This is a genomic window from Alcanivorax sp. IL2 (assembly GCF_047495475.1).
Classification (GTDB): domain Bacteria; phylum Pseudomonadota; class Gammaproteobacteria; order Pseudomonadales; family Alcanivoracaceae; genus Alcanivorax.
This window is the reverse complement of sequence record NZ_CP179932.1, coordinates 1,994,795-2,052,030: the sequence shown is the minus strand read 5'-3', so window position 1 is coordinate 2,052,030 and position 57,236 is coordinate 1,994,795. Positions and strand designations below refer to the sequence as shown.

General features: G+C 58.2%; 52 protein-coding genes. 17 read left to right on the top strand and 35 right to left on the bottom strand.

What is annotated here, in order from left to right:
• Positions 1–158: 158 nt before the first annotated feature.
• The 5 genes from ACMG4N_RS09590 to ACMG4N_RS09570 all read left to right on the top strand — a co-directional run bounded on the left by ACMG4N_RS09590 (position 159) and on the right by ACMG4N_RS09570 (position 5,412).
• Complete coding sequence (locus ACMG4N_RS09590; protein WP_297762893.1) at positions 159–752, top strand: peptidoglycan binding protein CsiV; 594 nt, start codon at positions 159–161, stop codon at positions 750–752.
• Between the two features lie 231 nt (positions 753–983).
• Positions 984–2,036 carry a Glu/Leu/Phe/Val dehydrogenase dimerization domain-containing protein gene (locus ACMG4N_RS09585; protein WP_414431429.1) on the top strand — a complete coding sequence of 351 codons (1,053 nt, stop codon included), beginning with the start codon at positions 984–986 and terminating at the stop codon, positions 2,034–2,036.
• A gap of 20 nt (positions 2,037–2,056) precedes the next feature.
• Complete coding sequence (gene pdhA, locus ACMG4N_RS09580) at positions 2,057–3,127, top strand: pyruvate dehydrogenase (acetyl-transferring) E1 component subunit alpha (protein ID WP_414431428.1); 1,071 nt, start codon at positions 2,057–2,059, stop codon at positions 3,125–3,127.
• Positions 3,120–4,127, top strand: coding sequence for an alpha-ketoacid dehydrogenase subunit beta (locus ACMG4N_RS09575; protein WP_414431426.1), 1,008 nt, complete (start codon positions 3,120–3,122; stop codon positions 4,125–4,127). The genes pdhA and ACMG4N_RS09575 overlap by 8 nt, the downstream gene beginning before the upstream one ends.
• A gap of 181 nt (positions 4,128–4,308) precedes the next feature.
• Positions 4,309–5,412: a dihydrolipoamide acetyltransferase family protein gene (locus tag ACMG4N_RS09570; RefSeq protein ID WP_414431424.1), complete on the top strand. Its 1,104-nt coding sequence runs from the start codon at positions 4,309–4,311 to the stop codon at positions 5,410–5,412.
• 55 nt (positions 5,413–5,467) lie between these two features.
• On the opposite strand, the gene ACMG4N_RS09565 is transcribed toward ACMG4N_RS09570, so the two are convergent.
• Positions 5,468–6,190 (bottom strand): YebC/PmpR family DNA-binding transcriptional regulator, encoded by a 723-nt coding sequence (locus tag ACMG4N_RS09565; protein ID WP_297762879.1) that lies wholly within the window; start codon positions 6,188–6,190, stop codon positions 5,468–5,470.
• A gap of 103 nt (positions 6,191–6,293) precedes the next feature.
• Positions 6,294–7,202, bottom strand: coding sequence for an oxidoreductase (locus ACMG4N_RS09560; RefSeq protein WP_414431422.1), 909 nt, complete (start codon positions 7,200–7,202; stop codon positions 6,294–6,296).
• A gap of 251 nt (positions 7,203–7,453) precedes the next feature.
• Between ACMG4N_RS09560 and ACMG4N_RS09555 the strand changes: the two genes are divergently transcribed.
• The 7 genes from ACMG4N_RS09555 (at position 7,454) to ACMG4N_RS09525 (ending at position 13,334) form a co-directional block, all read left to right on the top strand.
• On the top strand, positions 7,454–8,305 hold the full coding sequence (locus tag ACMG4N_RS09555; RefSeq protein ID WP_414431420.1) for an SDR family NAD(P)-dependent oxidoreductase: 852 nt from the start codon (positions 7,454–7,456) through the stop codon (positions 8,303–8,305).
• A gap of 153 nt (positions 8,306–8,458) precedes the next feature.
• Positions 8,459–9,994 (top strand): glutamate synthase-related protein, encoded by a 1,536-nt coding sequence (locus tag ACMG4N_RS09550; protein WP_414431418.1) that lies wholly within the window; start codon positions 8,459–8,461, stop codon positions 9,992–9,994.
• 374 nt (positions 9,995–10,368) lie between these two features.
• Positions 10,369–11,340: a hypothetical protein gene (locus ACMG4N_RS09545; protein WP_289084852.1), complete on the top strand. Its 972-nt coding sequence runs from the start codon at positions 10,369–10,371 to the stop codon at positions 11,338–11,340.
• Between the two features lie 4 nt (positions 11,341–11,344).
• Positions 11,345–11,896 carry a GTP-binding protein gene (locus ACMG4N_RS09540; RefSeq protein WP_414431416.1) on the top strand — a complete coding sequence of 184 codons (552 nt, stop codon included), beginning with the start codon at positions 11,345–11,347 and terminating at the stop codon, positions 11,894–11,896.
• The gene (locus tag ACMG4N_RS09535; protein ID WP_414431414.1) at positions 11,893–12,303 is read left to right on the top strand and encodes a roadblock/LC7 domain-containing protein; all 411 of its coding nucleotides are present in this window, start codon (positions 11,893–11,895) and stop codon (positions 12,301–12,303) included. Before ACMG4N_RS09540 ends, ACMG4N_RS09535 begins: the two co-directional genes overlap by 4 nt.
• Before the next feature lie 41 nt (positions 12,304–12,344).
• Positions 12,345–12,704, top strand: a complete 360-nt coding sequence (locus ACMG4N_RS09530; protein ID WP_297762859.1) for a hypothetical protein — start codon at positions 12,345–12,347, stop codon at positions 12,702–12,704.
• 198 nt (positions 12,705–12,902) lie between these two features.
• Complete coding sequence (locus ACMG4N_RS09525) at positions 12,903–13,334, top strand: thioesterase family protein (protein ID WP_414431413.1); 432 nt, start codon at positions 12,903–12,905, stop codon at positions 13,332–13,334.
• A gap of 54 nt (positions 13,335–13,388) precedes the next feature.
• Here ACMG4N_RS09525 and ACMG4N_RS09520 read toward each other — a convergent pair whose 3' ends face one another.
• The 17 genes from ACMG4N_RS09520 to topA all read right to left on the bottom strand — a co-directional run bounded on the left by ACMG4N_RS09520 (position 13,389) and on the right by topA (position 31,900).
• On the bottom strand, positions 13,389–15,080 hold the full coding sequence (locus tag ACMG4N_RS09520) for an alpha/beta hydrolase (protein WP_414431412.1): 1,692 nt from the start codon (positions 15,078–15,080) through the stop codon (positions 13,389–13,391).
• Positions 15,081–15,159: 79 nt separating this feature from the next.
• Positions 15,160–16,878 carry a potassium channel family protein gene (locus tag ACMG4N_RS09515; RefSeq protein ID WP_414431410.1) on the bottom strand — a complete coding sequence of 573 codons (1,719 nt, stop codon included), beginning with the start codon at positions 16,876–16,878 and terminating at the stop codon, positions 15,160–15,162.
• Between the two features lie 5 nt (positions 16,879–16,883).
• The gene (locus ACMG4N_RS09510) at positions 16,884–17,267 is read right to left on the bottom strand and encodes a DUF6394 family protein (protein WP_035247195.1); all 384 of its coding nucleotides are present in this window, start codon (positions 17,265–17,267) and stop codon (positions 16,884–16,886) included.
• Between the two features lie 161 nt (positions 17,268–17,428).
• Entirely contained in the window at positions 17,429–18,619 is a 1,191-nt protein-coding gene (locus tag ACMG4N_RS09505; RefSeq protein ID WP_414431409.1) for an NAD(P)/FAD-dependent oxidoreductase, read from the bottom strand.
• Positions 18,620–18,741: 122 nt separating this feature from the next.
• Entirely contained in the window at positions 18,742–19,005 is a 264-nt protein-coding gene (locus ACMG4N_RS09500; RefSeq protein WP_297762842.1) for a hypothetical protein, read from the bottom strand.
• Between the two features lie 152 nt (positions 19,006–19,157).
• Positions 19,158–20,126: a cysteine synthase A gene (cysK, locus tag ACMG4N_RS09495; RefSeq protein WP_414431408.1), complete on the bottom strand. Its 969-nt coding sequence runs from the start codon at positions 20,124–20,126 to the stop codon at positions 19,158–19,160.
• A 33-nt stretch (positions 20,127–20,159) separates the two neighbouring features.
• Positions 20,160–21,185 (bottom strand): CNNM domain-containing protein, encoded by a 1,026-nt coding sequence (locus ACMG4N_RS09490; protein ID WP_414431406.1) that lies wholly within the window; start codon positions 21,183–21,185, stop codon positions 20,160–20,162.
• A 48-nt stretch (positions 21,186–21,233) separates the two neighbouring features.
• A complete protein-coding gene (locus ACMG4N_RS09485; RefSeq protein ID WP_414431404.1) occupies positions 21,234–21,974 on the bottom strand; it encodes an S-methyl-5'-thioinosine phosphorylase in 741 nt (246 codons plus the stop codon).
• Positions 21,975–21,976: 2 nt separating this feature from the next.
• On the bottom strand, positions 21,977–22,543 hold the full coding sequence (locus ACMG4N_RS09480) for a hypoxanthine-guanine phosphoribosyltransferase (protein ID WP_414431403.1): 567 nt from the start codon (positions 22,541–22,543) through the stop codon (positions 21,977–21,979).
• Entirely contained in the window at positions 22,530–23,687 is a 1,158-nt protein-coding gene (locus tag ACMG4N_RS09475; protein ID WP_414431401.1) for a mechanosensitive ion channel family protein, read from the bottom strand. The genes ACMG4N_RS09480 and ACMG4N_RS09475 overlap by 14 nt, the downstream gene beginning before the upstream one ends.
• A gap of 8 nt (positions 23,688–23,695) precedes the next feature.
• Positions 23,696–24,709: a beta-N-acetylhexosaminidase gene (gene nagZ / locus ACMG4N_RS09470; protein ID WP_414431400.1), complete on the bottom strand. Its 1,014-nt coding sequence runs from the start codon at positions 24,707–24,709 to the stop codon at positions 23,696–23,698.
• An 11-nt stretch (positions 24,710–24,720) separates the two neighbouring features.
• Positions 24,721–25,191, bottom strand: coding sequence for a L,D-transpeptidase (locus tag ACMG4N_RS09465; RefSeq protein WP_297762822.1), 471 nt, complete (start codon positions 25,189–25,191; stop codon positions 24,721–24,723).
• A 127-nt stretch (positions 25,192–25,318) separates the two neighbouring features.
• Positions 25,319–25,954 (bottom strand): TetR/AcrR family transcriptional regulator, encoded by a 636-nt coding sequence (locus tag ACMG4N_RS09460; protein ID WP_297762820.1) that lies wholly within the window; start codon positions 25,952–25,954, stop codon positions 25,319–25,321.
• A gap of 202 nt (positions 25,955–26,156) precedes the next feature.
• On the bottom strand, positions 26,157–27,440 hold the full coding sequence (locus tag ACMG4N_RS09455; protein WP_414431398.1) for a hypothetical protein: 1,284 nt from the start codon (positions 27,438–27,440) through the stop codon (positions 26,157–26,159).
• A 2-nt stretch (positions 27,441–27,442) separates the two neighbouring features.
• On the bottom strand, positions 27,443–28,231 hold the full coding sequence (locus ACMG4N_RS09450) for an outer membrane lipoprotein-sorting protein (RefSeq protein ID WP_414431396.1): 789 nt from the start codon (positions 28,229–28,231) through the stop codon (positions 27,443–27,445).
• Between the two features lie 275 nt (positions 28,232–28,506).
• On the bottom strand, positions 28,507–29,037 hold the full coding sequence (locus ACMG4N_RS09445; RefSeq protein ID WP_272975633.1) for a DUF6586 family protein: 531 nt from the start codon (positions 29,035–29,037) through the stop codon (positions 28,507–28,509).
• Between the two features lie 127 nt (positions 29,038–29,164).
• Complete coding sequence (topA, locus tag ACMG4N_RS09440; RefSeq protein WP_414431394.1) at positions 29,165–31,900, bottom strand: type I DNA topoisomerase; 2,736 nt, start codon at positions 31,898–31,900, stop codon at positions 29,165–29,167.
• Between the two features lie 271 nt (positions 31,901–32,171).
• Between topA and ACMG4N_RS09435 the strand changes: the two genes are divergently transcribed.
• Complete coding sequence (locus ACMG4N_RS09435) at positions 32,172–32,618, top strand: universal stress protein (RefSeq protein WP_297762807.1); 447 nt, start codon at positions 32,172–32,174, stop codon at positions 32,616–32,618.
• Between the two features lie 158 nt (positions 32,619–32,776).
• Here ACMG4N_RS09435 and ACMG4N_RS09430 read toward each other — a convergent pair whose 3' ends face one another.
• Positions 32,777–33,427: a cyclic nucleotide-binding domain-containing protein gene (locus ACMG4N_RS09430; RefSeq protein WP_297762804.1), complete on the bottom strand. Its 651-nt coding sequence runs from the start codon at positions 33,425–33,427 to the stop codon at positions 32,777–32,779.
• 318 nt (positions 33,428–33,745) lie between these two features.
• On the opposite strand from ACMG4N_RS09430, the gene lexA reads away from it, so the two are divergent.
• Genes lexA through ACMG4N_RS09415 form a run of 3 tightly spaced genes read left to right on the top strand, consistent with a single transcriptional unit; the run spans position 33,746 to position 35,586 of the window.
• Complete coding sequence (lexA, locus tag ACMG4N_RS09425; protein WP_297762801.1) at positions 33,746–34,360, top strand: transcriptional repressor LexA; 615 nt, start codon at positions 33,746–33,748, stop codon at positions 34,358–34,360.
• Between the two features lie 31 nt (positions 34,361–34,391).
• The gene (locus ACMG4N_RS09420) at positions 34,392–34,808 is read left to right on the top strand and encodes a DUF1499 domain-containing protein (protein WP_297762798.1); all 417 of its coding nucleotides are present in this window, start codon (positions 34,392–34,394) and stop codon (positions 34,806–34,808) included.
• Entirely contained in the window at positions 34,756–35,586 is an 831-nt protein-coding gene (locus ACMG4N_RS09415; RefSeq protein ID WP_414431391.1) for a TatD family hydrolase, read from the top strand. The genes ACMG4N_RS09420 and ACMG4N_RS09415 overlap by 53 nt, the downstream gene beginning before the upstream one ends.
• Positions 35,587–35,657: 71 nt before the next feature.
• Here ACMG4N_RS09415 and ACMG4N_RS09410 read toward each other — a convergent pair whose 3' ends face one another.
• The 3 genes from ACMG4N_RS09410 to rlmKL are packed head-to-tail and all read right to left on the bottom strand — an operon-like array spanning position 35,658 to position 38,339.
• Positions 35,658–35,963: a DUF6482 family protein gene (locus tag ACMG4N_RS09410; protein WP_297762792.1), complete on the bottom strand. Its 306-nt coding sequence runs from the start codon at positions 35,961–35,963 to the stop codon at positions 35,658–35,660.
• A gap of 40 nt (positions 35,964–36,003) precedes the next feature.
• Complete coding sequence (locus tag ACMG4N_RS09405) at positions 36,004–36,228, bottom strand: glutaredoxin family protein (protein WP_297762789.1); 225 nt, start codon at positions 36,226–36,228, stop codon at positions 36,004–36,006.
• Positions 36,228–38,339 carry a bifunctional 23S rRNA (guanine(2069)-N(7))-methyltransferase RlmK/23S rRNA (guanine(2445)-N(2))-methyltransferase RlmL gene (gene rlmKL, locus ACMG4N_RS09400; RefSeq protein WP_414431388.1) on the bottom strand — a complete coding sequence of 704 codons (2,112 nt, stop codon included), beginning with the start codon at positions 38,337–38,339 and terminating at the stop codon, positions 36,228–36,230. Before rlmKL ends, ACMG4N_RS09405 begins: the two co-directional genes overlap by 1 nt.
• A 252-nt stretch (positions 38,340–38,591) precedes the next feature.
• On the opposite strand from rlmKL, the gene rmf reads away from it, so the two are divergent.
• Complete coding sequence (gene rmf, locus ACMG4N_RS09395) at positions 38,592–38,798, top strand: ribosome modulation factor (RefSeq protein ID WP_035247144.1); 207 nt, start codon at positions 38,592–38,594, stop codon at positions 38,796–38,798.
• Positions 38,799–39,085: 287 nt separating this feature from the next.
• Here the strand turns inward: rmf and ACMG4N_RS09390 are convergent, their stop codons facing one another.
• The 12 genes from ACMG4N_RS09390 to ACMG4N_RS09335 all read right to left on the bottom strand — a co-directional run bounded on the left by ACMG4N_RS09390 (position 39,086) and on the right by ACMG4N_RS09335 (position 56,869).
• On the bottom strand, positions 39,086–40,096 hold the full coding sequence (locus ACMG4N_RS09390; protein ID WP_414431386.1) for a quinone-dependent dihydroorotate dehydrogenase: 1,011 nt from the start codon (positions 40,094–40,096) through the stop codon (positions 39,086–39,088).
• Between the two features lie 239 nt (positions 40,097–40,335).
• Positions 40,336–42,717 carry an efflux RND transporter permease subunit gene (locus ACMG4N_RS09385; protein ID WP_297762780.1) on the bottom strand — a complete coding sequence of 794 codons (2,382 nt, stop codon included), beginning with the start codon at positions 42,715–42,717 and terminating at the stop codon, positions 40,336–40,338.
• A gap of 10 nt (positions 42,718–42,727) precedes the next feature.
• Entirely contained in the window at positions 42,728–43,819 is a 1,092-nt protein-coding gene (locus tag ACMG4N_RS09380) for a WD40/YVTN/BNR-like repeat-containing protein (RefSeq protein WP_286828145.1), read from the bottom strand.
• Positions 43,820–43,935: 116 nt separating this feature from the next.
• Complete coding sequence (locus ACMG4N_RS09375) at positions 43,936–45,342, bottom strand: DUF1329 domain-containing protein (RefSeq protein ID WP_286828144.1); 1,407 nt, start codon at positions 45,340–45,342, stop codon at positions 43,936–43,938.
• A 45-nt stretch (positions 45,343–45,387) separates the two neighbouring features.
• Positions 45,388–47,358: a DUF1302 domain-containing protein gene (locus tag ACMG4N_RS09370; protein ID WP_414431385.1), complete on the bottom strand. Its 1,971-nt coding sequence runs from the start codon at positions 47,356–47,358 to the stop codon at positions 45,388–45,390.
• A 215-nt stretch (positions 47,359–47,573) separates the two neighbouring features.
• Entirely contained in the window at positions 47,574–50,186 is a 2,613-nt protein-coding gene (pepN, locus tag ACMG4N_RS09365; protein ID WP_414431384.1) for an aminopeptidase N, read from the bottom strand.
• Positions 50,187–50,290: 104 nt separating this feature from the next.
• The gene (locus ACMG4N_RS09360) at positions 50,291–51,916 is read right to left on the bottom strand and encodes a hypothetical protein (RefSeq protein ID WP_414431382.1); all 1,626 of its coding nucleotides are present in this window, start codon (positions 51,914–51,916) and stop codon (positions 50,291–50,293) included.
• Positions 51,882–52,628, bottom strand: a complete 747-nt coding sequence (locus ACMG4N_RS09355; protein ID WP_414431381.1) for a hypothetical protein — start codon at positions 52,626–52,628, stop codon at positions 51,882–51,884. Before ACMG4N_RS09355 ends, ACMG4N_RS09360 begins: the two co-directional genes overlap by 35 nt.
• Positions 52,629–52,883: 255 nt before the next feature.
• On the bottom strand, positions 52,884–53,156 hold the full coding sequence (locus ACMG4N_RS09350) for a YeaC family protein (RefSeq protein WP_273008807.1): 273 nt from the start codon (positions 53,154–53,156) through the stop codon (positions 52,884–52,886).
• A gap of 144 nt (positions 53,157–53,300) precedes the next feature.
• Positions 53,301–54,230, bottom strand: coding sequence for an NAD(+) kinase (locus tag ACMG4N_RS09345; protein ID WP_273008808.1), 930 nt, complete (start codon positions 54,228–54,230; stop codon positions 53,301–53,303).
• 78 nt (positions 54,231–54,308) lie between these two features.
• Positions 54,309–55,382 (bottom strand): cyclic nucleotide-binding domain-containing protein, encoded by a 1,074-nt coding sequence (locus ACMG4N_RS09340; RefSeq protein ID WP_273008809.1) that lies wholly within the window; start codon positions 55,380–55,382, stop codon positions 54,309–54,311.
• 110 nt (positions 55,383–55,492) lie between these two features.
• On the bottom strand, positions 55,493–56,869 hold the full coding sequence (locus tag ACMG4N_RS09335; RefSeq protein ID WP_273008810.1) for a hypothetical protein: 1,377 nt from the start codon (positions 56,867–56,869) through the stop codon (positions 55,493–55,495).
• Between the last annotated feature and the right edge of the window lie 367 nt (positions 56,870–57,236).

The following is a 57,236-nucleotide window of genomic DNA, read 5'->3' as shown; positions in this document are numbered from 1 at the left end:
TTCCAGGGGACACGCCAGGTCCTAACCGGGACAAACAGGCGTAAGGAAATCACCGGACTCTCCGCCCTCAGCGGAGCATCCGACAGGCAGCAGGAGGGGCACGCCTCCGCGTCAGTATCAAGATAAGGCCTGCTCACAGGCCACCAGAGGAGATCCCGATGCTTCGCGCATTCGTTTTGGCTGTGCTGGCCCTCATGGCCACCCCTGTCATTGCCCAGAGCTGGTACAACGTTGAAGTCCTGATATTCGCCCGTGATCACGGCAGCAGCGAAGAAATCTGGCCCGCCGATTTGCAACCTCGCTACGCCCCGCGGTCAGTGACCATCGGCGCACCGCAAGCCAGTGAGTATGCCGACCCGGACGCCCTGTCCCGCGGCGCCTGGCAACCCCTGCCGGAAGACCAGACCGTGCTGCAATACATGATGGAACGCATGGCCGGCACCGGAGATTATCGCCAGCTCTACCACAAGGCCTGGAGCCAGCCCATTGGCGACAAGGGCAATACCTTGCCAGTGTATCTGAGCGGTGGTCAGACCCTGGCCACAGGGGACGGCAATGTGCCAGAACTGGAAGGCACCCTGCATTTCAGTGAATCGCGCTACGTCCACGTTGAGCCGCGCATCTGGTTCAATACCCAGAGCAATGGCCAACGTTTCTACGTGGATATCAACGAGAGCCGTCGCCTCACTGGCCATGAAGTCTATTACTTCGACCACCCCATGTTCGGCATGCTGGTGCGCATCACCCGCTAACGGCCTTCCATATTACTGCACCTGTAGGAGCGCCTCTCGAGGCGCTCCTACAACGACGACCCTACCGTGTGTTGTTATTCCCCCACCCCATAACGCCGCCTGTCAGAAATAACAGATCCGTACAGGCACACTGCCGTTTCCCGCGCTAAAGTAAATTCAAGGGCCCTACCCGGCCCGGACAATACGATCCCGAACGGGCCTACCCGCCCCACCGGGAAAGGAGCCGTTGCCATGTTCGCTACCCTCGAACAGACCGACGTCGCCGAACTCCACCAATTCCGGGATCCGGCAACCGGTCTGCGCGCCCTGATCGCCCTGCACTCCACCCGACTGGGCCCTGCCCTCGGTGGCTGTCGCTGTCTTCCCTACCCCGATGAACACACCGCCCTCAATGACGTCTGTCGTCTCGCCCGTGGCATGAGCTACAAGGCCGCCCTGGCAGGCCTGCCGCTGGGCGGCGGCAAGGCAGTAATCATGGAACCGGAAAAACCCTACAACCGGGCCGCCCTTTACCGTGCCTTCGGCGACGCCGTTAACCGCCTGGGCGGGCGCTATATCACCGCCATGGACGCCGGCACGGAAATCACCGATCTGGACCAGGTAGCCACCCAGACCCGCCATGTGTGGGGCTTTTCCGGCGACGGCATGGACCCGTCGCCCTATACCGCCCTGGGTGTATTCGCCGCCCTGGATGCGGGGATTCGCCACCGCTTCCAGCGCCATGGCGCCAGGGGCCTGCACATCGCCATTCAGGGCCTGGGCCATGTGGGCAGCCAGCTGGCCCTGATGCTGGCCCGGGCCGGTGCCCGGCTGACCCTGGCGGACCTGGACCCGCGCCGGGCCCACCGGCTGGCAGACCGCCTGAATACCCAGTGGGTTCCCGCCGACAGCATCTACGACGTGAACTGCGATATCTTCATGCCCTGCGCCCTGGGCGGCGTGCTGAATGCCGATACCATCCCACGCCTGCAGGCCGGACTGATCGTTGGCGCCGCCAACAATCAGCTGGCCAGCGACGACGACGCTCAACGGCTGCGCGAGCGCGGCATCCTCTACACGCCGGACTATCTCAATAACGCCGGCGGCCTGATTTCGCTGGCGCTGGGGCACCGACAGAAAGATAACGGCGTCATCCGGCAACAAGTCATCGGCATTGGCCACACCCTCAGCCAATTGCTGGACGAGGCAGCCCGGCATCAGATCAGTCCGGCACAGATGGCCGACCGGCAGGCAGAACAACGTCTGCAGGGAGAAACCGGCAAACACGCCTGGAAAGTTGCCTGAAAGCCGCCAAGGAGGATGCCATGTTCACTACCACTCCCTACGACATGCACCACCGATTACCGCACCTGCCGGAGAACACGGACTGGCCACGACTGGTAGACGGCTACCGCCATATGGCGCTGATTCGTACCTTCGACAAGAAAGCGGTGAATCTGCAACGCACCGGCAAGCTGGGCACCTATGCCTCCTGCCTTGGCGCCGAAGCCATCGCCGTTGCCGGTGGCATGGCCCTGCACGATAGCGACGTCTTCGTGCCCTACTATCGGGACCACGCTACCCAGTACCTGCGCGGCGTCCCGCTCTATCAGATACTCCAGTACTGGGGCGGCGACGAGCGCGGTAACGCCTTCCCGGCGGATACCCCCGCCGCCCGCGACCTGCCCAACTGCGTGCCCATTGCCACCCAGCTCACCCAGGCCGCCGGCATCGCCACCAAGGCCAAACTGGACCACGCGAGAGCCGCCGTGCTGGCCACCTGCGGCGATGGCGCCACCTCACGGGGTGACTTCCACGAAGCCCTCAACGTGGCCGGCGTCTGGCAGCTGCCGCTGATAGTGATGGTCAACAACAACCAATGGGCCATCTCCGTCCCGCGCAGCCTGCAGACCGCCAGCGACACCATCGCCCAGAAAGCTGTGGCTGCCGGCATCGAAGGCTTCCAGGTGGACGGCAACGACCTGCCCGCCCTGCTGGAAGCGCTGGACTATGCCCTGGACAAGGCACGCCATGGCAAGGGTGCCACCCTGATCGAAGCAGTGAGTTACCGGCTTGGCGACCACACCACCGCCGACGACGCCAGCCGCTACCGCAAGGCCAGCGACCTGCACAACGCCTGGCAGCGCGAACCGGTGGCACGGCTGCGCCAGGCTCTGGCCGACGCCGGCCACTGGAATGCCGAACAGGAGAAGCAGTGGCTGGCCGAGTGCCAGCAACAGGTGGATAACGCGGTGGAAACGTACCTCAACCAACCGCCACAGCTGCCCACCGACATGCTCGACTATCTCTACGCCGAGCTGCCCGAGGCCCTCAAGGCACAACGGGCTGCACTGGCAACGCTCAGCCCGGAGCAAACGGGAGGCCACCATGCATAGCGCCCAACCACATCCGGACACCAGCGTCCCGCTGAATCTGCTGGAAGCGGTCAACCAGGCCCTGCGCCACGCCATGGAAGCCGATGACAAGGTGGTGGTACTGGGCGAGGACATCGCCACCAATGGCGGCGTTTTCCGTGCCACCGAAGGGCTGAAAGAGACATTCGGTTTCCGCCGGGTCATGGATACCCCGCTGGCGGAAAATCTGATCGCCGGCCTGGCAGTGGGCATGGCCAGCCAGGGCCTGAAACCCGTCGCCGAGATCCAGTTCATGGGCTTTATCTACGCCGCCCTGGAACAGCTGATCAGCCACGCCGCCCGCCTGCGCAACCGCACTCGGGGCCGGCTGAGCTGCCCGCTGGTGATCCGTGCCCCCTTCGGCGGCGGCATCCATGCCCCGGAACACCACAGCGAAAGTAGCGAAGCCTTGTTCGCCCATATTCCCGGCCTGCGAGTGCTGGTGCCCTCTTCCCCGGCGAGAGCCTACGGCCTGCTGCGCGCCGCCATCGCCTGCCCGGACCCGGTGCTGTTTCTGGAACCTAAGCGGCTCTACCGCCTGCAACGACTACCAGTGGAACTGGAAGACGAGCCGCTGCCCCTGGACCGCTGCTTCACCCTGCGTGCCGGCGAAGATGTGAGCCTGATCAGCTGGGGCGCCATGATTCACGAAACCCTGGCCGCCGCCGAGCAACTGGCAGCAGACGGCATCAAGGCGGAAGTGATCGACGTGGCCAGCCTCAACCCGCTGGACCGGGACACCCTGATCGCCACCGCCAGCAAGACCGGGCGCGTGGTCATCGTCCACGAGGCCCCCCACAACGGTGGCTTCGGTGCCGAGATTGCTGCCACCCTGGCCAGCGACGCCCTCATGCACCTGCACGCGCCTGTCGAACGCGTCACCGGCTACGACTGCCCCATGCCCTACTTCGCCATGGAACAGCACTACATGCCGAGCGTGGAGCGGATCGTGGCGGCGGCAAAGAAAACGTTGGAGTATTGAGAGAACGCTGACACGCAAAACGCTTCACGCAGGAACGCGGGTGGATCGTAGGAGCTATGCTCGCATGGCGAACCGCCCGACAGGGCACCCCATTTATTCGCAAGCAGGTTCCCCATGCGAGCATGGCTCCTACAGTGAAAGCAGCGTGTTGTATGCCAGCGAACAACAAAGGAGCAGTCCCATGCCCTACTTCACCCTGCCCGATCTGGGCGAAGGTTTGCAGGAAGCGGAGGTGGTCGAGTGGCACGTGAAGGAAGGCGACACCGTGAAGGTGGATGACCTGCTGCTCAGCGTGGAAACCGCCAAGGCCATTGTTGATATCCCCGCTCCCCAGGACGGCATCATCGCCACCCTGTTCGTGGCCAACGGCGATCTGGTGCATATCGGCGAACCGCTGCTGGCCTTTGCCGGTGACGAGGGCAGCGGCAGCCAGACCGTGGTGGGCAACCTGCAAAGCAAGGAGGATGCGGAAAATCCGGACAGTTTCGTGGTCGGCGCCGTCCCCGACTCCCGTCCTTCCGGCGGCACCACTCCCGCCATCCGCGCCCTGGCCCGCCACCTGGGCGTCAATCTTGACCAGATCAAGGGCAGCGGCCCGGCAGGCAGTATCACTCTGGACGATGTGCAACAGCAGGCGAATCTGAAACACAGCCACGGCGACAGCACGCCACTAAAAGGCGTGGCCCGCACCATGGCAAAGACCATGGCCAGCGCCGGGCAACAGGTGGTGCCTGTGAGCCTGTTCGACCAGGTCAGCGTCAGCCACTGGCCGCAGGACACGGATATTACCCTGCGCCTGATCCGTGCCATCGTCGCCGGCTGCCAGGCAGAGCCAAGGGTGAACGCCTGGTTCGACGGCGAGCATCTGAGCATGCGGGTGGTGGAAAAGGTGGACCTGGGGATTGCGGTGGACACCCCGGACGGCCTGTTTGTGCCGGTACTGCGGGACGTGGCCAACCGGGAACCAGCGGATCTACGCGGCGGCCTCAACCACCTGCGCCGGGATGTGGAACAACGAAGAATTCCCGCCAAAGAATTACAAGGCGCAACCATCACCCTGAGTAACTTCGGCACCCTGGGCGGCCGCTACGCCACCCCGGTGGTGGTGCCTCCCCAAGTGGCCATTGTGGGGGCGGGAAAACGCTTCACCCAACCGGGCATTCGCAATGGCGAGCTGTTTGAAGACACCCAATTACCGGTCAGCCTGACCTTTGATCATCGCGCTCTGAATGGCGGGCAAGCGGCACGCTTTCTGGCCGCCCTGCTGGCAGATCTGAGCCGCTGACACCGCCCACCGTAGGTTGGGTTGAGTGGAACGAAACCCAACCTACAGGGGAAGGTTATTCCGCCAGATCCACGTTGTGATACACGTTCTGCACATCGTCCAGATCGTTGAGCATGGCCAGGAATTTATCGAACAGCTCCCGGTCATCGCCGCTCACCGTGGTGAAGCTGTGCGGAATGAACTGGATTTCATCCACCTCGAAGTCGATCCCTTCGAAAGCACCGGTCAGCGCCTGGCGGGCCTTGGCATATTCGGTGTTGGGAGTGAATACCGTGAGCATGCCGTCTTCGCTCTCGATATCGGTGACATCCACATCCGCTTCCATCAGTGCTTCCAGCACCGCTTCTTCATCATCATGACGGAACACGAAAATGGCCGCATGATCGAACATGTGAGCTACGGTGCCCTGGGTGCCGATCTTGCACTTGGTCTTGGTGAACGCTACGCGCACATCACCGAAGGTGCGGTTGGGGTTGTCGGTCAGGCACTCGATGATCGCCATGCAACCGCCCGGGCCATAACCCTCGTAACGGGCCGGCGCAAAATCTTCACCGCCGCCGCCTTTAGCCTTGTCGATAGCTTTATCGATCACATGGCCAGGCACCTGATCTTTCTTGGCCCGGTCAATCAGACCACGCAGGGCCAGATTGGCGGATGGATCCAGGCCACCGGCCTTGGCGCACACATAGATCTCACGACCATAGCGGCTGTAAACCTTGGCTTTCATGTCCGAGGTTTTCGCCATGGATTCTTTTCGGTTCTGGTAGGCGCGGCCCATGGGATACTTGCTCCGAGATTGATAGTCAGCCGCAGATTCTAGGGGAAAAACGGGAAATTACCTACGCCCGGCGACTAACACCCCTCGACATCACTCCTGAAGTCTAATCGTTCAGATAATGCACCCCGGTCAACCGCTCCGATTCCTCCCACAACCGCTGTGCAACTGCTTGGTTGTCAGTGATCTTGCGGGCGAAGGCCGGGGCGGGATAGCCGCGTAATTCCATCAACTTGCCATCCGGGCCGTAATAGCCACCCGCCTCCACCGCATCGCTGGTGGCGGCCATGACACCGGGCAGGCAGCCCATCTGTGCAGACTGAGCCATGATCTTGTTGAACAGACCACCACCGGGCACCGTATCCTGAAGGTGGGTAGCGGAATAGCCAGGGTGAGCAGCCATGACCCGGATGCCCGACCCTGATGCCTGCAGCCGACGCTGCAGATCCTTGGCAAAAATCAGGTTGGCCAGCTTGCTCTGACAATAGAAGGGCCAGCGGGAATAACGCTTCTCTGCATTGAGATTCCCCCACATCAACTTCCCGCCCCGATGAGCCAGGCTGGATATCTGCACAATCCGCGGATCGCTGGCAGTCTCGAGAAGCTCAACAAGCTCGCCGGTCAGCGCAAAATGTCCCAGGTGATTGGTACCGAACTGCATTTCGAAACCATCCCGGGTTCGCTGCAACGGCGGCGCCATCAGGCCTGCGTTGTTCAACAGCACATCCAGCCTTGAAAAGCGCTGCTTTACTGCATCGGCAAACGCCTTTACCGAGGCAAGATCTGCCAGATCCAGTGCCATGATCACCAGCCTGGCGTCAGGCTGCAGGGCTTTCACCGCCTGCGCCGCCACGTTGGCCTTGTCCACATTACGACAGGCCATGATCACTTCTGCGCCGTTACCAGCGAACAGCTTCACCGCTTCCAGGCCGATGCCGCTGTTGGCACCGGTTACCAGAATCGTCTTGCCGGAAAGATCCTTAATCATCTCCGGCCGCCAGGTTGATTTGCCCATGAGAGAACCCTTTCCTGTCGTTGCGATGCAAATGATTGTGCACGGCGCCGGGGACTACCACCCCTTCCTGCTGGGCCAATCTTGTGACGGCATGCAACGCAGGCAAACCCACAGACCAATGTGAAACGGACGACTACTGAATTCTACAGGACCCTCACTGAAAATCAGTGGTATGGTTCCGTGCTTGTTTTGACCGACCGGTGGCAGCTGTCTTGGCTACCGTGTACACCGACTTACAGGGAGATCAGCACGTGGGCAAGAAGTATGACCTGAATGGCAAGGTGGTTCTCATTACCGGTGCAACCGGCGGGATTGGTGCGGCAAGTGCTCGAGCACTCTACGCAAAAGGGGCCAATCTGGTACTGACAGATTTATCCCAACAGACTCTGGACTCACTTGCCGCAGAATTTGATGTCACCCGCGTGCTTTCCCTGCCCCTGGACGTAACGGATGCCAGCGCCTCAAAAGCCGTAGTCCAGCAAGCCGTAGAACACTTTGGCCGGCTGGATATCGCTTTTGCCAACGCCGGCATTGCCTGGCGAAACAACCCGGCGACCATCGCCAGCTGCGATGAAGCCGAATTCGAGAAAATTATCGATGTGGACCTGTTCGGCGTCTGGCGCACCCTGCGTGCGGCCCTGCCGGAAGTCCAGCGTAATCATGGCCAGATTGTCATCACCTCCTCGATCTATTCGTTCGTCAACGGCATGGTCAATGCCCCCTACGCCGCCTCCAAGGCAGCCGTGGAAATGCTCGGCAGAGCCTTGCGGGCTGAGCTGGCCGGTACCGGCGCCAGCGCCAGCGTGCTCTACCCCGGCTGGACGGCAACGCCTATCACCGAGCTGGCCTTCGGTGGCCATGCCACCGCTTCTGAGCTGATTGAAAGCGCCTTCCCAGCCGTATTGAGAAAGCAGGTACAACCCGAGGAAATTGCCACTGCCCTGGTTGCCGGCCTGACAACCCGCTCCGCCGCCATTATTGCCCCGGCCCGCTGGAAACCCTTGTCCATGCTGCGGGGGGTGATGAGCCCACTCAGCGATGCGCTGCTGGATCGCAGCGATAAAATTCACCGCCTGGTTAGAAACATCGAATCGAACCGCTAGCAAGGGCGTGACTCGACTCTTGCTGCCTCCTTGGGGGGCAGCAAGAGTCGAGTCGCGAGCGTTCCCTATCCTGTCCTGTGCAAAGCGTTGACTCCCCCGCCACCACTGGCATGATCGAAGTATCCCAGCCCGCAGTGCCAGCCAGGAGTCACCATGTCCAAGCCTGTCATCGCCGATATCAAACCGCATAAAACCGACCTCAAACCCGGTGAAACCTACTACTTCTGCCGCTGCGGTCGCTCCACCAATCAGCCATTCTGCGACGGCTCCCACGCAGGCACCGGTATTACCCCTCTCGGCTTCGAAGCAGACAAGGACCAAGGCTACCTGTGCATGTGCAAGCACAGCGCCAACGTCCCCTACTGTGATGGCACCCATGCACGATTCAGCAAGGATCAGGTGGGCGAAGAAGGCCCCGGCCCGGAGAGTATCCAGCGCGATGGCATGCCACAGCCCAAGGCCACCGCCGAGGAACCCAACGTGGCACTGATCCACGACTTGGCAGAAAACGGGCTCGATAAAGTCGGCCATCATGGCCCCATGACCGCCATGGGCGTGCCCCGGGATTGCCTGCCCAAATGGGACGACATCCAGATCATGGTGGCGCAGATGGCCACCCAGCCGCTGCTGGACGACCAGCCGGTGGGCACCGATCTGGTGATCGGCCCCAAGGCGGACAAACCGCTAACGCTGGATATTCCCCTGATGGTTTCGGACATGAGCTTTGGCGCGCTCTCCGAAGAGGCCAAGGTGTCATTGGCGTGCGGTGCGGAAATGGCCGGCACCGGTATTTGCTCCGGTGAAGGCGGTATGCTGCCGGAAGAACAGGCTGCCAATTCTCGCTATTTCTACGAGTTGGCCAGCGCCATGTTTGGCTATACCGAGGACCACCTGAAGAAGGTGCAAGCGTTCCACTTCAAGGGGGGCCAGGGCGCCAAGACCGGCACCGGCGGCCATCTCCCCGCCAACAAGAACGTGGGCAAGATTTCCCAGGTACGCCACATTCCCGAAGGCCAACCGGCCATCTCCCCCGCCACCTTCCGGGAGCTGCACAGCAGCGATGATTTCAAACGTTTCGCTGACCGGGTCCGGGAGGTGTCTGGCGGCATACCGGTGGGATTCAAACTGAGCGCCAACCATATCGAAAGGGACATCCAGTTCGCCCTGGATGCCAGCGCCGACTACATCATCCTGGATGGCCGAGGCGGCGGTACCGGCGCGGCGCCCGCCATGTTCCGCGATCACATCAGCGTCCCCACCATCCCCGCCCTGGCTCGCGCACGCCGCTATCTTGATGACAAAGGCGCCAGCGGCAACGTCACCCTGATAATCACCGGCGGCCTGCGCATGCCCATGGATTTTGTCAAAGCCCTGGCCTTGGGCGCTGATGCCATCGCCCTGTCCAACAGCGCCATGCAGGCCATTGGCTGCGTCGGCGCCCGCATGTGTAACACCAACCAATGCCCCGCCGGCATCGCCACCCAGAACGAGCAATTGCGAAAACGACTGGACGTGGACCACGCAGCCCAACGCCTGGCAAATTTCTTCCATGCCTCCACAGAACTGATGCAAGTCATGGCCCGCGCCTGCGGCCACCATCATCTGAATCAATTTACGCTGGGAGACTTGGCGACCTTTGATCGGGAAATGACCGCCTTGGCCGGTGTTCGCTATGGCGGAATCGGCTAGCGTGGGAAGATAACAGAGTGGGGAATTTCAACCATCGGTAAGCAATGTATTACAAGCTAATCGCAAATGTAGGAAAAGGCGTACATTTATTTCGTGACCTCACAACCAGCGTCACTTATTTTTTCAAATAACAGTATTTACCTTATCAATCAGTCTGTTAGAAACAAATCGTTCGTTCGCTTCAGAAAACCGCCAACAAAGCCGGTCAACAGGACGTGATCGCAACATCAACTCATCCCTTGAAAGTCTCCGCCTGTCGCGATCCCTTTGCCCTGCTGGGCGCCCCGCTACTAATAATTGAGACATAGATCACTAACTGATGGCGATCAGCAGTTTTCGCCTTTATTGCTGTAACCGGTACTACCGGATCTCGGATGGCACAAATGCAAACACAGCGTCTTGGATTTATCGGATTGGGAGATGACACGGTCAGTGCCTGTCTTTCCATGCTGAAAATCATTGATGGCCGTTCCTCAGTACACTGGAGCCAGGCAACACCCGCGATGGCGGATGTCCTCATGGTTTCCAGCCTGCAAGAGGCACAAACCAGCCAGGACGACCTGAGCCAAAAACCGTGTATCGTGATTTACCCCAGCTCTGAGGAAAAACCAGCATCCGCTTTTGCGCTGCCACACCCATTTCGAGTCATGCAGCTGCTCGATGTGCTGGATGAGGTACTGCGGTCTTTGGATACGTCATCCAATCATGCTGAGCATAATCGTGAAGTGTCTGAATCAGAAGGCAACTCATCACTACCTACCGTTGATTTTTGTGCCAGTTTATACCGGGTCATCAATAACAAGGGATCGACTGAACTGTACAGCAGCCAAAGTCCGGAAGGCCTTTTGCTGGTAAAACCCGCAAGCCACCGATTTTACGCACGGCCGGCATTGCTACACGCCCTGTCCGCGGGCCCGGTGTCTTTTAGCCCGTTAAGCCCCAGCAGCGAACCAGTTTCCGAGGGCATGGTGCCTCGGCCATTGTTTGAGCTCGCCTGGCTAACCGGTGCCAACCATTGCAATGCCCTGTTGCCCTGGCTGGATGAAGACAGCCATTTCAAATTGAGCCGTTGGCCCAGTGCTGCAGCGTTGAACAAATCCCGGCAATTGCTCTCCTTATGTGCGCTGATGACCCGCCGTGCACTGACACTTTCAGAGCTAAAAACACTTTCACATTGTGATGACAAAGCGCTTTATCACTTCATCAATGCTTGTGAAATTAGCGGGTTATTGGTGAGTCAGGTGAGAGCCCCCTCTGCGATAGCCCCATCAATACAAGCCGGCGCGGAGCACCATCGCCTCGGAGGGATGATCAAAGGCCTGAGAACACGTCTGGGATTGAGCTGAAATAATGACAAGCAACGAATTCAAAATCCTTTTCACCGGCCCGATGGGCGCCGGTAAGACTACGGCAATCACTCAACTCAGTGATCAGGTATGTGTATCCACAGATGTGGTTAACACTGATTTAGAGCAGTGCAACAAGGAAATGACTACCGCCGGTCTGGATTACGGTTATATCAGTCTGCCTGACGGTAGTGGCGTGCGCCTTTACGGCACACCCGGGCAAGAACGTTTTCAGTTCATGTGGCCGATCCTCGCCAACAACGCCGCAGGTGTCATTCTCTTGCTGAATGGCGAACACCCGGATATGGAAGCTCATCTGGATCTTTATACCAACGCCTTTTCCAACAATGGGGAAACACCTCTGGTTATTGGTATCGGCCGGATTTCCAGCGATGACTTCGCGCGTATCGACCGGGTTACGGAAAAACTGGCAGCCAAACATCTGTTTGTACCAGTGATTTCCGTAGACGTCAGAGAGTGTGAAGACGTTCTGCTTCTGGTTGAAACCCTCCTCTGTCAGATCGAAGCCAACGAAATGGAACTGATGCAAGTATGAAAGACAGGAACCCTCTTAGCGATTCTGCCGTGGCAATGGCGCAGAAACAGCTTCACATCCTGCAGGACTCCACCCCGGGGATCACCTCTGCTGTGCTACTGAGCAGTGATGGCTTTGAAATAGCCACGTTGGAAAACGATAAAGGGAAAGCCAGCCGGCTTGCCGCAATGGGTAGTTCTCTTGCAGCAATCAGCTCGGCAATAGCAAAAGAAGCGGGCATTTCTGAATGCAGCCGCATGATTGTGGAATCCGAGGAGGGCGTTGTGGCCGTGATGAAAGTGCCCAACAGCTCACCTCCCCTGGCATTGGCCGTAGTCGCCAATGACGCCTCCAAGCTCGGACAACTGATCTGGGGCGCCAAAAACTGTTGTGCAGCTCTATCGGAATCACTAAAAGCAGCCAGTTAGTTCCCCTCTTTAGGGAAAATATAAAATAATAGGAGTAAGTTATGGGCAACGTTACTGAGAGTCTGAAAACCCTGTTGGAATCCGATGGTGCAATGTGTGCCGCTATTGTTGATTCAAACAGTGGCATGGTGTTGGGTCAGGATGGGACCGGACTGGATCTTGAATTGGCCGCCGCCGGCAACACCGAAGTGGTTCGTGCCAAGCTTAAAACCATGAAATCACTGGGACTCAAAGACACCATCGAGGATATTCTGATCACACTGGGAACCCAGTATCACATCATCCGCCCAGTGGCGAAAAATGAAGGTCTGTTCATGTACCTGGTGCTGGACAAGGGAAAATCCAATCTGGCGCTGGCACGGCGCAATTGCCAATCGGTTGAAGCTGACCTGAGCGTTTAACCATCACGTCGTGGGTATGGAGCAGCACCATTGCTGCTCCATACCCTACGTTTTTCCATGGCACGATGCCCTCAGACGACGTCCTGGGCCGATGCAAGTTTTGCCAGAATATCTCACACCGCCCAATACATAATCCTGTTTCACTAAACCCGATAGACCTTGCCACACTCCTCTCCCTTCCCCGCTGGAGACTGCAGCATGGCCCGCGTTACACTCGATCTGCCTGAGCAATTCCTCTACACACACACCATCAATGTGCGCATGACCGACCTGAATACCGGTAAGCATGTGGGCAACGACCAGATGATCTCCCTGCTCTCAGAAGCCCGTTACCGATTTTTCTGCCACATCGGTTTCGACCAGTTCGATACCGACAAGCAGAGCATTGTGGTGACTGATCTCGTGGCCACCTACCAGGCAGAAAGTTTCGCCCAGGATGATCTTCAGTTCGAGGTTGGGTTAATGGACTTCAACAAGTACGGAGCAGATCTGATTTTCCGGGTCACCAAACAACCTTCCGGACGGCTGGTGGTGCTGGCCAAACAGGGTTTTGTGTTTTTTGATCATCAAAAGCACGGAGTCATGCCGGTGCCGGCTGCGTTCCGGGAACAGTTTGCCGACCTGGACTGAGTCCGCTAACACCGGGCCAGCAAACCGCACTAACCAATGCGATGAGCTTGCTGCTCAGGGCAAGTCCAACAACTCGGTCAGAAAGTCCTTCCACATCGGGTAGACCATAAAACGCCCAAGGCCCGGAAAGCTGCGTAACCGCACCCCGGGTAAATCCCCCGCCAGGCCACGAGCGCTACCGATGGAAATAATCCGGTCGTCTTCGCCGTGCCACTGCATGACCGGCATGGTGATCTTGCTCAAATCCACCTGCCAGGGATGCTGCATGCGCAGATACTCATCAATCATGATGCGCGCGCCCTGGAAGTGACTGCGACGCATACATTTGATGGTTCGCTGCAGCAGATCCGGGTTAGCCAGCACAGCTTTGTCCTGATCGCACAATCCTTTGGCGATCATGGCGAAGAACTTCTCCGGCGCCTTCTGTACCCCCCGGATGCCTAATCGCCCTACCAGCACGAACAAGCGGGGGTCACGCCGAAACAGACGCAAAAACATGTTGTGTAGCGGGTCCAGCTTGTCCAGTTCGAAGTGCTCAATGGGGACAGTACTGGCCAACAGTCCGAGTCGATCGAAGATGTCCGGGTAAAGGGCTGCCGCACACAGTGCATAGGGCCCACCCCCACAAAAGGCGGCCATGGGCGGACGATGCAACTCAAGATGCTCACATAACGCCAGAATATCCGGCCCGAAATCCCGGAACTCCATGTCCGCCTTGTAGGTGGATATGCCGTAGCCGGGGCGCACAATCATGATCACGCGCAGGCCTTTCTCGCGATACCAGTCATCAAAATAACTGTGATCCGGCAGCGCCGCCCCCAGGTTATCCAGCGTCAGTACCGGGCGGCCGTGCGGGTCACCATATTCGTACCAGCTCAGCACGCGCCGGTCCGGCAGGCTCAGGGTGTATTCCCGATCCTGCTGGATCTGCGGGAGTTTTGCCGCCTGCACCAGGGCATGCCCCATGGCGTGGCTGACCAGCTGTACCTGACTGTTGGCATTGAGTTTGGCCATGGTGGATTTGAGCTGGGTGCGGGCCGTGTGAATACTGACATTCAACAGCTTGGCGCTCTGGCTCAGATTGCCGATCTTGCACAGCAAGTGCAGCAGACGGGATTCCGCCTGGCTGATATTGAACAGGGAGCGAAGCATCTCCGGGGATGGTGTCACCACGCTGTGCCCGGCCAGCACCCAGACGATGGTGCGCAGCTGGGCAATGTTGCCCGGTGCATCAGATTTCTGCACCGGCAGACATAACAGGGACACCCCGTCCTGGGGAGAACTGATGAGCTGGGTTTCGCGACCCTCAGCCAACCGGTTGATGCGATCGAGGGCCTGTTTCAGCTCCCGGTCGGCAAACAACAGAGTGCCATCCTCGCGCAGCTGCACCGGGCCATCCGCCAGCACCTGTCTGGCCACCGGATTGCATTCCAGTACCTGCATGCTGTCGTCCAGCATCAGCATGGGCCAGGGCATCTGGTTATACATGGCATTAAGCACCTGGGTGCGATCTTCCAGGGCATGCATGTAGGCACTGCTGCGCACCGCTCGCTCCAGGTGGGCGATCAGTTGATCCACATCATTGGAGGATTGTCGGGGTTCCAGCGCCGTGCCAGTGTGGCCGGGCTGCGGGCGGTTATCGGTCCAGCCGGCGATGGTATCCAGCAACTCGACCCAGTCGCCGGGGGACAGCGCTGTTTCGTAGATTTTACCGATCAGCGCATCGTTATTGTTGTCGTCTTCCACTCAGCCTCGCCCATAGTCAGCAGTACCGATCATAGGAAGTGCCGGGAACCACGGCAAGCAGGCAAGCGACGACTAGCGACTATTCCCGCACGTCCGCCGGTGCAGCCCGGCGTTTGGCCAGCCAGCGCCAGACCAGACCATCCGGCCGCTGATGGCCCGTCTGTACGTAACGCAAGGCGTTAAGATGGCGCAGGCTCCATTGCATCTGATTATTGGCCTTGTCCGTGCCGCAAAACAGCAAGCGGTCACCGGGCTCCAGCTTTTCCTTTTCATCGGGCAGGAGAGTATTGCGGCCATTGCGACGCAGCATCAGGGGAATCGCATCAAGACAAGTGAGCCGATGCCGGGGGCTACGACACAGATTGCCCAGGGTAACCGGCTCCCCCAGACGCAGAGCCAGGGTCACTGCGGGGGTCTCTTCATCGCCTATCTGCACGTGCCAGCTTTCCGGGGTGATCGTAGTCGTGATACCGGCCATACGCTCCAGCAGTTGCTCATTCCACCCATTGCCCTGCTGTTCCGCTTCCCGCAGAAACTCTTTCAGCAGAGGCGCATTGAGAACCGAAAGAAAACGACTGGCCACCAGAAAGCTGGTCTGCACCGGCAATTCCGGATTGACTGCCTGGAACAACAGACGGTTATGCAGGCGGTTTTGCAGTGCCACCATGTAGATACTGCTGTTCAGCTCACGAGCGGTCATCATCACTGACAGGTTATCGGCGTCGTCAGGCGTTGCCACCACCAGGGCGACGGCCTTGTCGATGCCCGCTTCGCGCAGGGTCACAGCCTCGGTGCCTTTGCCTTCCACGCTGCCCGCAGGCACATCCGGCTGATGCGGATGCGGGGTGACCACCACCAGTTCAATACCTGCCTCCTTGCTGAGCGCTTCGTAGACGGCGCGACCGAAGGGACCAAAACCACAAAGGATCCAGCGGCCCTGGGGAGGCATGGGCCTCTCAGGCAAGGCGGCGTCGGGCAGAGAGGTAAGCCAGTCGTACACCCGGTGAGTATCCGGCTGGCGAATACCCAGCAACAGCCGCCGGGCAAAATCCTGATAGGGATTAACCACCAGGTCGGTGCCAAAGGACAGCATGTTGTTGGCGTTTTCTTCGCTGCCCGCCCGGCAGAACACCTGGCTGTGCTTGTTGAGCAGCTTCACCGTGGTGGCAATTTTCAAATTGGTGTGATTGTTGTCGGTCACCGCCAGCACACCGCGACACAGCGGGTGCTTGAGCCCGGCCTTGACCAGATTCCCGGGAATCTCTGCATCCACGGTAAAGCCTGGCACATACAGCCCCTGATCCTTGACGCGCAGGGAATCGATGGCTTCCGGGTCCTTGTCCACAATGACAACCCGCATGCCACGGCTGAGCAGAGAGCGGGTCAGCAACTTGCCAGTATCGCCATAACCGCAAATCACATAGAAGGGTTCACGGAACCGCCGCAGACTGCGTTGCAGTTGCACCCGACTCAGCTCCTGACGAAAACTCTTGTCCTGTAGCAGGGAAATGATAATGCCCACGGAATACAGCCAGGAGAACACGGTCAGGTAAATGCTGACCATGGTCCACATACGCTGACCGCCGGAGAAATCGTAGGGCACTTCGCCAAAGCCAATGGTGCTACCGGTGTAGCTGACCACGTAGAAGGCTTCGAAAAAACTCATCCGCCAGGGATTACCCTGATCATCAACGCCGGGGATCAGGGTGAAACCCACGGTGGCGATACTGTAAGCCACAATCAGCACCACCAGCGGCACACGCATGCGCCGCAGGATCATGGGAACGACAGAAGGCATGGCTGTTATCGCTGCAGGGTGATGGTTTCCACCGTCAACAGCACGGCGGATACCAGGTTGGCCAGCAGAGCACCACCTGACAGGGACACAATGGACGCCATTACCGCCGGCGTCAGCCCGACTTCAAGCACATGCACCGCTACCGCCCAAACGATGGCGGCCACGATTAACTGCAGATCTGCCACCAGGGAGGAAGCCAACAACACAGCACCAATCTGCGTGCGTTCGCCGAACTTGAGCACAGTCGCTATCAGGCTGACCACCAGTGCCGCAAACAACTCATAGACGTCATGGTGTTGCGGGTTATCAATCTCCCCGTAGAAGAATCCGAAGTTAAGCGTCAGCGCAAGCAGAATGAAAAAACCAAAAACCACCTTCTCGAGGTTCATCGTGCATCCTTGTTTTGCCCGAGGTGTTGGCGATCATTGTGGCAGGGAATGGACTGGTGGGCTACAGGCGTGCCCAAGGATGAATCCACCACAGAGGGCACCGAGTCCACCGAGAAAAACGGCTTACCCTCAGTGGCAAACCTATGTCTTTGAAAATGACACTACAACGCCAAGCCCGTGCACCAGCCGCTGGCCCAGGCCCACTGGAAGTTGAAGCCGCCAAGCTGACCGGTGACGTCCAGGACTTCGCCGATGAAGTGCAGGCCGGGGACGGTATTGACTTCGAAGGTCTTGGAAGAGATAGCGTCGGTGTCGACGCCGCCAAGGGTCACTTCGGCGGTGCGGTAGCCTTCAGTGCCGGAGGGTTTGAACTGCCAGCCCTTGAGGGTGGCCGCTACATTGGCCAGGCGCTCGTTGCTGAACTGCTGCAAGTTGCCCTGCCAGCCGAATCGCTCTACCAGTGCCCCGGCCAGCCGCTGGGAAAAATACTGCCGCAGCCAGCGTTCCAGGCCGCGATTCGGATGCTGGTTGCGCTCGGCCACCAGCTCGGCGAAAGGATCGGCCACGGCGGGCAGCCAGTCTACGGTCACCGGTTGGCCCGGTGCCCAGAAGCTGGAGACTTGCAACATGGCCGGGCCGGACAGGCCCCGGTGAGTGATCAGCATGGGCTCGGCAAAGCGGGCGTCGCCGGCCTCCGCCACTACTTCGGTGCTGATGCCGGACAAGGCAGACAACCAGGCCTTGTCATCCGGTTGCAGGGTAAACGGCACCAGCCCGGCACGGGTGGGCAGCACATTGAGCCCGAACTGCTCGGCAAGCTGATAACCGAAGCCGGTGGCACCCATGGTGGGAATCGACAGGCCGCCGCAGGCCACCACCAGTTTCGCGCAACGGATGACGCCCGAAGAGGTAGTAAGCACAAAGCCCTGCCCTGCCCGCTCCACCCGGCGAATCTCGGTCTTCAGGGAAATGTCCGCCCCGGCCCAGTCACATTCGGTGAGCAGGATACCAAGTATTTCCTTGGAGGATTCCGCACAGAACAGCTGCCCAGGTGCTTTTTCCACATGGTCGATGCCGTGGCGCTCCACCAGCTCCACAAAGTGCCAGGGGCTATAGCGCTTGAGGGCGGATTTGCAGAAATGCGGGTTGGCGGAAACGAAATGTTCCGGGGTGGTGTTCAGGTTGGTGAAGTTGCAGCGACCGCCGCCGGACATGAGGATCTTCTTGCCCGCCTTGTTGGCGTGGTCCAGCAGCAACACCCGATGACCCTGATAGGCGGCCGTGGCGGCACACATCAGTCCAGCCGCGCCGGCGCCGATAACGACGATATCCACTTCTGTACTGACTGCCATGGGGCCCTCCGGTTACCGGCCGCAAGGATAGCGGGGATCAGAGGCTGAGGCCATCGCAGTTGAACGGTGAATGTCGCCGACGGCTAATCCCCCGCAGAGCGTGGGGGATTCGGGCTTAGTGATTAGCGGATGACGGAGACTTCCGCAGTGGTGGTGTAATTTTCACTGCTCGAGGGTACCGGCTGGGCGCCGTTGGCAACCTGGATATCAGTGCGATAGCGGCCACTGGCCATCTGTTGATCGGCGGGTACCAGCCGGGCGGCTGGCTGTTGCTGGCCCAGTGGCGGGCGGTTTTCCACCTCACCGCTACGGCTCACATCACTACTGTCTCCATAGCAACCGGCCAGTGAAACCAGACCGGCCAGCAACAACATTGGTGCTTTCATGCTTCCCCCAGACCGCTTTGCCAGCGGTTTTCTTAACTCAATAATTTGCATTTATACGGCACAGGGGCGGCGCTGTACAGCGCCAGCGGGCAAAGCCCGCTAGCGTTGCGGCTGGCCACCATCGCAGGGTGAAGATCGCCCGCAGGCCGGGCCTACTGATTCAGCTCCTGATCACTGAACATATCCGCGAACAACGGGGAGGTAAGGTAGCGTTCGCCGGAGTCAGGCAGCACCACCACAATGGTCTTGCCGGCGAATTCCGGCAACTGGCTGATACGGTCCGCTACGCACATGGCTGCGCCGCAGGAAATACCGGCAAGGATGCCCTCTTCCTGCATTAGTTTGTGGGCCCACTCCATGGCGTCTTCGTTGCTCACTTGCTCACAGCGATCCACCACCGACAGATCCAGGTTCTTCGGCACAAAGCCGGCACCGATGCCCTGAATCTTGTGGGGGCCGTGGGTGGGTTCTTCGCCTTTCAGTGCAGCAGTGATCATGGTGGAGGAGTCCGGCTCCACCGCAATGGAGGTAATGGCCTTGCCTTTCTGGTTCTTGATGTAGCGCGATACCCCGGTGATGGTGCCACCGGTACCCACGCCACTGACCAGCACGTCGATATCGCCGCCGGTGGCGTCCCAGATTTCCGGGCCAGTGGTTTTCTCGTGGATTTCCGGGTTGGCCGGGTTGTTGAACTGCTGCAGCATCAGGAATTTTTCCGGATTGTCGCTGACCAGTTCCTCGGCTTTGGCGATGGCACCGGGCATGCCTTTGGCGCCGGGTGTCAGCACCAGCTTGGCGCCCAGAGCCTTGAGAATTTTACGGCGCTCCAGGCTCATGGTATCGGGCATGGTCAGGGTCAGGTCGTACCCCCGCGCCGCCGCTACATAGGCCAGGGCGATGCCGGTATTGCCGCTGGTGGGTTCTACCAGAGTCATGCCGGGTTTGAGCTTGCCGCTTTTTTCCGCATCCCAAATCATGGAGGAACCGATACGGCACTTTACGCTGCCTGCCGGGTTGCGTGATTCCAGCTTGGCGAGAATCTTGCCCTGGCTGATGCGGTTGATTCGCACCAGCGGCGTCTTGCCAATGGTTTCGCTGTTGTCCTTGTAGATTTCGGTCATGGTTGCCTCTCCTGAATCGGCTGATACTGCTTCCTATTGCGGCTTTTCCTGCTTTTTCAACCGCCGGCTCCAGCGCTGGCGGGCATAGAGCCGCAGGTCTGCCACGTGATCGGTTTCGTCCATGATCTCACGGCCGAGAATACTTTCCAGGATATCTTCCAACGTGATCAGCCCTACCCAGGTGCCGTGCTCGTCATAGACCACTGCCATGTGCTGGCGCTGGGCCAACATGGCGTGGAACAGCTTGTCGATCCCCATACCCGTATGGACCAGCGGCACTTCATGGGCCAGCACGCTCATGGTCTGCTCCGGGTCGCAGCCCAGCAGGTCGGATTTGTGGATATAACCTTTGCCCTCGCCTTCCTCCGTCATCACCGGAAAACGGGAAAAAGGCTGGTCTTTCTCTTTTTCCAGGAACTCGGCCACGGTCATCTCCGGGGTCACCGTTCGACAAACCGTACGCGGGGTCATGATAGTGCCGACCTTGATGTCGTGCAGGCGCAGGACGTTCTGGATCACCTGGAATTCGTTGTCGTCCAGGGCATCCTGATCCTTGCCCATGTCGGCCAGGGCGCGGATTTCCGCGCGCACTTCCACATCGTGCTCGCCACCCCCAATGCGGCTGGTAATCAGCTTGGACAGCCACACAAAGGGCATCAGGGCAATCATGATGAACTGGAGAACCGGCGGCAGCATAGGCGCCAGGGCGCGCCAGTATTTGGCACCGATGGTCTTGGGGATAATTTCCGACAACACCAGAATGGCCAGGGTCATCACCGCAGAGGCCGCGCCCAGCCAGGCTTCGCCAAACACCACTGCCACCTGGGCGCCGACCCCGGTGGCACCGACGGTATGGGCCACCGTATTGAGGGTGAGAATCGCAGACAAGGGTTTGTCGATATCGTCCTTGTAGGAGCGCAGTGTCTCGTAGAGCTTGGGCCGGGTTTCCCGCAGCCCGGCGATGAAGCTCGGGGTAATCGACAATAACGCCGCTTCCAGAATCGAGCAGAGAAAGGAGAAGCCGATGGAGACGGCGGCGAAGATGATCAGCAGGGTCACTGTGCGAAGCTCCTTCCGAGAGCCGCTGGCAATCAGCGGCCGTTATAATCAGGCTGTGTAGCTACCGGCAAAATCCGCCAGCACCCGGCACACATTGGCCATGCCATCGTGAATCACCGCTTCGATTTCCGCCATGGTGATCTCATGGCTGGATTTGCCCGCTGCCGGATTCACCACCAGCGACAGCATGGCATAGGGCAATGCCAGCTCCCTGGCCAGCACCGCCTCGGGCATGCCGGTCATACCGACGATGTCGCAGCCGTCACGCTCCAGGCGAAGGATTTCGGCGGCGGTTTCCAGTCGTGGCCCCTGGGTGGCCGCATAGCAGCCGCCGTCGTTCCACTTCAGCTCCGACTCAGCCAATTTTTCCTTCAGGCCATTGCGCAGGGCGCTATCGAACGGCCAGCTGAAATCCACATGCACCAACGGCTCCGCCGGGTCATCGAACAGGGTCATCTCCCGGCCCCAGGTGTAGTCGATAATCTGGTCTGGCAACACCAGGGCGCCGGTGGGAGCCTGGGCAGTGATGCCGCCTACCGCGTTCACCGCCACAATGGCGGAGGCCCCCGCCTCTTTGAGAGCCACCAGATTAGCCCGGTAGTTCACCTGATGAGGCAGCAGTACATGGGGGTCCCCATGGCGGGCCAGGAACAGCACATTCTGGCCATCCAGCTCCCCCTCCACCACCGCAGCGGACGGATCGCCGAAGCGGGTGGAAATCGCCTGTCTGCGGATAATGCGCAGATTATCCATGCGCGTCAGACCCGTGCCGCCAATAAACGCCAACATACTCAGTGTTCCTTTACCGCGTAGATCCCCGGCGCATTACGCCAGAAACCCTTGTAGTCCATGCCCATGCCGAAAAGATAATGATCCGCCGCGTCCAGTGCCGTGAAGTCGGCTTTCAGGCCCGGCTTTGCCTTGCGGTCATGCTGTTTGTCCACCAGCACACAGGTCTTCACCGAGGCCGCACCCTGAGCCTTGCAGGCGTCAATGATGGACAGCAAGGTGGTACCCACATCAAGAATGTCATCAACAATCAGCACATCTCGCCCGGCCAGGCTGGCATTGGGGGTGACAATCCATTCCACATCCCCCCCCGTGGTTTCCCCCAGATAACGGCTGGCGTGCAGGTAATCCATCTCCAGCGGAATATCCAGGCGCTTGACCAGCTCGGCAGCGAAGATCATTCCTCCGTTCATGATGGTCAGCATCACCGGCACCTTGCCTGAGTAGGCGTCGGTTACCGCGAAGGCCAGCTTGGCGATGGCTTCCTGAACCTGGTCAGCAGAATGCAGCTCGATGGCCTCGCGGCGCACCCGCATCAGTTCCTGTTGCAGTTCCTCAGCGATGGACATGCTGTGCGTCCTCAGTGTTGTCGTTTTCCAGGCCCGTGGCGGGGTGATCGTCGTTGTGGCTGACAAGATGCAGGGTGCGAGTGGGGAAGGCAAACTCCGCCCCGTGCTCGTTGACGATGGCCATGATCTTCATCAGCACATCCTGCTTGATCTCATGGTAACGCACCCACTGAGTGGTCTTGGTGAAGGTATAGATAAAGAACTCCAGGTGCGACGCGCCATAGCTGTCGAAGTTGACGATCAGGGTACGGCTGTCGGTTTCCAGCTCTTCGTGGTCGATCAGCATCTGTTTCACATCGGCGACGATGCCCGGCATTTTCTGCCAGTCGTCATAGCGGATACCGATCTTCTCGTTGATACGACGGTTAAACATGCGTGACGGGTTTTCCAGTACCACCGTGGTGAACATGGCATTGGGGATATACAACGGACGCTGATCGAAGGTGCGGATACAGGTCAGCCGCCAGCCGATGTGCTCCACGGTACCTTCGATAGAACGGTCTGGTGAGCGCACCCAGTCTCCGATGCGGAACGGCTTGTCCAGGTAGACCATCATGCCGCCGAAAAAGTTGGCGAGCAGATCCTTGGCGGCAAAGGCCACCGCCATGCCACCGATACCGCCAAAGGCAAGCACCCCCGACACGCTGTAGCCCATGGTCTGCAGAATGATCAGCAAGGAGGTGATGATCACCGACACTCGCAGCAACTTGGCGATCGCCGCCGCCGTGGACTGATCCATGGGTTTGCGCATGCGCGATGGGTCGATCAGGTTTTTCTCCGTGTAGGAGATAAACCGGTTGAGGAACATGGCAATGATGATGATGAAGGCAATCTGCCGCACCTTGGGAGCCAGATCGAACAATTCATTGGCTTGCTCGGTCACTGCCTGCAACAGCTCCACGGAGATCGACAAACCGATTACCCAGAACACCAATCGCAGGGGAATCCGCGCCGCTTCCAGCAGAGCATCGTCCCACAGGGTTTCCGTCTTGTTGATCAACCGGTCAAGCACATCAATGACGCGCATCAGGATAAAATTCACCGACACCGTACATAGCACGATGATGAACAATTGAGTCAGCCAGATATCCGTGGGGGTCTCCACGTTCGGCCATTGCAGCAGTTGATTCCAATCCCAGTTCATGTGAGTCCTTAGCGAGGTTCAGTCAATGCCGCCGCCAACTCCGTGGCAGCGTGTCGTTTGGTGGTTTCCATGGGGCGGCGTGGGCGGGCACGCAGGCCACTGGCCGGTACCTGGCCGCTGAAAGGCGTCGCGGCGAGGAAATCCAGCACCTGTTCTGCCCCTGGCCGGTTATTGCAGGCCAGCACCATGTCGCACCCGGCATCCAGCGCCGCCATGGCCCGCTCCGGATAACCGCCCACGCCGTGGGCCCCGGCCATGGACAGGTCATCAGAGAAGATCACGCCGCGAAAGCCCATTTGCTCGCGCAAGCGGGTCTGTAGCCAGTAGCGGGAAAACCCGGCGGTCTGGTTTTCCACCGCACTATAGATCACATGGGCGGGCATGATGCCATCCAGCTTCTGTGCCAGCGCCACAAAGGGGCGCAGGTCTGCCGCTTCAATCTCGGCCAGCGGGCGCGGGTCCACCGGCAACTCCAGGTGGGAGTCGGCGACCACGTGGCCATGGCCGGGAAAGTGCTTGCCGGTGGCAGCCATGCCGGCGGCGCTCATCCCGTCGATAAAGGCACTGGCCAGGGCGATCATGGCATCCGCATCGCCATGAAAGCTGCGGTCACCGATTACCGTGCTGGTGCCGTAGTCCAGATCCAGCACCGGCGCAAAGCTGAGATCGATATCCAGCTCGGTGAGCTCCGAGGCCATCAGCTCACCGAGAAGCGAGGCTTCCGCCATCGCAAGCTGCGAGGCCTGGTCGTAGCGACTGCCCAGGGCGGCCATCGGCGGCAGGCGCACGAAACCTTCACGGAAACGCTGTACGCGCCCCCCTTCCTGGTCCACGGCGATCAGTATCTCCGGGCGCACCGCGCGAATCTGGCGAATCAGCTCAGCGAGCTGCTGCCGATCCTGATAGTTACGGGTAAAGAGAATCAGCCCACCGGTACCTGGGTGACTGAGCAAGTCTTTCTCCACATCGCTGACCTGGAGGCCTTCCAGATCAAGCATCAACAGGGGGGAAACGGATGGCATGGCAATCCTGATTATTCGGTAATGGTGACAGCGGCGCCCACTGGCACCTGATCGAAGACGCGAATCATATCCGCATTGCGCATGCGTATGCAGCCATGGGATGCAGGCGTGCCCATGGGCTCACTGTCCGGTGTGCCGTGAATATAAATAAAGCGCCGGAAACTATCCACGTCACCACCCAGATTGTGACCGGGTTCCATGCCCCCCAGCCAGAGAATACGGGTGAGCACCCAATCGCGCTGGGGATGCTCACGGACTTTGGCAGTATCGCAGATTTCGCCGGCGAATTTGCGCCCGCTGAACACCGCACCTTCCGGCAGACCCTCACCGAAACGGGCCCGCACCAGATGCTGACCCAGCGGTGTGGCTTCGCTGCCCATGGCCTGTCCTGCCCCATTGCGGGCAGTGGACACGGGAAAACGCTCGGTGCGCTCACCGCGCAGTTCCAGCCATTGTTCAGAGAGGTTGATGATCAGTTCCATACCATCCTTTTGTAGGCGCTATGCGTGCAGGGCGAAAAACCGTTTGGCCGCAGGAATGAGCCAGTTAGAACATTACCTTCGCTACGCTCAGTTCGCCATGCAAGCATAGCTCCTACAGAAAAGCGGGTTATTCCGGCACATCCGCCTGGATGCCGCCGACCAGAAACGGCAGCAGCCGCCGGGTGATATCCGCGGTGCTCACATCCAGGTCGAAATCGGCCTTGCTGATGGCCTGCAGGGACTGCATGCCGGACAGGGTAAAGATCACGGCGCCCAGGCTGAATTGAACACGCCAGAACAGCTCCATGGGCGGTACGCTCGGCACCGCTCGCTGCAAGTGCTCCTGCAGGCGTTTAAAGACAGCGCCGTAGTGTTTGTGCAGGTAGTCACGCAAGTGCCCCTGAGGCTGACTGTAGGCCTGCCCGGAGAGACGAAAGAAGATGGCCGCGCGCTGGGGGTCTTCCGGGTGGGTCCCCAGGGCCAGACGAAACACGATGCCGAGCACATTTTCCGGCGTATCCGGAGTGCCGGTCGCTTCCATTTCATCCAGCTTAGCACCGAGCGCCGCACTGAACGGCGTCAGAAAGCGTTCGAATACCGCCTGTATCAGCGCTTCCTTGGAACCGAAATGGTAATTCACCGCGGCCAGGTTTACCCCGGCCTTGCTGGTTATGGCACGCAGACTGGTCTCCGCAAAGCCCTTCTGGGCAAACAATACCTCTGCGGTATCCAGAATCCGGTCTACCGTACCCGCCTGTGCCATGCGCCCTGCCCTGTGTTCAAAACATACGTTTCAAACATACGTTTGGGTCTGTAGGGGGTCAAGGGATGATTCCATAGGCCCACTGTAGGAGCGTCGCTGGCGGCGCGATTCCATAGATCAGGCTACCGCGCCGCCAGCGACGTTATTTACTGCGCTCACCTTCGGGCCAACCTGCGGTCGTTGCTACGCTCCTACGGAAAGCTTAGAAGTAATACACCACTTCCGCCTGGATGAAATCCGAACGACTGACCGGGCTCAGGCCCGGATTTTCCGCCCTGCCCTGCAGGGCTGACAGGTACAGCTGCGAGGCCGAGAGAGGCTTCGCGGTATCGGTGTAAAAACGGGCCTCCAGGCTGGCCTTGAGGTTATTGCCGAAGCGGCGGCTGGATTCCAGATTGATGGCCTTCTCGTCATTCTCCAGATCGTAGATCACACCGGCGAGAATCTCCGTGGAGGCCACATCGTTGAAGGTGAACCGGGTCGCCAACAGTACATCGTCCTGAAAAGGCGACGCCAGCAACGCATCCCGGTCTTCCCACAGGTATTCGAGCAACCAGCCCAGGTCCGCGGCACTGTCGAAAACGCCCACCTGGGTATACTCGAAGCCGCCGTCCAGGGCGCTGAAGCGATCGCCTTGGCCAGAGCGAGTGATGGCCTCCAGCTTCCACAGCCAGCCGCTGTTCAGGTACTGCAGCTCCAGACCAGTCTGATCAATCACGTTATACAACGGTACCAGTTGCGGATCGCTGCCGGCAGGCAGGCTGCCGGTGAGCAGCAGAGCCTGCAGCTCTTGAGGGCTAAGCGCTTCGGGAAGCAACAATGGCTCGCGGCTGGTGCCGGAGAAATGTGACAGGGCCAGCTGCAGGCCATTGTTGAAATACTGCTGGTAGCGAAATCCCACATCCACGCGCTTGTCTTCGGCGCCGGATTCGTAACGCGCATCGTCGGACACCGGCAACGGTGTACGCGGTCTGCCCTCTTCGCCGGCGTAGGTACGCTCACGAAATCCGGGTAGCACGAACAGGTCGACAATACCCCAGTCACGTACCGTAGACAGGTTCAGCATGGGCTGGCCGAGCTTTTCCTCGCCATCCACCTGGTCCACCAGGTCGGTCTGGTTGATGATATCCACCAGGTGACGCCCTTCCGTGACGCCCCAGAACACCCTGCGAATCCCTACCCGGGATTCCCAGCCGCTACCCACGTGGATCCAGGACAGCTCACGGATATCCACATGGGTCCGCTCGCTATCGTTTTCGTCAACCCGGGCGTAGGGAATAAAAATGAACTGATCGTCCCGGTTGTTCCACTCGTGAAAGACCTCGCCTTTCAGATACACGGAGCCATTAGTGGAATAGTCCGCCGCCTGGTAAGGGGAATCCTGGGTGAAATAACGTCCCTCCAGCCCGGTTTCGCCACGAAACTCCCAGCCGATGGCCAGGGTGGGCAGCACCAGCAGTGCCACCAGCGTTTGTCGCAACAGCATGATCAACGGGCCCGTTTCAGGCTGTTCTGGTTGAAGTCCGCTTCGCTCAGACCCGTGTCATAGCGATAGTTGCTCCAGAACAGGTCCGTGGCCTTGCCGGTCTGGTGATTGACCATGGCCATCTTGCCGGGCTGCCAGAATTTTTCCTGGTACTGGGCAAAGTCACTCATGGTCAGGGTTTTCAGGCGGGATTCCTTGCGGTCGTAGTAGTCCACCTTCCAGGTACGGTATTCCTGCTGGTCGATCCAGGCGACCTGCTTGGTGTAGCCGGAATTCTCATCGGTGGGATACCGCTCCATGACAAAACAGGTCAGCTCGCCGCAGGGCTCGTCGCGCAGGTATTTGTAGGTGTATTTCTCCACTTCCTGGCCACGCATGTCCTCGAAACTGAATTCGCTGCCCATGAAGGGGCCGGACTTGTTGCGCGAGGCGATGGTCTTCACCCGGCGCAGGGCCGGAAGATACAGCCACTGATCATCATCACCGGTCTTGTAGCTGTAGGTGAGCAAGGCAGTACCACGCACATCGCGGGGGGTATCGAAAATGGTCAGGCTCTTGTCACCCTCCTCACCCGTTCCTTCCAGGGTGCTGACCCGCAGCTCCCGCTCCGAGGTATCACCACGCTGGGTGATCAGCACCATGCGCATATCCGCCTGGAAGTCACCAAACCCCGCCCCGCGACGATCCGCTTCACGGGCAATTTCCAGCCCTTTCTCTTCCGACGTCTGGGCATGGAGAACAGGAACGGCACAGGCCAAAGCCAGGCCGGCCAGCAGCAGGCGAACTTTCATGGTGAACCTCGATTTGGTTATTTTGTTGATCACACCGTTGTGGGTAACAGTGTGTTTACCATGATAAAGAGGATAGCGGAAAGTGCGATGCCAAAGAGGCCAAAAGTCAGTTAACAGTTAATAGTGAACAGTTAACAGCTACGCGAATTGCGACAGTTTTTGCTTTTAACGCATGAGGCCGCGTCCACAGAATGGGCGCGGCCTCATGCGTTTGAAATTAAACCATTGCTCAGCGCGCGAGCTGTTAACTGTTCACTATTAACTGTTAACTGCTTTCACCACTCTTCCAGATACCCCACACAATGCTCCACCAGCTCACTGACCCGCTGAATGGCATTGTTGAGGCGTTCCAGGTCGCCTTCTGCCAGGGGGGCGTAGCGGTCTTCGGCCATCAGGTTGAGGGCGTTGGCGTCGCTGGGCGGGGTTGGCCGGCGGGCCAGGCCGGCGGCGCCCATGGCGTTCTGCATTTCCCCGTCCAGCCAGGCGATCAGGTCCGCGCGGTCGGCCAGGGCCTGGCCGAGGATGGCCATTTCCGGGGCTTCCACTTCAGAATCACGAAACGCCTGAACCAGGGCCGCCAGGCTGAACAAATGGTCGGCACCGGCTACCTGATAGGTGCTGGCAGACTGGCGAGCCAGACCGACCAGGGCCGAATAGAGGTGAAATACCACGGCACCACGCAGGGCCAGGCGTACCGCAGGCACCGCGTCGGCCTGTTCGCGGGTGAGCTGACGTAGCAGGGCCTGAGCAAAGTAGATCCGCTCGCGCAGACCACTAACGGCATTTTCTCGGACCATTCGGGACATGAGAGGACTCGCAGAAACGATGGGTATAACGGATTAACCTGACCGTAGGAGCTATGCTCGCATGGTGAAAACCGGGGTCTTCGCGAGCAGGTTCGCTATGCGAGCATAGCTCCAACAAGTAAAGCGGTCAGGATTTCTTGGCAGCGGCCTTTTTCTTGGCCGGGGCCTTCTTCTTGGCAGCCGCTTTCTTCTTCGCGGGCGCCTTCTTCTTGGTCTGTTCCTCGATCCACTTGCCATCCCGATAGAAGGCCATCCAGCCGGTGGCCTTGCCGTCGATCTCGCTCATCACGTACTGCTCTTTGGCCTTGCGGCTGTAGCGCAGCACCCCGGGATTGCCTTCCGGGTCTTTCGCTGGCGCCTCGGCCAGGTACTTGTGCTTGGGATCGAGTTGCTCGGCAACACTCTGGATTTCCAGAATCAACGGTGGCCGGGTTTCCCGGTTTTTCGGGAATTTGCTGGCGGCCAGGAACAGACCGGAAGCACCGTCACGCAGCAGATAGTGGTCGTCATCGTATTTTTCGCACTTGAGGTGCGGCATGGGAATCGGGTCCGCCCGCGGCGGTGCTGGCTCGCCGCTCTTGAGCAATTTGCGCGTATTACCGCACTCTTCGTTGGTGCACTTGAAGAATTTACCAAAGCGGCCGGTGCGCAACTGCATCTCGTTGCTACATTTTTCGCACTCCAGTACCGGTCCATCGTAGCCCTTGATACGGAACTCGCCCTTCTCGATCACATAGCCATCACAATCCGGGTTGTTACCGCAGATGTGCAGCTTGCGCTTTTCATCGATCAGGTAGTTTTCCATGGCGGTGCCGCACTTCTGGCAACGCTTCTTGTTACGCAGTTCCTTGGCTTCCGCTTCCTCATCATCGGCATTCACCGATTCCGCTTCTTCGCCCGGCAGCAGATTCAGGGTGGCGGTGCAACGCTCCTTGGGCGGCAGGCTGTAACCTGAGCAGCCCAGGAAAACCCCGGTGGAGCCAGTGCGTATCTGCATGGGCCGACCACACTTGGGGCACTCAATATCGGTATCGGTGGGCAGGTTGGCGCGCATGCCGCCGATGGCCTGCTTGCCACTACCCTCGCCCTGGGCGGCTTCCAGTTTGCCCACGAAATCGCGATAGAAATCGTCGAGCACATCCTGCCAGTTGCGGCGGCCCTCGGCGATTTCATCCAGGGTTTCTTCCATCCGGGCGGTAAAGCTGTAATCCATCAGATTGGGGAAGCTTTCCGTCAGCCGGTCAGTGACGATATCGCCCATCTTTTCCGCATAGAAACGGCGGTTATCCTGGCGTACATAACCACGATCCTGAATGGTGGAAATGATCGCCGCATAGGTAGATGGGCGGCCAATGCCACGCTTTTCCAGTTCTTTCACCAGGCTGGCTTCAGTGAAACGGGCCGGCGGCTTGGTGAAGTGCTGATCGATGTCCACCTGGTCGATGGTCAGGGTGTCGCCTTCTTTCACATCCGGCAGCAGGGTATCTTCCTGGCCCTTGCGTGAGGCCGGCGGCTGGATGCGGGTCCAACCGTCAAATTTCATGATGCGACCCTTGGCCTTCAGCTCGTAGTCATTGCCGGTGGCGGTGAGCGTGGAGCTCAGGTATTCCGCCGGCGGCATCTGACAGGCAATGAACTGACGGCGAATCAGCTCATACAGACGCTGAGCATCACGCTCCATATCCTTGAGAGAATCGGAAGTGCGGCGCACATCGGAGGGGCGAATCGCTTCGTGAGCTTCCTGAGCGCCTTCCTTGCTGCTGTAGGACAGCGGCTTCTCGGGCAGGTATTTGTCACCCAGCTTCTCGCCAATCCATTCCCGGCAGGCGGCAACCGCATCACTGCTCAGGTTGGTGGAATCGGTACGCATATAGGTGATATGGCCGGCCTCATAAAGGCGCTGGGCCATCATCATGGTCTTCTTCACCCCGAAACCCAGGCGGGTGCTGGCTGCCTGCTGCAGGGTGGAAGTAATAAAGGGAGCGGAAGGCTTGGAACGGGTGGGCCGCTGCTCGCGCTGGCTGATGGTGAGCGTGCCGGCCTGCTGCAACGCCCGGCGGTGCTGCTCCGCGTCGTCACCATTGTCCGGGCGGAAGTTCACGCCCTTGTGTTTGGCCACTTCCAGACGCAGGGCTTCGCCCTTGTCGCTGTGGGTATCGCTGTGCATCTCCCAGAACTCTTCCGGGATAAAGGCACGGATTTCCCGCTCGCGCTCCACCACCAGCTCCACGGCCACGGATTGCACCCGGCCAGCGGACAGGCCACGGGCGATCTTCTCCCACAGCAGCGGGGAGATCATGAAGCCCACCACCCGATCCAGGAAACGGCGGGCCTGCTGGGCTTCCACCCGGCTCAGGTCCAGCTTGCCGGGCTGCTCGAAGGCGGCCTGGATGGCTTTCTTGGTAATTTCGTTGAACACCACCCGATCAAAGCGGGTATCGTCGCCACCGATCACTTCCCGCAGGTGCCAGGCAATGGCCTCCCCTTCGCGGTCCAAATCCGTTGCGAGATAGATGCGGTCGGCTTTGGCGGCAAGACGTTTGAGTTCATCAATCACCTTTTCCTTGCCGGGAAGAATCTCGTAATGGGCCTTCCAGCCGTGTTCCGGGTCCACGCCCATGCGGTTGATCAACTGGGCCTTGGCCTTCTTCTTTTTATAGGCCTCGCGCTCTTCCTTGGGCAGGGAGCGGGTGTAGGCCGCTTCCTTGGCGCGCTCCTGAGGGGTGCTCTTCTTGGAGCCACCACTGACCGGCAGATCGCGTACGTGGCCGACACTGGACTTCACTACGAAGTCGTCGCCCAGGTAGCGGTTGATGGTCTTGGCCTTGGCAGGCGACTCCACAATAACAAGAGTTTTTCCCATTCTCAGGTTCTCAATGGCGGCGGTTTGTTGAACAGAGCGCACCAACTACAGTGCCCCGATATGGCGGTCACACAGGCGGCGCCAGTCTTCTTCGGGCGCTATTTAGACAGCGCCGGTATGGCCGGGTCAAGCTCTGCTGTCACCGACCGTCCTTTTTTAGTAGTAGACCAGAGAGAGGGTCCCCGGCAACCCTCCCAGTGAGAAACAGGTTCTGGCAAGCCACCCAAAGAGCGTTATACTGCGGGAAAGACACCGTTTCAGGGAGAGAACCGTGCCCAGTCCCTATCGCCGAATTCTGGTCGCCATTGATTGCAGTGATGAGTCTGCCCAGGTGTTGTCCCGGGCCGCCGGGGTACTCTCAGGCAATGATGGTGAACTGCATCTGATCCATGTGATCGAGCCCCTGGCCCTGGCCTATGGTGCCGATGTGCCCATGGATGTGACCGATCTGCAAAGTGGCCTGATGACACAGGCCCGGGAAACCGCCGACACCTATGCCGGCCGGTATCAGATACCCGCCGATAATGTCCATGTGGAGCTGGGTTCCATCGAGAAGACCATCCTTGATCAGGCAGACAAGCTGGACGCCGATCTGATCGTGGTCGGCAGCCACACCCGCAGCGGCCTGGCCCTGCTACTGGGCTCTACCGCCCGCGGCCTGGTACCGGGGGCGCATTGCGATGTGTTGGCGGTGAAAGTGGATCAGAAAGGCAGTTAATAGTTAACAGTGAATAGTTAATAGCGCGCGTGCCGGCGCATCCCTGACTGAAACGTAAGAGGCCGCGTCCATCCCCTGGACGCGGCCTCTTGCGTTCACAAAACAGAAAACCTGTTCCGCGAAACTGTTCACTATTCACTGTTAACTATTAACTGCCTTCACGTTAGCTGCAACGCCCCCGTCCCTTCCGCTCCCTCTTCGTTCCAGCGACATAGCAGCTCCGCCAGGCCCTGGGCCTGCACCTTGAGGGCGGCCAGTTCTTCGCGGCTGCCTTTTTCGCCATGGAAAACCGGAAGTTTGCGCATAGACTGAACCAGTTCATGATCTGGCGACTGCATACGTTTGACTTCCAGGGTCCAGCGGATGTGATGAACGATCATGTGAAAGAACGCCAGCCGGGTGGTCAACGAATAAGGGCTGTCATCCTCATTGAATTCATTGAAATCCAGGCTCACCAATACCGCTTCACGGGCAGTCTCTGACACCTTGATAGTGGCGCTGCGCGGGGTGCCGAGCAACATGGAAAGGGTGCCAAAAACTTCCCCCGGCGATACGTAATAAAGCGGCGCTTCGCCGGTGGTATCAGACAGCACTTCAAGCTGCCCTCGCAGCAGGAAATACAGGGTGGAATCCACATCCCCGGCACGAATCACAGTATCACCGGAACCGGCTACCCAAAGGCGGGTATTGTGCTCAAGCTGGGCAAATTCGCTTTGATCGTCACGGGCAATTTCATTGAAAAACGGAACACCGGATAACAGCTGCCGGATCCGTTGTTGGCCGAAGTCATTATTATTGGCCTGCTCCATCTACTATCCCCAGGTCTGATGGAATTATTATCGAAGAGCCTGCCTGCAGGGCGAATCAACACAAAGACCCGCAACCATCCAGACGCTCCTTGCATTATGCTAGTGCCACCGCAGTCACAGGGCAACGATATCCTCCCGAAAGCGATGAAATTCAGCCCACCACAACTGTTCAAATAGCACTGTTCATATTATCAGTACCTATGCTAGCATCGGTTTTGTAGCACTGTTTGTCAGCCTTGGCTGACAGCCTGGTTAGCCAGAAGCGTCGATGACGCCCGGGTATGGAACCGAAATCCTGCGGGAAACATGGAGAAGGTTATGAGCAGCAAACTCACCGATCGCCAGCAACAGGTGCTGGACTGTATCCGCGAATGTATCGCCGATACCGGTATGGCACCCACTCGCGCGGAAATTGCCGACATCATGGGCTTTCAGTCCAAAAATGCCGCCTCTGACCATTTGCGAGCCCTGGAACGCAAGGGCTTTATCAAACTCCACAGTGACCGCTCCCGGGGCATTCAATTGCTCGACAATGCTTACTGGTCGGAAGAAGAATTACCGATAGTCGGCAAAGTGGCCGCAGGGGTCCCCATTGAGGCCATCGAAAATGTGGAACGCACCGTGCCGGTGCCCCAGGGTCTGTTCAAGCAACGCCCTACTTACCTGTTGAAGGTACAGGGCGACAGCATGATCGAAGCAGGCATCTTTGATGGCGACCTGATTGCCGTGCGCAAATCCAACGTGGCACGCTCCGGAGAGATCGTGGTTGCCCGCATTGACGAAGAAGTCACAGTGAAGACCCTAAAGTTGAATAAATCCAGCGCCACCCTGTTACCGGCTAATGAAGCTTATGAGCCCATCAAGGTGCCGGCTGATCAACTGATCATCGAGGGGATTTTCGTGGGGTTGATCCGTGATCCGAATTCTTACTAGTGCCATTCTGCTATTTATGAGTGTTGCCGCCATGTCCGATACGCATCTGCTCGCTCCCTGCCCGGATTCGCCCAACTGCGTCTCCAGCCTGGCCAAAGACGAAGATCGCCGGGTAGCGCCTCTGCAAGTAGCAAAAACTCGCAAGGCCAGCATGACTCGTCTACAGGCTCTGCTGCGGCAGCTTGACCGCGTCGAGTTCGATGTGGTCGGCCAGTCCCGTATTCAGGCCCGCTTCTCCAGCCGACTGCTGCGTTTCGTGGATGATGTGACCTTCTATATTCGTGAAGACGGCGTGGTAGAGGTTCGTTCCGCATCGCGAGTGGGCTACTGGGATTTAGGTGCCAACCGTCGTCGGGTAGAATCCCTGCGCGAACAACTGGCGGAGCAGGCCCCTGATGAAAGAACCTCACACTACTCACTGCAAGACCGACATTCCCCATTGGGCTGATATCGGCGTCAATCTGACCGACAAGCAGTTCCGGGATGATCAGGATGAGGTACTCGAACGGGCCCGTTCTGCCGGGGTGACCTGGCAACTACTGACCGGCACCAATGTGGACGAATCCCGCCTGGCCATGGAGCTGGCCAGCCAGCACGATGACCTGTTTTCCACTGCCGGCCTGCATCCCCATAGCGCCCGTTTCTACTCCCCTGCCCTGGAAAAGGAGCTACGGGAATTGCTAACCCAGAAATCCGTAAAAGCCGCCGGCGAAATGGGGCTGGATTTCAATCGTGACTTTTCCCCACGCCCGGACCAGGAACGTGCCTTCGAGGCCCAGCTCGCCCTGGCTGTGGAATACCGGCTACCGGTGTTTCTCCACGAACGCGATGCCCACGAGCGCTTTGCACCCATTCTGAAAGCCCACCGGGATCACCTTGTCGGTGCGGTCGTACACTGCTTTACCGGCTCGCGTCAGGCGCTTTTCGATTATCTGGATCTGGATTGCCACATCGGCATCACCGGCTGGGTGTGCGATGAGCGCCGCGGCAAGCCGCTGGCCGAGCTGGTGCACAATATCCCGGATAACCGGCTGTTGCTGGAAACCGATGCCCCCTATCTGTTGCCCCGCGACCTGCCGGAACCCCCTCCGAAAAAACGGCGCAATGAACCTTCATTGCTACCCTGGATTGGCAAACGGGTGGCGACTTTGCGGGAGCAGGATGTGGCCAGCGTAGCGCAGTTGACCTCTGCCAATGCCCGAGCGCTGTTTACACCTAACCTCTGACTCCAGGCATCCAGGATCCCATTCTTTGTTGTGGGAGGCCCCCAATCCGACGGCTTGGGCCTGGCAACGTTTCAGCTCTGGCTTCGCCAGTGAAAGCGCACCCGAAGGGGCGGGATCACCTCCCCTTCGGGCTGGCCAACCATTTCCGCATGGGCGGAATGATGCAGCAGATGTGCCGTGCCAGTGGACAGGGTCTGGAGCTGGTTATTGGCATGCTCCGGGCCATTAAAGCGCATAATTTTGCCGCTGTCGTCGGCCACCCAGTACCAGGTATCGCCGAAGCGGACCTTGACCGTGCACACCGACAGGCAGGCCGAGAAAATCTCGACTTCATCGGCCTTGCGCTTGTGCAGTTTTTTGGGGCTTATCGTTTCCATGGCAACAATGATGATCTTGCCGCTGTGAAGCCTGCATCAATCAGCCTGCCAGAAACTGCTGTACATCCAGCAGACTGAATGGCCAGCCCAGCTCCCGCCCCTCTTTCATCAGCACGGGAATGCGTTCGCCATAGCGAGCCAGCAGATCATCGTCCTCGGCCACATCAACCAGTGTCAGCGTGAGATCCGGTGCCACAGTGGACACCAGCTCACGGGCCTGATCGCAGAGGTGGCAGCCCACCGTGGTGTAAAGCACTACGCTCATCAGTCCTCCACATGCCGAATGGCATAGCAGACATGAATCCTGTCATTCCGGCGAAAATCTTCCGGGATGCTCCAGCGGGAAATATCATCTACCTGATACCACTTGCTGATACTCGGGTCGAGTTCAAAACGGCGGTAGTTGCAGGAGAAATACAGTACCCCGCCCGGCTCGAGCCGGCGCATGATCTTGCGGATCAACTCACCATGGTGCTCTTCCACCACGAAGTCACTGCGCGACTTGTTGTTGGAAAAAGTGGGCGGATCACAGAACACCAGATCGAACTGCTCCTGACATTCGTCCAGCCAGCGCATGGTATCAGCGCGGACCAGCTCATGCTGGTCAGTGGAAAAGCCGTTGGCGGCCAGGTTGCAGGCCGCCCATTCCAGATAACGCTTGGAGGCATCCACGGTGACAGTGCGTTTGGCGCCGCCAACAGCCGCATGCACGGTGGCTGAGCCGGTGTAGGCAAACAGGTTGAGGAAGCGCTTGCCACCGGCTTCCTCGGCAATCTTCAGCCGCGTGGGACGGTGATCGAGGAACAGTCCCGTATCCAGATAGTCCTGCAAGTTGATGAGCAGCTGGGCCTGGCCTTCGCGCACCAGCCGGTAACGCCCCTGGCCATCCAGCTTCTGATACTGCTGGTTGCCTTTCTGGCGCTCCCGGGTACGCAGGTGCACCTGTTCGCGATGCACCCCCAAGGCCGCCCGGACAGCGGTGACCGCCAGATCCCGTCGCTGTTTGGCCTTCTCCGGGTCCACGGTTTTCGGCGCCTTGAATTCCTGCACCAGCACCTGGTCACCATAGATGTCCACGGCCACATTGAACTCGGGCAGGTCTCGATCGTAGAGGCGATAGCACTGGATATCTTCGCGTTCCAGCCAGCGGCGCAGGTGTTTGCCATTCTTGCGCAGGCGGTTGACCAGCGGCTGCGCCCCTTCCGGCACCTCAAAGGCGGATGACTCGGCGATGGTCACCACCTCCACCGGCGCCGGCTGGCGAGAGTGATACAGGCGAATGAAGTTGTTGAACGGCCCGTTTTTCAGTCGCCACTGGCTCTGCAGGTCCATGCCGGAGCGATCCATGACTTCCGCGTCAGCGCCAAGCAACACCGCTTGCCAGTTCGGCGCCAGTTTGGCCAGCAACCGGCCCAGGGCGAAATGCAGCCAGCCGGCCTGTTGCTGCTCGTCAAGACGCTCGCCCCAGGGCGGGTTCGCTACCAGCAAGCCCTGCTCGGCAAAATCCCGGGAACGCAGAGCGCCCAGTTCCCGGCGTTCGAAATGAATGACCTGACGCACCCCCGCCCGATCGGCATTCTGCTGGGCCAGCTGGATCGCCCGGCCATCCACATCAAATCCCTTCAGGGACATCTCCGGCAGCGGCTGGCGTGCGCTTTCGGCAGCCTCTTCCATGGCATCCTGCCAGAGCTGACGGCGACACGCCCGCCACTGCTGGAAGCCATAATGCTGGCGCTGGGCACCCGCCGCCCAGCCGGCAGCGATCTGTGCGGCTTCTATCAACAGGGTGCCGGAGCCGCAGAACGGGTCCATTAGCGCTGCCGGATGATTGCCCTGGCGCCAACCGGCGGCCCACAACATGGCGGCGGCCAGGGTCTCGCGCAGAGGCGCCCGACCGCCGGCCAACCGATAACCACGCCGATGCAAGGGATCGCCAGCCAGATCCAGCCACAGATGCGCCTCATTGGGATCCAGCCGGGCCCGGATACAGCAACTGCCACGGGCATCCCGGGATACCGTGAATTGTGGCGGCAGAGCCTGAATAAAGCGCTTGCTGCTGATGCGGTTATCCCCACGAACACCCGGTCCGTGCTCAAGATGGATATGCAGCGGCGCATCATTGCCCACCAAGGACAGCCAGTCCTGGCTGGCGGCCAGCTTTTCCGGTGCGATGTCCGGGGTGACGCCAAGGGTCGCCAGGGACAACAGCACCCGTTCTGCCAACCGCGACCACAGACAGACCCGAAGTGCATCCGCGGTACCGCCGGTAAATGCCACATGGGCACGGCCGGTTTCTGTTACCGATATGCCCAGTGACGACAGTTCATCGGCCAGCAACTCGGCGATACCGGGCATGCTGGTGGCCACAAATTCCATTACTGATACCTCGTAAGTGACTGTTTTATGCGTAACGATAAAATTAAGTATTTAACTTTCAATGCGTTACACAAATCGTCGTCAAGTTGTCCTTTATACGTCATATGCTTAACAGGCACGAACCATATTGCTACATGATATTCGACACTACCCCAGCGCTTTCCCATACTGAATGTGTCGACCCCGATAACTGGCCTTGTTCTCTGCCAGGGGTCATTTTCAATACCGCTATCTGTGAAAGGGAAAGCGTCTATGAAGCGACAAAAAAGAAACAAAGACGACCGCGCCTACAGCCGGGGATACAACGCCGGCCTGGATGGAAAATCTCGTGAGGAATGCCCGTTTGGCGCCCTCAGTGCTCGCACCAACTGGATGGGCGGCTGGCGCGAAGGTCGCACCGATTTCGCACATGGAATGCTCGGGGTCTCCAGCATTCAGAACCTGAAAAATATCGGCTAACACCTGAAACCCGTTCAACACCACGCCGGCGCATCAAACGCCGACTCACAGGGCCCCTCCCGGGCCCTTTTTAATTTCTAGCTTCTAGCTTTGATCGTCCTGCGGACGATGCCGTGCTTCGCACGGTTCGCCATGCAAGCATGGGTTATTCGCTTCGCTCCCCCTTCGGGCCGCACGGGACTACGTGCGTTACTCCGCTACGCTCAGTTCCTACAGCGGCTTCGTAGCAATGACGAAGTCCCGGCAACTTCTCAGCCCTTGCCTATCTAACCCGCGTAGCTCGTAGCTCAGAGAGCTTTGGGCCAAGCGCGGGCAATATCACCAATCAGCCCCGGCCCCTGATAAATCAGGCCACTGTAGATCTGAACCAGATCGGCGCCCAGACGCTGTTTTTCCAGCGCATCGTCGGCGTTATTGATGCCGCCCACCCCGATAATCGGGATTCGTCCTTTCAGGGTTTCGCTCATGGTCGCCAGAGCCTGATTGGCAATGGGTTTCAGGGGGGCGCCGCTGAGGCCGCCCTGCTCATCACCCTTGGGGAGGCCCTGCACCCCTGCCCGTGACAGGGTGGTATTGCCCACACAAACGCCGTCAATGCCGTGCTGCACGAACGCTTCGCCCATGGCCTGCAGCTCTTCTTCGCTGTTGTCCGGAGCAATCTTGATTACCAACGGCACGCGCCGGCGATGCTGCGCGTCCAAACGGGTCTGGGCTTCGCGCAAGGTGCCAAGCAATTCATTCAGCGCATCACCATGCTGGAGGCTACGCAGACCGGGGGTATTCGGTGAGGAAACATTCACCACCAGGTAGGACGCATAGGCGTGGACTTTCTGCTGGCAACTCAGGTAATCCTGAACCGCATCTTCAACAGGAGTGTCCTTGTTCTTGCCGATATTGATACCCAGCACCCCCTTATAGCGGCTCTGTTTAACCGCACCAACCAGATAGTCCACTCCCAGATTGTTGAACCCCATCCGGTTGATCAGCGCCTCGGCGTTGGGCAGACGGAACAGGCGAGGCTTAGGGTTACCCGCCTGCGGACGCGGGGTTACCGTGCCCACCTCGATAAAACCGAAACCCAGATCCGCCAAACCATCTATGCAATCACCATTCTTGTCCAGACCCGCTGCCAAGCCCACCGGATTGGGGAATTCAATACCCATCACCTCCCGTGGGGATGCCGGCACACTGCCCGGCCACAGCTTACCCGACCGCTTGCGAAGCATGGCCAGAGTGAGCTCATGGGCGTGTTCTTCAGACAGGGAAAACAGCAGAGGGCGAGCAAGGGAGTACAGCATGGGACAACCCGGATTGTGATAATGGCCGGCATTATAGCCAAGCTACCCCGTCACTTCGATGTTTTGTGTCGGACAGACCTGGTGAGTAAGAGCCCCTGTAGCCAGGATTGGCGGACACTTCCCCTTGTGAACCCGACTCCTCCCAAGCCGGATTGTTTGCATACCCTGCCTTTACGAACAACAAAAAAAAGCCCGGCAGAGCCGGGCTTGAAAATAACCAACAGAAACCAGCGCGTCAGTTAGCTGTTCTGACGAGCGCGGGCCGCATCAGGCTTGAGCAGGAAGCAGCCCAGAGCGGGCAGCAGCCACAGGGCGCCAATCATGTTCCACAGGAACATGAAGGTCAGCAGGATCCCCATATCCGCCTGGAACTTGATGGAACTGAATGCCCAGAAGATCACGCCCACGGCCAGGGTGATGCCGGTAAAGGCCACCGCCTTGCCTGTGGTCTTGAGGGTTTCCCTGTAGGCAGCTTCCAGATCCATGCCCTGTTTCAGGTAGTGGGCCAGCTTGCTGTAGATATAAATACCGTAATCCACACCGATACCGACACCCAGGGCAATCACCGGTAGTGTTGCCACTTTCACGCCAATACCCAGATGCGCCATCAGTGCCTGACAGAGGATGGAAGTCAGCCCCAGCGGCACGATGATACAAATCACCGCACGAATGGAGCGGAAGGCGATCAGCACCAGAATCGATACCACCGCGTACACCAGGGCGAGCATGGGATACTGGTTGGCCTCGATAGTCTGGTTGGTGGCAGCTTCCACACCGGCATTGCCTGACGCCAGCTTGAACTCGATGACCTCTTCGTTGTTGCGCTTCTCGGCAAAATCGGCCACCGCTGCGGTGACGCGATCCAGAGTTTCTGCCTTGTGGTCATCCAGGAACACATATACCGGTGCCAGGGAACAGTCCAGATTGTAGAGGCTGTCCGGCATGAAGCTCATGACATTGTTGAGCGCGTACTGATCCCGGGAAATGGTGGCCCATTTCAGGGACCCCTCATTCATGTTGGTGGAAATCAGCTTGGTTGCCGACGCAATGGTAACCACATCCTGCACCCCATCCACATTGCGCAGGGTCCATGACAAATCATCCACGGTCTGCATGGCGGGATAAGTGTTACAGGACTCCACCGGCGTCTTGCCCATCACCACCAGCACATCCGCACTGACAGAGTAGTTGGACACCAGGAAATTGACGTCGTGGTTATAGCGATAGCGGGGCTTGGGTTCATAACCGCGCGGGCAATCCATTTCTTCACACGGGTCCGGCCAGAGCTCAGGCGCCCCTTTGTCCAGGTCACCGATTTTCAGATCCTGGCTCATATAGATGCCAACCCCGTAACCGGCCACGGCAATCACAATGGAGAGGGCCGCCAAAGGCTTACGGGTAAAGCGGGCAAACAAGCCGGCCAGCGGGTGATCTTTCTTCTCTCCCGCCTGAATCTTGCGCACTGATGCACCGCTCACGCCCAGGTAGGAAAGCACCATCGGCACTACAATCAGGTTGGTGATGATGATCACCGCCACCCCGATACTGGCCGCCATGGCCAGTTCCCGGATCACACCTACATCGATGATATAGAGCGTCAGGAAACCAATGGCATCTGACACCAGCGCCACCATGCCCGGTACATACAAGGACTGGAAAGTATTACGCGCCGCATCCAGCGGGGTCTGCCCTTCTGCCGCGTAGTTCGCCAGGGTGTTGACGATCTGCACACCATGGGACACCGCAATGGCAAACACCAGGAACGGCACCAGCATGGAATAGGGGTCGATGGTGAAGCCCAGCGTACTGACAATCCCCAACTGCCAGATAACCGCCACAAAAGAGCAGACGGTCACTGTCATTGCACTGCGCAAACAGCGAGTATCAAACAGCAGCAGTACCGCAATCAAAGCCAGAGTGAAGAAGAAGAACATGGCCACTTCTTCTGCTGCGGCCATCACATCCCCGGCTTTTTTGGCCAGGCCGACGATATGAATACGAACGTTGGGGTACTTTTCCTGATAGGTAGCGCGAATCTCTTCCAGACGAGCGGCCAGCACCGGAATATCCACGCCGTTTTCACCCAGTGCATCCAGCAGATGCGCATGCACCACACTGGACTGGAAGTTATCCGCCACCAGACGGCCAACCTGGCCAGACCGAAGCACATTGGTGCGCAGGTCTTCGAGCGTCTCGTCGCTGCCATCGTAGCCGGCAGGAATCACTTCACCACCCTGGAAGCCCTGCTCGGTTACCTCATTCCAGCGTACATTGCTGGTCCAGAGGGAACTGATCTTGCTGGGATCCACACCATCCAGAGCAAACACCTCGTCGGTGATTTCCTTCAGGGCGGTCATGTACTCGGGATTGAAAATGTCGTCACTCTGGGTTTCTGCAACGATGACACGTACATCGTTGCCCAGGCTCATATCATCCTTGTGTTCCAGAAAGTTCTGGATATAAGGGTGACCCAGCGGGACCATCTTTCGGATATCGGTATTAAGCTGAATCTTGCTGGCCTGAAAGCCCAGGAAGACAGTCGCTGCAATAAACAGCAGCAGCACAACGGGACGAATGGAAAACAGCCCGCCGGCAATGGTTTTGGAAATACGACCTGACATGCTGTGCCCCTTATTTTACGTCTTCAATCACGCGCACTCCGCCCTGGCCGGCGACAAGAACGCCGCCCGCTTTTCGGGGCAAAATTGCGGAGATGGATTCACGGTCCGGAAGGAACCGCAGGGAGAAGGTTTGACCACCATCATGGCTGGTGAGAATACCGCCGGCATTGGTCACCAGCACCACGGTGCCGTCGTCCAGTACCGTGCCGTCATTCACACCACGGGTCAGCTTGGTGGGTACCTTGACCCAGCTACTGCCGCGATTGGCGGTTAACCACACATTGCCTTGCAGGCCGTAAACCAGCACCTGGTAATCGGATATCGGGGTGGCACCGAACAGGGTGCCTTCATAGGGGCTGGTCAGTGCCTCCCAGTTCTGGCCCTTGTCAGCAGAGCGAAAGATGACGCCTTTTTCACCAACCAGATAGCGATCGCTGCTGGCAGGAGCGGCCGCATAGCCGTACAGGTGCCAGCCATCATTATTACTCAGTGCAGCAGTTCGTTTTTTCCAGGTATCGCCGCCGTTGGAAGTTTCCAGATAGTAGCCATAGCCACCCACTGCCACGGCTTTGTCACGGCTTTCACAGTGCACATCCAGTAGCGGCGCGCCGGAGGTATCAACAGGTGCAGCAGCGATTTCCTCGTAGGGATCATCGCTGTAGAGGTCATCCCCGTAGGCATCGTCCTCATAGGGGTCGCCATAGATATCGTCCATGGACAGATCATCCATGCTCTCATCAGCGGGTTCGCTATCATCGCTGCCACCCAGCGGATCACTGTACTGAAGCGTCCAGCTTTCTCCGCCATCACGGGTACCCAGTACCACGGCATCGTGGCCCACGGCCCAGCCGTTGCGGGCATCCGCAAAACAAACCGCTGTCAGAAGCACCTCTTCAGGCGTTTTGGCCGCCTGCCAGTGGTCCCCATCATCATCGGAGTACAGAATTTTGCCGCGGTCACCCACCGCCACAATCCGGCCATTGGCATTGGCCAGGTCCAGATAGTTGTTGGCTGTTACCAGCGGAGATTTGCTATCAATAAACTGTGCCTGCAAAGGGGCAGACAGCATGGCTGCAGCAGCCAGCAAAAGTGTTTTTTTCATTGTCCCATCTCTTCCCGAAGGCTCGTTTGCCGAGCCGAGTGCAAAACGACCGGGGGCCATGGGCGTCCCGGTCGCGTTGCCAGTGCTGCCGTTAAACGGTCAGCCTTTTCTTGTCATTACCGTCCACGGCGGCGCAGGGCGGCCGGATGGAAGTAGCGGTCATCCGGTACCGGCTGGCTGTAATCCAGAATGGACGGTTCTTCGTTATCCAGGAACTGTACGTGGTACCGCTGGGCCCGCAGATCATGGAAGGTGTCCAGAGCGGTCCACTGGGTCGGTACTTCGTAGTAGTTCTTGATGTAGGCAAGGCTTACACGCCACAGCTCATCACGACGGTCATACTGGTCGATGGCGGCGATCTGCCAGGAATCCGCATCAATGTAGAAGCGACGCTTCTCGTAGATATGGCGCTCACCTTCCTTCAGGTTCGCTTCCACTACCCATACACGGTGCAGCTCCCAACGCTGGTAGTCCGAATTCACGTGGCCCTGTTGCAGCAGGGTTTCGTATTTCACATCCGGGCTGTCCATCTTGTAGTTGTTGTAGGGGATAAACATTTCCACCGGCTTTTCATGAACCAGCTTCCAGTTGTACTTGTCCGGGGCACCGTTATACATATCGGTGTCATCGGCAGTACGCAGGCCGTCGGCTGCAGCGATCGGGGTGTCGTAAGCCAGGTTGGGAGCACGACGAACACGACGCTGGCCGGCGTTATAACCCCAGGCCTGACGCGGCATTTTCTTCTGGTCCAGCATTTCATGAACCAGCACCGCCCCACCGGCCAGACGTGCCGGCGCCTTGGTGAAGGACAGGTAGTAGAAAATGATGTTGTCCAGGCTGTCGAAGTTGTACTTGGGATCGTAGTAACGGAAGTACACTTCCTGCTGAGAAGTGATCAGGGAGTAGGCACCGTTACGCTGCACCGCCACTTCTGAAGCACGACGCACCACGTACAGACCGCGCCACCGCAGGATATGGTTCCAGATCGCCTGCTGGGCCTTGTCTTCGTTGCTACCACTCAGAATCGGGAAAGGAATCCCGCCGAATGCGTTGTTAACACCGGTTTCTGCCAATGAAGCCTTGGTAGCATTGCTCTTGGTATTGTCGTAAACCCATTGCGGTGCGGAGGTAGAGCGACGGCTCGGGTAGACATTGAGTTTAAAAGTATCCGGGTAGGTTTTCAGCATACCCTGCACACCCTCAGGCACCTTGTCCGCATACTTGGACAGGTTCTGGGCGGTGATGGTGAACACTACCTTGTCATTTTTGAAAGGGTCCGGGTGGTGCTGGCCGGGGCGGGTATATTCCTTGGGGATATCCTTCTTCTGGATACCACCGGTCCAGTCCGGAATGCCAAGGCCAGTGGAAACGGCTTTCCCGTTACCTTTGACGTCAGCCCCGAACGGAGTCAGGGATTTACCCAACTTTGCCGCTTCTTGCGCGGACACGGCAGCCTGCACATTGGCCGCTACGCTCAGTGACAGCGCAAGCGCGCTGCCCATGGCGGTCAATTTCTTCAACATGATTGCTCTCCGAATAAACGGGCCGGAAACCCGGCCCGGAAAAAATTAAAAAGAGTACTTAACAGAAACCGAAGCGTTGTTCCGGTCCGCCAGTTTGTTGGAATATTTGGCGCCCCAGAAGCTGGTGGCAGACATGCCCACTTCCAGGTTGTTCAGGTACACAAAATCCAGCCCCAGGGTAGCGGCTTTGCGGTCTTCCATGAAGTTACCACCGATGGGTGAATTGCCACTTACATCGTGGGCAATCCGCACGCTCGGGCTCATGGAAATACCGGCGAAAATGTTGTTGTAGTCTGCCTTCAAGACCGCACGGTAACCCCAGGATGTGTCATCCAGATTATATTTATTGGGGTCATCCGGGCTCAGAATCTGGGCCTCGGAACCAAGAATGGCAGCAGTGGAGTTATATTCCAGCTCCGGGTTTTCCAGACCTTCAATATGCTCAACGCCCAGTTCAACCAGTGCGATCAAACCATCGGTTCCCCAGGTCGGTCCAAAGTTGAAAATGCTGACCAGGGAGCCGTTATAGCTTTCCACTTCGTCGTAGAAGTAATAGAGCTGACCTTCCTGAACCGCCGTGTTGGAACTCAGGCAGCTACCACCAAGCTCTGCCCGCACACAGTGCGGAGTCAGATCACCCAGGGTTGGGGCCGGATTTGCTGCTGCTCCTGCCAGAGACTGGATCAGGTTGTCACCGATTTCATTGATAATGGATCGCTTGGGGCGGTACGCCAGTTCGCCCGCCAGAGACATGGTGCCGACGACAGTGTTGAAGCTGGCACCGAACATGTCCTGGTCTTCCACATAGGCCATCTGGTATTCAGTGGTATCGATGGTTTCCGGCACACCCGCCAGGCCTGAGGTGTTGATCTTGTTGATGCGGGAACCCACCACAGGCGTACGTGCATGAGTGCGGGTATAGTAAAGCGCGAATTCCGTACCATTCAGGGCTTCGGCAAAATAACGATAGGCCAAACCAAACTGGCCATTATCTTTCGCGTCTTCATCACGAATCCGATCAACCGTTACCTGAGTGGCTTCGTACTCGTAGCCAGGACCAAACTGAGCCGTGTAGGCAGCGAACGCATTTTCCAGACCCGGTGCACCAGCCCCCAGAGCCACGACACGACCATCAATAATCACGTTGTCAGCACCCCTGCCCGGGAATGCATCATGAGTGGAGAAGTAGGTGCCCGCTGGCGCATCTTCGGAATTTTCCCACTCGAACTGGTAGAAACCTTCCAGTGTCGCGTTAAAGGTCAGGCCGTAGGAAAAGTACAAGCTATCCAGTGGCAACAGGGCTTCCTTGATTTCAGAGCCCGGCAAGCGCAGCGCATTGAGATCAAAGTAGTTGGCAGTGTTAACGCCACCCTGAATAAACAGCGCTTCACCCCAGTTGATGACCTGCTGACCCAGACGCACGTTCAAGGGCTTCTCGAACAGATCGAAACTCCCCCAGACATAGGCATCCAGCATACGAGCACGCTGACCCGCATAGCGCTCTGCATCACTGTTGAAATCGTCACCGATACCGTTGTTGGCATAATCGGAGTATGTGGCATAACGGGTAAACCCGTTACCCGGCACGAAGGGACCCGATTTCATCAGAGCCCCACCATCATGACCACCGCCCATGATCTGCTCATCGTGGAACGCGGTGGCACGGACGAACATGCCATAACGCCCCTGCCAGTTCAGCTCCATCTCCGGGGTGATCTTGTAGACCAGAGACGCCAAACCAGTGTCAAAGTTGTTGTTGGCATCGTTCTTGTTGACCTGGGAGCCATAACCTTTCAGGGTCATGTCAACCACGTCTTCGTTGGCCGCCAACATCCGGTCCTGCCCTTCTGTGCGGAACAACGCACCGACGGACAAGGCAGTATCCAGTCGACCGGTCCAGTCAGGGTTATCGAATTGAAGCTGAATTGCAGAGGCAGGAAGTGACAAGCTGGTAAGGGCTGCAGCACCAGCAACAGCCATCGCTAACCTGGTTTTGCGCAGGGGATTATTATTCATGTAGCTCTCCGAATTGCCATGCATGGCTTTATTGTTCTTGCCCGGGCAGCGGCTTCTCCCGTTGTATCATCGGTCCCATCATTCTCCCCGATGCACACCACTACCCAGACTAAGTCTTAATTCTTACATATCGGGACGAAAAAGAAATCCCCCCTCAGTGTACATTTAACGACCAGCCAGTCATCACTATTTTTTCATCTTGTAGTCGATTCGCATCAAACAGCCAAAATCCGCCCAAGGACCTCGCTGAGATTGTCCGAGGCATCCTTTTCCACTCGCTCCAAGGCCGACGCTAGCTGCTTGCGGCGCCCGGGCTCCAGCTTTGACAGACGCGCGGCCGCATTGGCCAGCCGGGCAGCAATCTGGGGGTTAATCCCGTCTAGCCGACTCAATGCTGCCGCGAAAAGGCGGTAGCCTTCGCCGTCGGGAGAATGGAAGGCAGACGGGTTGCCATTTGCGAGAGTACCCAGCAAGGCTCGCACCCGATTCGGTACTGTCCAGTCAAAAGCAGAATGGCTCATCAGCGCCTCTATTCTGGACAAGCTGGCCGGCCCCGGAGTCGCCGCCTGGACGGCAAACCACTGATCCATTACCAGGGCCTCATCTGACCAGCGTTCAGCGAACTGGGACAGAGCCTGATCGGCGCCGGCTAAATCGTAATGCACCAGCACCCGCAGTGCGGCCAGTTCTTCGGTCATGCATAACGGTAATTCAAACAGTTCTGCTGCCAATCGTGGCGCTTCCGGATGACCGGACGCAGCCAGGTAATCCAGTGCCAGATTGCGCAACTGGCGGCGCCCCATGGCCCGACCATCCATCTCCAGCTCGGTTGCAATCAGATTCTCAGCCAGTGACAGCCAGTGACTCTGCAATGCCTTGCCCAAGGCCTGCTTCATGGCACGGTGGGCAGCATGGACGCCGCCAGGGTCCAGAGGCGCATGCCTGTCTCCAAGGGCCACTTCGCCAGGTAATGACAGCAACAGAGCAGCTTGGGCCGGATCCTCATCAGCCCGGCCGATCACTTGCTCCAATACCGGCACCAGTGCTTGCGCCTCGGCGGCTGCGTCGCCAGTCCCTTTCACCAGACGATCCAGCGCGGAGAAGTAAAGCCGCTGGGCAGCACTCCAGCGACAGTAGCCATCACTGTCGTAGGCCAGCAGACGGGTTAGCTGGTCATGGTCGAAGGCGTAGTCGAGCACCACCGGCGCAGAAAAGCCCCGCAACAGGGAAGGGGTAACCGGCCCTTCAGCATCAAAACTGAGGGTCTGCTCTTCCCTGTCGAGAATAATGACCTTCTCGCGATTGCCCTGCTCATCCAGCGGCAACGGCTCACCAGCTTCGTCCAATAAGGCCAGACGCACCGGGATCATCAGCGCCTGCTTCTCAGCCTGCCCTGGTGTCGGGGGGGTGTGTTGGCGGAAGGAGAGCTGGTACCGGCCGTTCTCAAGGTGATCCGTCACAGTCAGCACCGGCGTACCGGCCTGGCTGTACCAGCGCTTGAACTGAGTCAGATCTCGCCCGGAGATCTCCTCCATACAGGCAACAAAGTCATCACAGGTGACGGCCTGACCATCAAACCGATCGAAGTAAAGATCCGTAGCGCGACGAAAATCATCGGCCCCTAGCAGGTGATACTGCATACGGACAATTTCGGCGCCCTTTTCATAGATCGTCAGCGTGTAGAAATTATCGATTTTCTGGTATTGCGCAGGGCGAACAGGATGGGCCATTGGCCCCTGATCTTCCGGGAACTGATGGTTGACCAGAAAATCCACATTCTCCACCCGTTGCACGGCGGCGGAGTTCATGTCCGCAGAAAACTGCTGGTCACGAAATACGGTGAAACCTTCCTTGAGACTGAGCTGAAACCAGTCCCGGCAGGTGACCCGGTTACCCGACCAGTTATGGAAGTATTCATGGGCCACCACGGACTCCACCCGCTGAAAACCGGCATCGGTGGTAGTAGACGGGTGAGCCAGCACACAGGAAGTATTGAAGATATTGAGGCCCTTGTTTTCCATGGCCCCCATATTGAAATGGCTTACTGCCACGATCATGTAGATATCCAGATCGTACTCACGCCCGTAGCTGTCTTCATCCCAACGCATGGCATTCTTCAGCGACAGCATGGCGTGGTCCAGCTTGTCCAGATCGCGGTGCTCTGCATAAAGACGCAGCGACACCTGGCGACCAGAACCGGTGGTATAGCTGTCCTCCAGACAGGCCAGATCACCGGCCACCAGCGCAAACAGATAGCAGGGTTTCGGGAACGGGTCTTCCCAGGTCACCCAGTGGCGATCGCCCTCTTCGCCCTGCTCTACCGGGTTACCGTTGGATAGCAGCAACGGATAGCGCTTCTTGTCAGCCCGCACTGAAGTGGTAAACCGGGCCAGCACATCCGGGCGATCCGGGAAAAAGGTGATACGGCGGAAGCCTTCCGCCTCGCACTGCGTGCAGTACATGCCGTTGGAGCGGTAGAGTCCGTCGAGTGCGGTATTTTTTTCCGGTTCGATATCTACAATCGACGTCAATTGGCAACATTCAGGCAGCCCCCTGACAATCAACTGAGAATCCCTGTACTCGTACCTCTCCTCTTCAAGCACAACACCGTCCAGGACCAACGAGCGCAGGACAAGCCCCTCGCCATTGAAACTCATCTCTCCCGCCGGGACCGGAGAAGCCGGGTTATGTTGGAGCGACAGCGTACTGGTAACTGTCGTCACACCATCATGGATATCCACATCCAGAACCACTTCGTCCACCAGATAGACTGGAGGCTGATACTCTTCCAATCGCGTGGTCTTGACTGCACTATGCGCGGTTTCCATGCATGACTCCTGCTGCGTTTCTGTTGCCGTCCATATTAGACACTTGCCCTAAACGACAACACCCCGCAGAAGCGGGGTGTTGTGATACAGGGATGGGAACCGGATTACGGAGTAGCTTCCACATCTCCAGGCGCCTGGGTACCTATGCCCACCTGTGCACCTGAGGACAACACAAAGCTGACTACCTGGGCCTGCATTTCTGCAGTAACCTGCGGCGCACCGCCAGACGGTGTCAGCAGCGAGCCATGCCCACCTGCTGTCATTTTCACGTAGCCCGGTGTGGCGGTCACATTAGCGGCACCAGGGCCAAACTGGGTTGCACCCGTTAGTGAAGCCAACGCCTCTGTCCCCATCAACGGCAGTGCCGGATCGCCATTCGGCACCACCATGTCACCATTCACCTGCTGAATCAGCACCGGCACACCAAGTGTTCCAAGGGTTTCGGCAAAATTCACCGGGTCACCAGAGGCTACTGTGCTTTGTGCAGCATAGAGGAATTTTTCGTAGTTACTGGTACCAACATTGACACCATTAGCTGCCAGGCCTGCCTGAATACGCGGGGCAAACGTCTGGGAGTTGTTAAGTATCTGGGTCAGCTGTGTCCCCCCTACCGACGCTACCAAGCCTTTAATCGGATTCAGGTTGCTACCAAAATTCATGTCGTTACCAATCGCTATCTGATTCACGGTGGTAAACACAGACCCGACGATCGCACCCAATGAAGCGCCCACGACAGTCACATTATCGGTATCCAGCGTGCCATTGGTGGCAATATCCAGATCGCTGATTGCCTGTAGGCTGGCATTCAGGTTCATCAGATCCATCACCGACTGACGCATGTTATCGCGAGTGTTCCCGAGGCTGGCCAGATTGATAAACCAGGCACCAGAACCATCAAGTGCTGTTGGTGTATCAAAGTTCATCAGGGCAGGATTACCCGTAGCATCCTGAACCACATTGAAATGGCGCTCGTGGAGATCTTCGCCGTATAGGGTGGAGAAAGGGATAAGCGCACTATTTTCCACATTCAACGCCGCTGCAAAAGCACTGTTGGCGGGCACACCATGTACCGGCAGGTCAATTGCTACGGTGGAGACACACTTGGATGCCAGTGTGTGCCCCAGCGCCATAACGGACGTACGATCGCTAGTGATGCCATGGACATAAATGACAACAGGGTAACCCGTGTTATCACGAACATTGGCACAGGTAGCGCCCATCAGTTCTGCCGGAGCAGTAGCCGGGTTCGGCAGAGTAACCTGAAGCGGCACCAACTCTTCACCGCTCTCTGCGGCAAAGGGGAAGCGGTAAGTCACATTGTAAGAACCGTCAATATCTGCGGGCGGAATACCCGGTCCTACCTGAGAGCCCAGCACCTGGTCCGCATTCCAGGTTTTTTGCAGGAAGCTGAAATCTGTAGGCGCAGCAGGCGCTGACAGGTAATAAGGCAACGAAATGCTACCGGTGTAAAGCGTACCAATTCCCGCAGCCAGCTGCCCGGCAGTCAGTGCCGAGAAATCCAGACCGGTTGCCGCATTTACGTCAATCGTTCTCTCTTTCGGCGTGCTCAGTAGCCCTCCGTTCTCCAGGTTGTTGGCCGCCGTTACTGCATCACCTGGTGCCGCACCACCATTAATCAGGGTTTGCGCAATTGCGCCACGGGGAGCCCCCATGGCAACCAATGGAGTTACCGGATCAGTAGTGGTAAATGTATAGGAAATCATCCACATCAAGCTCCAAAGCCTGGGCAAGAAAGCCGGAAGCGATCGCCTCCCACCCTTGCACAGCAGTGCGAACAGGCTGCAACGCGGAGGTCAGAGCAGGCTCGTTTTCCCCCAGAGTCTGATAAGAGCTTGATGGAGTAATCGGATCGCCATCCGTATCGAGAATGCCATCCGTCACGAAAACCAGATACTTGGTTTTAGCCAGCATTGGCTCCGCAGGGGTAATACGAAGAACGTTATCCGTGCCGCCATCCAGAGATTCTACTGAAGCAATGAAACCGGGGATCTGCTCAGCATTTACCGGATTCATAGGATCCACGTTTGCCGGATCCAGTGCGTCACCATTGCTGTTCAACGGAATCAGGAAAACATTGGGGACGCAGGCATCACCAAGCGCACAGACAGTGCTGGCATCAATGGAACCACCAGCAAATCCAATGTCGAAATACGCTGTCGTGGAAAACCCATCCAGATCATTGAGTGCAGCCTCCACCGCATTGGTAGGAGTCCCGACGTTGGCAGTGCCGTCAGAAGTGGCGGCCGCTGCAAAGATTAGATCAGTGTTAAGGGGCAGATCAGATGCCAGGGGGTCAAAACGGGGAAAAGTCCCGATTTGGGCAGCACCCTCACTTTGATCAGGGACGGTATCACTGCCGCCACCACAGGCCGCCAGTGCCAGGGCCACTGCCGCAGGCAGTACTTTCTTATAGATATGCATGGGTTCTCCCAAACCGTTTGTTATCTTTTTTATTTCTGCCTGCGCCGCAATCTCCCATAACGCAGCCAGAAAGACATCGTCCGCGTGCGCCGAATCTAGGCCGGCTAACTTACACAGTACAGTTGTCACCTAGGAAGAATACAGTATGTTTGGAAGAGCACCAACGGTCTTTGGCAGGAAAAGCTTGACGTTGGTCCGACAGGCGGTATCCGGGCGACGACCCGCCAGTCACCGCCCGTGGGACGGGCGGTCTGGCTACTGCAAACGATCCGGGGCGCGCAGGGTAACCGGCTGCTCCTCTGGCTCGTCCTTGCCACTCTTGCACTGCTGCTCCATGTAGCCTGAGCGCTGCTCCTCTGGCAGGTTCTTTGCCTCCCAGGCAATCACCGCCTGGAGGCAGGTTTCACGCTGCTCACGGCTCAGCGGCCGACCATCCGCCCACTTGCCGGTTTCAATAGCGCGGCGCATGTTGTCACAGACTTCCTGCGTCATGGCGGCGATCAGGTCATCAAAGCTTTGGTAGGTCATGACATTCACTCGTTTGAGGCACCCCGCCAGTTCGGCGGGGGTGGGCTTACGCCCGTTTCCGGCCTGGCTAGTCTGGGACGGATACAGGGAAGCCGCTGTTTGCCTGTAGCTATTAACTATTCACTGTTAACTATCAACGGGGTTTCAGCTGCTGTCACCGGGGCGGGTACTCCAGCCCAGCTTGGAGCGACAGGCCTGGTAGAAATCATGGCCAGGCGGGTGGATCAAATGCAAACGATGGGGCTTCTTGCGAATGGCGATTACATCGTCCACCTGCAGGCGAATCCCGGCGGTGCCGTCGCAGCTGACCAGTGGTCGGACCTTTTCGGTGGTGATATGAATCTTGATCTCGCTGTCCCCGGCCACCACCAGCGGGCGGCTGGTAAGGGTATGCGGATTGAGCGGCACCATCACCATGGCATCCAGCTTGGGATGCATGATGGGCCCGCCGCCGGACAGCGCATAGGCCGTGGAACCGGTGGGGGTGGAGATGATCAGGCCATCGGAGCGCTGGCCATAGACAAAATGGCCATCGATCACCAGCTCGAAATCGATCATGTGGACACTGTCACCGGAGAGCAGCACGATATCGTTCAGGGCGCAGCCCTCGCCCACCACGGTCTTGCCCCGGCGTACTTCCAGATCCAGCAGGAACCGCTTTTCAGTGGTGTACTCACCGTCCAGCACCTGCCCCACCCGGCTTTCGATTTCGGAGGGAAGGATGTCAGTGAGAAACCCCAGGTGACCCCGGTTGACGCCCAGCACCGGCACATCAAAACGGGCCAGTGTACGGGCGGCGCCCAGCAGGCTGCCATCGCCACCGACCACAATAACCAGATCACAGGCTTCACCCATCTGCGTGGCAGATGCCGCTTGCAGGCCCATTTCTGGCAGGCTGCCGGCGATGTTCTTGTCGAGGATAACGGTACAGTCACGCCCGTTGAGAAAGTGAATCAACTGGCGCAGTGAATACAGCGCCTGTTCACTTTCGGAACGGGCAATCAAGCCGATATTGCGGAATTTATTGCTAAAAGTCTCTTGCGCCACACGAATCCTGGGCAGCCGGAGCTGCATCCGGTGAAGGGCTCGCCCTCCATCCGGTGAGCGACCACCCTGGCCCGAATCCGTGATTGCTGCATGGCAGCCGCGGATTCAGGCCTGTGTCAGGTACTCGTTCAGGTTAGCAGCATTGGCATTCAGGCCGCCATCCAGAACGATTACGTCCAAGCCGGCGTTTTTTAACAGAAAAGCGGCTGTGGCGCTACGTCGACCGGTATCACAGTAGGCAATATAGGTCTTGCTGGGGTCCAACAGGCGGGATTTCAGCCGTAATACATTCAGCGGCATATTGGTGGCGCCCACCAGGTGCTCCTGGTCGAATTCATCGCTGGTACGCACATCCAGCCACCAGGCGCCCTTTTCTGCGGCGCCCAATACATCCTCAGCGGGCATGGTGTTGATGATCGGCTCGCGCAGCAGGGCATCAAAGTCCTGACGCTCCAGTTTCATCAAGACCCCGTCGGTAGCCATGGTCACCGTGGCATTACGGGGCTTGCCGGAAAGCAGCGCCTCTTCGCCGAACCACTGCCCTTCTTCCAGCATGGCCACGGGGGTTGGGGCATTGTCGCCCATACTGATGGCCACCTCACAGACGCCTTCCTTGAGAATGTAGCAACAGTCTGCTGCCTCACCCTGGCGGATAATCACATCCCCTTGCTTGTGGCGATGAGCCTTCAGGCGCCGGAAGATTTCCAGAATATTACTGGGCGGTACCCGATGAAACAGCTTGGATTTAAGCAGTCGAATCATCCACTCCCGATCATTCTGATAAGCGGAGTTGGCGTTGATATCGAGAATCACGTAACCGGCAGACTGGTCCCAGGAAAGAATGGTGTCCAGCCGAAAGCTGTCAAAGCGGACCACACTGACTTCGGTCAGAGCCCGAGCCGTACTGCGGCGGGGCTGGGCATGCTCCAGCGGATGCCAGGATGCGGTATCTCCGGCACTGACGGTACGGGTTTTGCCCGCTTCATCGGTAAGCTCTACCTTGCCGCTGAGCAGATAGATGGTGGTGTTGTCCTTGTCGCCAAGCGAAAAAAGGGCATCTCCTGACGAATAACGGCACACCTCCTGCTGATCCAGGAGCCAGTCCAGCTGGTCTCCAGACAGCGCATTCACTGGCACAAAGGTCTGTAAAAGGCTTTTATCAATGGATTCCTGTGCCATAACTGCCGCTCCCGGTGTTCTTATTGTGACAACAACATCATGCTTTCAGCGTAGATAATGCAAAAAACCTACCATTTTTCAGTGAAGTGGCACTGAGTCACATCTGTTTATCAGCGAAAGCGCAGCACGTTATCGATCGCCGAGTCGTTGCGACAGTTTGGACAACGATTGGCATTGCAGTCGGAGACGCCGGGTTTGAACTGGTTAGGCACTTCCACCCGGATCACTCGCTTACCGCAGGGCTGTTGATCAGAGCCCACCGATACCTGGCACACGGGATTTTCATAATGGGCCAGCCAGGCCCGGTAGTGATCTTCAGTGACGAGACATTTACGCGCAGCGAAAGCCACTGGATTTTCCATGTAACTGCCGATCTGATCGGCCGAAATGGAAATATGCCCCGCACCGGGGTGGAAGGCGATAAAGCTGAGGCCGAGATTTTCCAGTTTTTCCAGCATCTTCTGGGCTCCAGTGCTGGCTTCCTTCACCCGATTTCGTTTTAGCTCGCCCAGTTCCTCCTTGAGCTGGTTAATCAGATCATCGCGGGTCAGCACATCCATTTCCTTGGCATGGATCTGCTCGGAAAGCTTCGCCCGTTCCTCCTCGATTCGCTGCTCCAGTGCCAGCTTGTACTGTTCGGTAAGCACTTCCAGTTCGCTGCCCTGAGTCTGGCTTTGGTGGCTCTGCTCCTCCAGGCTCTGAGTCAGTGAGACCACCTGAGCCTTGAGAGAATCATTCTGTTCACGCAACGCCCCATTCTGGGACTTGAGCGTCTTGAACTGGCCCAGAACCTTTTCCAGCTGAGCATTGAGGATTTCCTCCTTTTGCTGAGCGGCGTAGCGGAGTTGGCCCACTTCTTCGGACTGGGAATTTTCCAGTGTCTGTACCCGCAGGCGCAGCTCCTTGATAATGCGAGCCAGTCGCACCCTTTCTTCATCGGCCTCTTTCTTGCTCTCGTCATCGTCCGGGGCAATGGTGGGCGCTGCCGTTTCGGCACCAATGACTGGCGGCGCAGCGGCAGGGGTCGAATCCAGCTCGTCATCGATTTCCAGCCCCAGTTTCGGACCGCGCTCACGAATGGTGTCGCGAATGGCGATAAAGTCGTTGGCTCCCGGCTTCATGCCCGGATCCCACATCTGATCCTGGTGCCAGGCCACCGGACACTGGCTGCGGCAGGCCAGACGAATCGGCCCGGCCCCCATATCCGGCCCCTGCCCGGCATGTTCTGCCAGATGGCGCAGCGGCACATTCCAGGTGGTGTCGGCCATGCCGTCTTCATCAAAATCGATTGTAAAAAGGACCAGCGAACGTACCCGTAACTGACCATTCACCAGGCAGTAGGCACCGCGAACTTCCTTATCTGCAAATTCCGGCACACCCACCATGCCATCGAGGATCGCCTCAAAATCCGCATACAGCATGCTTTTGGTAATGCCCCGATGATCAAAAAACAGAATCGCTTCGGACGTCACGGAGGATAGAGGCATGTGTCCTTCCTTCCCTTGAGAATTATTGTAGTTGGCCACTGACTCGCCACAACATCACTCCCTGCAAGATCCAGAAAACACAGTAGCGACGGCAAAATCAGGGTGCTGCCAATTATAGTCAGCCCCTAATAAAAGAGTGTGACCTGAATGGCAGTAAAAAAAAAGCATACGAAAATGCGCCCATTACTATGCCGCAAAGCAGCTGACGAAGACCAATAACGGCATCACGTTGCCAGAATCAATGTGTATTGAAGGGGATGGGATCAAACCGCGAAGGATTAACAGATAGGGATGGAGACTGGAAAATCAGAGAGGGGTGGTACGGAGAGGAATCAGAGCTCCTCTCCGTCGTCCACCCAGCTGTCTT

What these genes read in the sequence shown, in the direction of transcription:
- ACMG4N_RS09590 (WP_297762893.1), top strand. Translation starts at nt 159, where the DNA reads ATGCTTCGCGCATTCGTTTTGGCTGTGCTGGCCCTCATGGCCACCCCT.
- ACMG4N_RS09585 (WP_414431429.1), top strand. Translation starts at nt 984, where the DNA reads ATGTTCGCTACCCTCGAACAGACCGACGTCGCCGAACTCCACCAATTC.
- pdhA (WP_414431428.1), top strand. Translation starts at nt 2,057, where the DNA reads ATGTTCACTACCACTCCCTACGACATGCACCACCGATTACCGCACCTG.
- ACMG4N_RS09575 (WP_414431426.1), top strand. Translation starts at nt 3,120, where the DNA reads ATGCATAGCGCCCAACCACATCCGGACACCAGCGTCCCGCTGAATCTG.
- ACMG4N_RS09570 (WP_414431424.1), top strand. Translation starts at nt 4,309, where the DNA reads ATGCCCTACTTCACCCTGCCCGATCTGGGCGAAGGTTTGCAGGAAGCG.
- ACMG4N_RS09565 (WP_297762879.1), bottom strand. Translation starts at nt 6,190, where the DNA reads ATGGGCCGCGCCTACCAGAACCGAAAAGAATCCATGGCGAAAACCTCG.
- ACMG4N_RS09560 (WP_414431422.1), bottom strand. Translation starts at nt 7,202, where the DNA reads ATGGGCAAATCAACCTGGCGGCCGGAGATGATTAAGGATCTTTCCGGC.
- ACMG4N_RS09550 (WP_414431418.1), top strand. Translation starts at nt 8,459, where the DNA reads ATGTCCAAGCCTGTCATCGCCGATATCAAACCGCATAAAACCGACCTC.
- ACMG4N_RS09545 (WP_289084852.1), top strand. Translation starts at nt 10,369, where the DNA reads ATGGCACAAATGCAAACACAGCGTCTTGGATTTATCGGATTGGGAGAT.
- ACMG4N_RS09540 (WP_414431416.1), top strand. Translation starts at nt 11,345, where the DNA reads ATGACAAGCAACGAATTCAAAATCCTTTTCACCGGCCCGATGGGCGCC.
- ACMG4N_RS09535 (WP_414431414.1), top strand. Translation starts at nt 11,893, where the DNA reads ATGAAAGACAGGAACCCTCTTAGCGATTCTGCCGTGGCAATGGCGCAG.
- ACMG4N_RS09530 (WP_297762859.1), top strand. Translation starts at nt 12,345, where the DNA reads ATGGGCAACGTTACTGAGAGTCTGAAAACCCTGTTGGAATCCGATGGT.
- ACMG4N_RS09525 (WP_414431413.1), top strand. Translation starts at nt 12,903, where the DNA reads ATGGCCCGCGTTACACTCGATCTGCCTGAGCAATTCCTCTACACACAC.
- ACMG4N_RS09515 (WP_414431410.1), bottom strand. Translation starts at nt 16,878, where the DNA reads ATGCCTTCTGTCGTTCCCATGATCCTGCGGCGCATGCGTGTGCCGCTG.
- ACMG4N_RS09510 (WP_035247195.1), bottom strand. Translation starts at nt 17,267, where the DNA reads ATGAACCTCGAGAAGGTGGTTTTTGGTTTTTTCATTCTGCTTGCGCTG.
- ACMG4N_RS09505 (WP_414431409.1), bottom strand. Translation starts at nt 18,619, where the DNA reads ATGGCAGTCAGTACAGAAGTGGATATCGTCGTTATCGGCGCCGGCGCG.
- ACMG4N_RS09500 (WP_297762842.1), bottom strand. Translation starts at nt 19,005, where the DNA reads ATGAAAGCACCAATGTTGTTGCTGGCCGGTCTGGTTTCACTGGCCGGT.
- cysK (WP_414431408.1), bottom strand. Translation starts at nt 20,126, where the DNA reads ATGACCGAAATCTACAAGGACAACAGCGAAACCATTGGCAAGACGCCG.
- ACMG4N_RS09485 (WP_414431404.1), bottom strand. Translation starts at nt 21,974, where the DNA reads ATGTTGGCGTTTATTGGCGGCACGGGTCTGACGCGCATGGATAATCTG.
- ACMG4N_RS09480 (WP_414431403.1), bottom strand. Translation starts at nt 22,543, where the DNA reads ATGTCCATCGCTGAGGAACTGCAACAGGAACTGATGCGGGTGCGCCGC.
- ACMG4N_RS09475 (WP_414431401.1), bottom strand. Translation starts at nt 23,687, where the DNA reads ATGAACTGGGATTGGAATCAACTGCTGCAATGGCCGAACGTGGAGACC.
- nagZ (WP_414431400.1), bottom strand. Translation starts at nt 24,709, where the DNA reads ATGCCATCCGTTTCCCCCCTGTTGATGCTTGATCTGGAAGGCCTCCAG.
- ACMG4N_RS09465 (WP_297762822.1), bottom strand. Translation starts at nt 25,191, where the DNA reads ATGGAACTGATCATCAACCTCTCTGAACAATGGCTGGAACTGCGCGGT.
- ACMG4N_RS09460 (WP_297762820.1), bottom strand. Translation starts at nt 25,954, where the DNA reads ATGGCACAGGCGGGTACGGTAGACCGGATTCTGGATACCGCAGAGGTA.
- ACMG4N_RS09455 (WP_414431398.1), bottom strand. Translation starts at nt 27,440, where the DNA reads ATGCTGTTGCGACAAACGCTGGTGGCACTGCTGGTGCTGCCCACCCTG.
- ACMG4N_RS09450 (WP_414431396.1), bottom strand. Translation starts at nt 28,231, where the DNA reads ATGAAAGTTCGCCTGCTGCTGGCCGGCCTGGCTTTGGCCTGTGCCGTT.
- ACMG4N_RS09445 (WP_272975633.1), bottom strand. Translation starts at nt 29,037, where the DNA reads ATGTCCCGAATGGTCCGAGAAAATGCCGTTAGTGGTCTGCGCGAGCGG.
- topA (WP_414431394.1), bottom strand. Translation starts at nt 31,900, where the DNA reads ATGGGAAAAACTCTTGTTATTGTGGAGTCGCCTGCCAAGGCCAAGACC.
- ACMG4N_RS09430 (WP_297762804.1), bottom strand. Translation starts at nt 33,427, where the DNA reads ATGGAGCAGGCCAATAATAATGACTTCGGCCAACAACGGATCCGGCAG.
- lexA (WP_297762801.1), top strand. Translation starts at nt 33,746, where the DNA reads ATGAGCAGCAAACTCACCGATCGCCAGCAACAGGTGCTGGACTGTATC.
- ACMG4N_RS09420 (WP_297762798.1), top strand. Translation starts at nt 34,392, where the DNA reads ATGTCCGATACGCATCTGCTCGCTCCCTGCCCGGATTCGCCCAACTGC.
- ACMG4N_RS09415 (WP_414431391.1), top strand. Translation starts at nt 34,756, where the DNA reads ATGAAAGAACCTCACACTACTCACTGCAAGACCGACATTCCCCATTGG.
- ACMG4N_RS09410 (WP_297762792.1), bottom strand. Translation starts at nt 35,963, where the DNA reads ATGGAAACGATAAGCCCCAAAAAACTGCACAAGCGCAAGGCCGATGAA.
- ACMG4N_RS09405 (WP_297762789.1), bottom strand. Translation starts at nt 36,228, where the DNA reads ATGAGCGTAGTGCTTTACACCACGGTGGGCTGCCACCTCTGCGATCAG.
- rlmKL (WP_414431388.1), bottom strand. Translation starts at nt 38,339, where the DNA reads ATGGAATTTGTGGCCACCAGCATGCCCGGTATCGCCGAGTTGCTGGCC.
- rmf (WP_035247144.1), top strand. Translation starts at nt 38,592, where the DNA reads ATGAAGCGACAAAAAAGAAACAAAGACGACCGCGCCTACAGCCGGGGA.
- ACMG4N_RS09390 (WP_414431386.1), bottom strand. Translation starts at nt 40,096, where the DNA reads ATGCTGTACTCCCTTGCTCGCCCTCTGCTGTTTTCCCTGTCTGAAGAA.
- ACMG4N_RS09385 (WP_297762780.1), bottom strand. Translation starts at nt 42,717, where the DNA reads ATGTCAGGTCGTATTTCCAAAACCATTGCCGGCGGGCTGTTTTCCATT.
- ACMG4N_RS09380 (WP_286828145.1), bottom strand. Translation starts at nt 43,819, where the DNA reads ATGAAAAAAACACTTTTGCTGGCTGCTGCAGCCATGCTGTCTGCCCCT.
- ACMG4N_RS09375 (WP_286828144.1), bottom strand. Translation starts at nt 45,342, where the DNA reads ATGTTGAAGAAATTGACCGCCATGGGCAGCGCGCTTGCGCTGTCACTG.
- ACMG4N_RS09370 (WP_414431385.1), bottom strand. Translation starts at nt 47,358, where the DNA reads ATGAATAATAATCCCCTGCGCAAAACCAGGTTAGCGATGGCTGTTGCT.
- pepN (WP_414431384.1), bottom strand. Translation starts at nt 50,186, where the DNA reads ATGGAAACCGCGCATAGTGCAGTCAAGACCACGCGATTGGAAGAGTAT.
- ACMG4N_RS09360 (WP_414431382.1), bottom strand. Translation starts at nt 51,916, where the DNA reads ATGTGGATGATTTCCTATACATTTACCACTACTGATCCGGTAACTCCA.
- ACMG4N_RS09355 (WP_414431381.1), bottom strand. Translation starts at nt 52,628, where the DNA reads ATGCATATCTATAAGAAAGTACTGCCTGCGGCAGTGGCCCTGGCACTG.
- ACMG4N_RS09350 (WP_273008807.1), bottom strand. Translation starts at nt 53,156, where the DNA reads ATGACCTACCAAAGCTTTGATGACCTGATCGCCGCCATGACGCAGGAA.
- ACMG4N_RS09345 (WP_273008808.1), bottom strand. Translation starts at nt 54,230, where the DNA reads ATGCAGCTCCGGCTGCCCAGGATTCGTGTGGCGCAAGAGACTTTTAGC.
- ACMG4N_RS09340 (WP_273008809.1), bottom strand. Translation starts at nt 55,382, where the DNA reads ATGGCACAGGAATCCATTGATAAAAGCCTTTTACAGACCTTTGTGCCA.
- ACMG4N_RS09335 (WP_273008810.1), bottom strand. Translation starts at nt 56,869, where the DNA reads ATGCCTCTATCCTCCGTGACGTCCGAAGCGATTCTGTTTTTTGATCAT.